51 protein-coding genes and 1 pseudogene are annotated in these 50,039 nt (G+C 38.8%); 42 read left to right on the plus strand and 10 right to left on the minus strand.

The annotated features are described in order from the left end of the window. On the minus strand, window positions 1-377 hold a 377-nt coding region (locus Q0779_RS19015), incomplete at its 3' end, for a hypothetical protein (RefSeq protein WP_298775082.1). Between the two features lie 630 nt (window positions 378-1,007). Here Q0779_RS19015 and Q0779_RS19020 point away from each other — a divergent pair. The 14 genes from Q0779_RS19020 (at window position 1,008) to Q0779_RS19085 (ending at window position 16,703) form a co-directional block, all read left to right on the plus strand. After that, window positions 1,008-1,568, plus strand: coding sequence for a hypothetical protein (locus Q0779_RS19020; protein WP_298775084.1), 561 nt, complete (start codon window positions 1,008-1,010; stop codon window positions 1,566-1,568). Then, entirely contained in the window at window positions 1,555-2,103 is a 549-nt protein-coding gene (locus Q0779_RS19025) for a hypothetical protein (RefSeq protein WP_298775085.1), read from the plus strand. The genes Q0779_RS19020 and Q0779_RS19025 overlap by 14 nt, the downstream gene beginning before the upstream one ends. A 3-nt stretch (window positions 2,104-2,106) precedes the next feature. Continuing rightward, a complete protein-coding gene (locus tag Q0779_RS19030) occupies window positions 2,107-3,639 on the plus strand; it encodes a hypothetical protein (protein WP_298775086.1) in 1,533 nt (510 codons plus the stop codon). Continuing rightward, a complete protein-coding gene (locus Q0779_RS19035) occupies window positions 3,639-4,877 on the plus strand; it encodes a hypothetical protein (protein ID WP_298775087.1) in 1,239 nt (412 codons plus the stop codon). The genes Q0779_RS19030 and Q0779_RS19035 overlap by 1 nt, the downstream gene beginning before the upstream one ends. A gap of 26 nt (window positions 4,878-4,903) precedes the next feature. Further along, on the plus strand, window positions 4,904-5,599 hold the full coding sequence (locus Q0779_RS19040) for a hypothetical protein (protein WP_298775088.1): 696 nt from the start codon (window positions 4,904-4,906) through the stop codon (window positions 5,597-5,599). Window positions 5,600-5,602: 3 nt separating this feature from the next. Continuing rightward, on the plus strand, window positions 5,603-7,102 hold the full coding sequence (locus tag Q0779_RS19045) for an ATPase, T2SS/T4P/T4SS family (RefSeq protein WP_298775089.1): 1,500 nt from the start codon (window positions 5,603-5,605) through the stop codon (window positions 7,100-7,102). Continuing rightward, window positions 7,092-8,156, plus strand: coding sequence for a type II secretion system F family protein (locus Q0779_RS19050; protein ID WP_298775090.1), 1,065 nt, complete (start codon window positions 7,092-7,094; stop codon window positions 8,154-8,156). Before Q0779_RS19045 ends, Q0779_RS19050 begins: the two co-directional genes overlap by 11 nt. A 24-nt stretch (window positions 8,157-8,180) precedes the next feature. Then, entirely contained in the window at window positions 8,181-8,615 is a 435-nt protein-coding gene (locus tag Q0779_RS19055; protein ID WP_298775092.1) for a type II secretion system protein, read from the plus strand. Between the two features lie 655 nt (window positions 8,616-9,270). Then, window positions 9,271-10,593 carry a hypothetical protein gene (locus Q0779_RS19060; protein WP_298775093.1) on the plus strand — a complete coding sequence of 441 codons (1,323 nt, stop codon included), beginning with the start codon at window positions 9,271-9,273 and terminating at the stop codon, window positions 10,591-10,593. Between the two features lie 329 nt (window positions 10,594-10,922). Further along, the gene (locus Q0779_RS19065) at window positions 10,923-12,533 is read left to right on the plus strand and encodes a conjugal transfer protein TraG N-terminal domain-containing protein (protein ID WP_298775094.1); all 1,611 of its coding nucleotides are present in this window, start codon (window positions 10,923-10,925) and stop codon (window positions 12,531-12,533) included. 166 nt (window positions 12,534-12,699) lie between these two features. Beyond that, entirely contained in the window at window positions 12,700-13,224 is a 525-nt protein-coding gene (locus Q0779_RS19070) for a hypothetical protein (protein ID WP_298775097.1), read from the plus strand. Between the two features lie 18 nt (window positions 13,225-13,242). Then, on the plus strand, window positions 13,243-13,689 hold the full coding sequence (locus Q0779_RS19075; RefSeq protein WP_298775099.1) for a hypothetical protein: 447 nt from the start codon (window positions 13,243-13,245) through the stop codon (window positions 13,687-13,689). Window positions 13,690-14,017: 328 nt separating this feature from the next. Further along, on the plus strand, window positions 14,018-15,010 hold the full coding sequence (locus Q0779_RS19080) for an AAA family ATPase (RefSeq protein ID WP_298775100.1): 993 nt from the start codon (window positions 14,018-14,020) through the stop codon (window positions 15,008-15,010). A 70-nt stretch (window positions 15,011-15,080) separates the two neighbouring features. After that, window positions 15,081-16,703: a vWA domain-containing protein gene (locus Q0779_RS19085; RefSeq protein ID WP_298775101.1), complete on the plus strand. Its 1,623-nt coding sequence runs from the start codon at window positions 15,081-15,083 to the stop codon at window positions 16,701-16,703. A gap of 96 nt (window positions 16,704-16,799) precedes the next feature. Here Q0779_RS19085 and Q0779_RS19090 read toward each other — a convergent pair whose 3' ends face one another. Further along, a complete protein-coding gene (locus Q0779_RS19090) occupies window positions 16,800-17,588 on the minus strand; it encodes an endonuclease (protein WP_298775103.1) in 789 nt (262 codons plus the stop codon). A 336-nt stretch (window positions 17,589-17,924) separates the two neighbouring features. On the opposite strand from Q0779_RS19090, the gene Q0779_RS19095 reads away from it, so the two are divergent. The 3 genes from Q0779_RS19095 (at window position 17,925) to Q0779_RS19105 (ending at window position 21,895) form a co-directional block, all read left to right on the plus strand. Beyond that, a complete protein-coding gene (locus Q0779_RS19095) occupies window positions 17,925-18,356 on the plus strand; it encodes a hypothetical protein (protein ID WP_298775104.1) in 432 nt (143 codons plus the stop codon). A 232-nt stretch (window positions 18,357-18,588) separates the two neighbouring features. Then, the gene (locus Q0779_RS19100; protein WP_298775106.1) at window positions 18,589-20,436 is read left to right on the plus strand and encodes a hypothetical protein; all 1,848 of its coding nucleotides are present in this window, start codon (window positions 18,589-18,591) and stop codon (window positions 20,434-20,436) included. Between the two features lie 175 nt (window positions 20,437-20,611). Further along, window positions 20,612-21,895 carry an SVAGG family GlyGly-CTERM protein gene (locus Q0779_RS19105; protein WP_298775107.1) on the plus strand — a complete coding sequence of 428 codons (1,284 nt, stop codon included), beginning with the start codon at window positions 20,612-20,614 and terminating at the stop codon, window positions 21,893-21,895. A 58-nt stretch (window positions 21,896-21,953) separates the two neighbouring features. Here Q0779_RS19105 and Q0779_RS19110 read toward each other — a convergent pair whose 3' ends face one another. Beyond that, window positions 21,954-22,592: a hypothetical protein gene (locus Q0779_RS19110; RefSeq protein ID WP_298775108.1), complete on the minus strand. Its 639-nt coding sequence runs from the start codon at window positions 22,590-22,592 to the stop codon at window positions 21,954-21,956. Between the two features lie 127 nt (window positions 22,593-22,719). Here Q0779_RS19110 and Q0779_RS19115 point away from each other — a divergent pair, with 127 nt between their 5' ends. From Q0779_RS19115 to Q0779_RS19180, 15 genes are all read left to right on the plus strand, one after another. Continuing rightward, window positions 22,720-23,319 carry a hypothetical protein gene (locus tag Q0779_RS19115; RefSeq protein WP_298775110.1) on the plus strand — a complete coding sequence of 200 codons (600 nt, stop codon included), beginning with the start codon at window positions 22,720-22,722 and terminating at the stop codon, window positions 23,317-23,319. Further along, window positions 23,295-23,606, plus strand: coding sequence for a hypothetical protein (locus Q0779_RS19120; protein WP_298775111.1), 312 nt, complete (start codon window positions 23,295-23,297; stop codon window positions 23,604-23,606). Before Q0779_RS19115 ends, Q0779_RS19120 begins: the two co-directional genes overlap by 25 nt. A 13-nt stretch (window positions 23,607-23,619) precedes the next feature. Further along, entirely contained in the window at window positions 23,620-23,943 is a 324-nt protein-coding gene (locus tag Q0779_RS19125) for a DUF2976 domain-containing protein (protein ID WP_298775112.1), read from the plus strand. A gap of 3 nt (window positions 23,944-23,946) precedes the next feature. Then, window positions 23,947-24,306, plus strand: coding sequence for a DUF3487 family protein (locus tag Q0779_RS19130; RefSeq protein WP_298775115.1), 360 nt, complete (start codon window positions 23,947-23,949; stop codon window positions 24,304-24,306). 18 nt (window positions 24,307-24,324) lie between these two features. Next, window positions 24,325-24,969 (plus strand): PFL_4703 family integrating conjugative element protein, encoded by a 645-nt coding sequence (locus Q0779_RS19135; protein ID WP_298775116.1) that lies wholly within the window; start codon window positions 24,325-24,327, stop codon window positions 24,967-24,969. Between the two features lie 195 nt (window positions 24,970-25,164). Further along, window positions 25,165-25,992, plus strand: coding sequence for a TIGR03749 family integrating conjugative element protein (locus tag Q0779_RS19140; RefSeq protein ID WP_298775118.1), 828 nt, complete (start codon window positions 25,165-25,167; stop codon window positions 25,990-25,992). Beyond that, a complete protein-coding gene (locus Q0779_RS19145) occupies window positions 25,985-27,382 on the plus strand; it encodes a hypothetical protein (protein ID WP_298775120.1) in 1,398 nt (465 codons plus the stop codon). The genes Q0779_RS19140 and Q0779_RS19145 overlap by 8 nt, the downstream gene beginning before the upstream one ends. After that, the gene (locus tag Q0779_RS19150) at window positions 27,363-27,776 is read left to right on the plus strand and encodes a hypothetical protein (RefSeq protein WP_298775122.1); all 414 of its coding nucleotides are present in this window, start codon (window positions 27,363-27,365) and stop codon (window positions 27,774-27,776) included. The genes Q0779_RS19145 and Q0779_RS19150 overlap by 20 nt, the downstream gene beginning before the upstream one ends. Then, entirely contained in the window at window positions 27,767-30,541 is a 2,775-nt protein-coding gene (locus Q0779_RS19155) for a conjugative transfer ATPase (RefSeq protein WP_298775123.1), read from the plus strand. The genes Q0779_RS19150 and Q0779_RS19155 overlap by 10 nt, the downstream gene beginning before the upstream one ends. Continuing rightward, the gene (locus tag Q0779_RS19160; RefSeq protein ID WP_298775125.1) at window positions 30,538-30,981 is read left to right on the plus strand and encodes a DUF1525 domain-containing protein; all 444 of its coding nucleotides are present in this window, start codon (window positions 30,538-30,540) and stop codon (window positions 30,979-30,981) included. Before Q0779_RS19155 ends, Q0779_RS19160 begins: the two co-directional genes overlap by 4 nt. Before the next feature lie 19 nt (window positions 30,982-31,000). After that, entirely contained in the window at window positions 31,001-32,017 is a 1,017-nt protein-coding gene (locus Q0779_RS19165; protein WP_298775126.1) for a TraU family protein, read from the plus strand. 611 nt (window positions 32,018-32,628) lie between these two features. Then, window positions 32,629-33,663 carry a replication initiation protein gene (locus Q0779_RS19170; RefSeq protein ID WP_298775127.1) on the plus strand — a complete coding sequence of 345 codons (1,035 nt, stop codon included), beginning with the start codon at window positions 32,629-32,631 and terminating at the stop codon, window positions 33,661-33,663. Between the two features lie 569 nt (window positions 33,664-34,232). Beyond that, window positions 34,233-34,469, plus strand: a complete 237-nt coding sequence (locus Q0779_RS24030; RefSeq protein WP_367180824.1) for a 2Fe-2S iron-sulfur cluster-binding protein — start codon at window positions 34,233-34,235, stop codon at window positions 34,467-34,469. Between the two features lie 21 nt (window positions 34,470-34,490). After that, window positions 34,491-35,558 (plus strand): DUF3150 domain-containing protein, encoded by a 1,068-nt coding sequence (locus Q0779_RS19175; protein ID WP_298775128.1) that lies wholly within the window; start codon window positions 34,491-34,493, stop codon window positions 35,556-35,558. Window positions 35,559-35,681: 123 nt separating this feature from the next. Next, on the plus strand, window positions 35,682-36,320 hold the full coding sequence (locus Q0779_RS19180; RefSeq protein ID WP_298775130.1) for a hypothetical protein: 639 nt from the start codon (window positions 35,682-35,684) through the stop codon (window positions 36,318-36,320). Window positions 36,321-36,343: 23 nt separating this feature from the next. On the opposite strand, the gene Q0779_RS19185 is transcribed toward Q0779_RS19180, so the two are convergent. Genes Q0779_RS19185 through Q0779_RS19195 form a run of 3 tightly spaced genes read right to left on the minus strand, consistent with a single transcriptional unit; the run spans window position 36,344 to window position 38,834 of the window. Next, window positions 36,344-36,982: a hypothetical protein gene (locus tag Q0779_RS19185; protein WP_298775131.1), complete on the minus strand. Its 639-nt coding sequence runs from the start codon at window positions 36,980-36,982 to the stop codon at window positions 36,344-36,346. Beyond that, window positions 36,969-37,706 carry a recombinase RecT gene (locus Q0779_RS19190; protein WP_298775132.1) on the minus strand — a complete coding sequence of 246 codons (738 nt, stop codon included), beginning with the start codon at window positions 37,704-37,706 and terminating at the stop codon, window positions 36,969-36,971. Before Q0779_RS19190 ends, Q0779_RS19185 begins: the two co-directional genes overlap by 14 nt. 9 nt (window positions 37,707-37,715) lie before the next feature. Continuing rightward, on the minus strand, window positions 37,716-38,834 hold the full coding sequence (locus Q0779_RS19195; protein WP_298775135.1) for a PD-(D/E)XK nuclease-like domain-containing protein: 1,119 nt from the start codon (window positions 38,832-38,834) through the stop codon (window positions 37,716-37,718). Window positions 38,835-39,217: 383 nt separating this feature from the next. Here Q0779_RS19195 and Q0779_RS19200 point away from each other — a divergent pair, with 383 nt between their 5' ends. The 3 genes from Q0779_RS19200 (at window position 39,218) to Q0779_RS19210 (ending at window position 41,710) form a co-directional block, all read left to right on the plus strand. Next, entirely contained in the window at window positions 39,218-39,625 is a 408-nt protein-coding gene (locus tag Q0779_RS19200) for a hypothetical protein (protein WP_298775137.1), read from the plus strand. A gap of 174 nt (window positions 39,626-39,799) precedes the next feature. After that, window positions 39,800-40,135 carry a hypothetical protein gene (locus Q0779_RS19205; protein ID WP_298775140.1) on the plus strand — a complete coding sequence of 112 codons (336 nt, stop codon included), beginning with the start codon at window positions 39,800-39,802 and terminating at the stop codon, window positions 40,133-40,135. A 240-nt stretch (window positions 40,136-40,375) separates the two neighbouring features. Continuing rightward, window positions 40,376-41,710, plus strand: coding sequence for an ISNCY family transposase (locus tag Q0779_RS19210; RefSeq protein WP_298775154.1), 1,335 nt, complete (start codon window positions 40,376-40,378; stop codon window positions 41,708-41,710). Between the two features lie 55 nt (window positions 41,711-41,765). Here the strand turns inward: Q0779_RS19210 and Q0779_RS19215 are convergent, their stop codons facing one another. Together Q0779_RS19215 and Q0779_RS19220 are read right to left on the minus strand one after the other, a co-directional pair. Further along, window positions 41,766-42,239 (minus strand): hypothetical protein, encoded by a 474-nt coding sequence (locus Q0779_RS19215; RefSeq protein WP_298775141.1) that lies wholly within the window; start codon window positions 42,237-42,239, stop codon window positions 41,766-41,768. An 86-nt stretch (window positions 42,240-42,325) separates the two neighbouring features. Further along, a complete protein-coding gene (locus tag Q0779_RS19220; protein WP_298775142.1) occupies window positions 42,326-42,607 on the minus strand; it encodes a hypothetical protein in 282 nt (93 codons plus the stop codon). A 655-nt stretch (window positions 42,608-43,262) separates the two neighbouring features. Here Q0779_RS19220 and Q0779_RS19225 point away from each other — a divergent pair. Both Q0779_RS19225 and Q0779_RS19230 read left to right on the plus strand, forming a co-directional pair. Beyond that, a complete protein-coding gene (locus Q0779_RS19225; RefSeq protein WP_298775143.1) occupies window positions 43,263-44,333 on the plus strand; it encodes a peptidoglycan-binding domain-containing protein in 1,071 nt (356 codons plus the stop codon). Beyond that, window positions 44,330-44,746, plus strand: coding sequence for a hypothetical protein (locus tag Q0779_RS19230; RefSeq protein WP_298775144.1), 417 nt, complete (start codon window positions 44,330-44,332; stop codon window positions 44,744-44,746). The genes Q0779_RS19225 and Q0779_RS19230 overlap by 4 nt, the downstream gene beginning before the upstream one ends. Window positions 44,747-44,790: 44 nt before the next feature. On the opposite strand, the gene Q0779_RS19235 is transcribed toward Q0779_RS19230, so the two are convergent. Beyond that, complete coding sequence (locus tag Q0779_RS19235) at window positions 44,791-45,009, minus strand: hypothetical protein (RefSeq protein ID WP_298775146.1); 219 nt, start codon at window positions 45,007-45,009, stop codon at window positions 44,791-44,793. A 150-nt stretch (window positions 45,010-45,159) separates the two neighbouring features. On the opposite strand from Q0779_RS19235, the gene Q0779_RS19240 reads away from it, so the two are divergent. From Q0779_RS19240 to Q0779_RS24035, 5 genes and pseudogenes are all read left to right on the plus strand, one after another. Then, window positions 45,160-45,750 (plus strand): hypothetical protein, encoded by a 591-nt coding sequence (locus Q0779_RS19240; RefSeq protein ID WP_298775147.1) that lies wholly within the window; start codon window positions 45,160-45,162, stop codon window positions 45,748-45,750. Between the two features lie 264 nt (window positions 45,751-46,014). After that, window positions 46,015-46,572: a hypothetical protein gene (locus Q0779_RS19245; protein WP_298775149.1), complete on the plus strand. Its 558-nt coding sequence runs from the start codon at window positions 46,015-46,017 to the stop codon at window positions 46,570-46,572. A 159-nt stretch (window positions 46,573-46,731) separates the two neighbouring features. Then, window positions 46,732-47,670, plus strand: a complete 939-nt coding sequence (locus tag Q0779_RS19250) for a hypothetical protein (protein WP_298775150.1) — start codon at window positions 46,732-46,734, stop codon at window positions 47,668-47,670. A 6-nt stretch (window positions 47,671-47,676) separates the two neighbouring features. Further along, window positions 47,677-48,246: a hypothetical protein gene (locus Q0779_RS19255; protein WP_298775152.1), complete on the plus strand. Its 570-nt coding sequence runs from the start codon at window positions 47,677-47,679 to the stop codon at window positions 48,244-48,246. A gap of 243 nt (window positions 48,247-48,489) precedes the next feature. Beyond that, a pseudogene (locus Q0779_RS24035) lies at window positions 48,490-48,804 on the plus strand (DUF2913 family protein); the annotation flags it as partial. Between the two features lie 43 nt (window positions 48,805-48,847). On the opposite strand, the gene Q0779_RS19260 reads toward Q0779_RS24035, so the two are convergent. Beyond that, a protein-coding gene (locus Q0779_RS19260) for an IS3 family transposase (protein WP_298775155.1) occupies window positions 48,848-49,947 on the minus strand; the annotation gives its coding sequence in 2 pieces (ribosomal slippage) (window positions 48,848-49,761 and window positions 49,761-49,947; 1,101 coding nt in all). Window positions 49,948-50,039 lie beyond the last annotated feature (92 nt).

A 50,039-nucleotide genomic window follows, 5' to 3' on the forward strand; every position in this document is an offset into this window, starting at 1 on the left:
CCCTGTTCCCACCTTGAATAACCGACAACCTTGTCGTGTTTACCTGAGTCCCACCTTGAATAACCGACAACTTTGTCACGTTTACCTGAGTCCCACCTTGAATAACCGACAACCTTGTCGTGTTTACCTGAGTCCCACCTTGAATAACCGACAACTTTGTCACGTTCGCCCTGTTCCCACCTTGAATAACCGACAACTTTGTCACGTTCGCCCTGTTCCCACCTTGAATAACCGACAACTTTGTCACGTTTACCCTGTTCCCACCTTGAATAACCGACAACCTTGTCGTGTTTACCTGAGTCCCACCTTGAATAACCGACAACTTTGTCGTGTTTACCTAAGTCCAGCCTTGGATAATCAACAATTTGGTCACGCACATAAGGGCTTTAATAACCATAATTCGACTATGTATAAACAGTTTTAAATCGACAAGTTTGTCACGACGAACCGACAAGTTTGTCACGATGAACCGACAACTTTGTCACGATGAACCGACAACTTTGTCACGCTAAATGCTCTAGAACCCCCGTTGGGTCTACGTTTCAAGCACCTTAAAAAGCTTTAAAAAAGATCTTTAAAAAAGATTTTATTAAAAAAGGGATGTATATGTGGATAACTCAAAAAACAAGTTAATCACAAACAACCCAAAAATCTCGCTCCGCGATCAATAAAATCTTTAATTTCTTTATTTTTAATATCTCCTAAAAGTTTATTCTTGCAAAAAACAAATATTAACTTTAAACACACTCAGAAAGCCTTGAAGACACTCAGACAAATCATTGTCATATTAGGCCTGTTTTTAATAAAGACTAAGCAGGGAGCCATTTAGACCCCTTAACAAGCATAAAAAACGTATAGAAAGTCAATAGATGATGTTAATGCAATCAATCTACTATTCAGTAAATTGAAGCAGTAATTAGATAATAGGTATTTTAGCGACCCCATAAAATTAAACCTTAATTTTATTAAATGAGATGCTCCCAATATCAAAAAAGCAAAGAGCATATGTGAAAAACGTGAACCGATCACACAAAATCACAATGATAGTCTTTATCTTCCTTTGTCATAGCCAGAGTCAAGCACGCTATGTTGAAACCATTACACCTCTGATCCAAGACGAACTAGGTGAGAAATCATTAATCGATATGCGTGATCAGCTTAACCGTATCCAAGCACAATATGCCGAATTAGCCAAAGCCATTAATGAAAGAGAGGGCATTATTGCAAACGAAGTCAAACGATTTGAAGAATTAATTGAAGCAAGAACTCAAGCAATAAACAGCATTAAAAGAGAAGATTCTTATCGCTTTTATACTGTCAGACCGAATTCTTTTAGGCTCGAATTAACGCTGTTTGCTAAACGAATAGGGATAAAAACAATACGGTGGTCATCAGATATAAAAGAATGTATCGATTGGCGTTTCGACTCGACTTTTCAAATTGATATCAGTAACAGAGAAGACGCAATAAATGAATTTTTTGATGGATTGCCTTTAATGGCCAAATTGCATTTAAAAGACCAATCACTCAATATCACAGCTACGGAGATAATGAATGATTGTTTCTAAACGACTGATAATAATCACAACACTAGCACTAACAGCATGTAGCAGTAACGAACCACTAGTTAATGTAGTCAATAAACATTACATCGACCCAACACCACTAGACATTGCTGTTATTAGATCCCCTATCCAAAGCACAAATGTCATACCCGTCGGCCCCAATAAAGGAATAATAGGCCCCCCAACAAAATACGAGCATTACAGTCATGTCATATTGCCACAAGAAATCGCTTTTTTAATGCCCAAAGGCAATATTAATCCTCGGTTGAAAATACATCCGCAAACAGGACAGATACAATTTTTAGTCAAGAAAGGGCCATTAAAAAATAACGTAGATAACCTATTTTCGTTCACTTCCGCCACCGTCCATTACATTGACGTGACTGACAGGCACAGGCTACCGAACTCATTTTGGATAAAATCAGAAACAATCCTTGGCATACTCGATGAGTTATTAAAACCATATCAAAAACCTCAACAACTCTTCGGCCAAATTTGGCTTAACGATATTATTACTATTAGTCATAAGAGATATTAATCAATGAATAATAAAATAAAATATCGAAACCTATTCATACTCATTGTGGCAATAATTAATACTCAATCATGCACTATTTACGAAACACCGATTAAATATCGAAAGAGTGCAGAGTCCGATATAAAACAATCAGAAGTTTGGCGTAATCAAGTACAACGCTATACCCATATTGAAATGATGAAGACAATTTTTGTCAATCAAGTCTCAAACGATGAAGCAATTAGACCTCAATGGACGTTTGAACGAATACAAAATCAAAAAATATCCTCATCAATGACAAGTGCGTTAAAACAAATATTCAGTGATAAAACCATCACCTTTAGATTTAACGATGAAGTAAACCCTCGTAAACCCATCACTAATGTGTTTAATAACGCGACCTATTTTGATGCATTAAACGCCATTGCTGCATCCTCGGGATATAGCTTCGAAATCAATGGCAATGTTGTTATCTGGTCACAATACCAAGTCAAAACGTTCAAAATCGCAATGGTTCCTGGAGTTGAAGAATTCGGAATTGGTAAGAAAGGTGACAAAAGTGTTAGTAGCTCAAGCACCACAGAGGTCCAAAAAAATACAGTTATTAGTTCAAAAGACGAATTTGCACACACAAAAGGTGAGATTAATGCACTTTACGATACCCTTTCTGGTGTGCAATTGTTATTAAGTGATTCAGGCAAGGCATCGTTATTACCATCAACCACCGCAATTGTCGTAAAAGACTTTCCCGATAATGTAAAGAAAGCAGGAGAGTTTATTCATGAGACAAATCAGCTACTAACTAAGCAAGTTTCAATGAAAATGGTGGTTTATGATATTTTAACGACTGACGAAACGATGGGATCACTCGATTGGAAAGTCCTTGCAAATGATTTAGTCGGAAGAGGGGTTGAAACCGGACTCGCTTCAGTGTTTGGCGATCAGGTCAGTACAGCCACTGCGCCCGTTCTCCTTGATTTCACTCGCACAACAGGAAGACTTGAAAACTCCCAAATTTTGCTTAACGCACTTCAAAGTCAAGGTGCCGTTAATGTGAAAACCTACCCCATGTCCACAGCAATGAACAACAGGGTCGCCAAATTACGCTCTATTGAACGAACAAATTTCATTTTAGAGCGTTCAATCACTAGTACCGTTAACATTGGAACCGAAGGGAGCATAAAACAAGGCACAGTCGAAACCGGCTTCTCACTCTACATGCTTCCTTCGATTATTAAAGATAAAGTGATTATCCGAGTGACAACCAATATGAGTGCCTTAGTGAGTCTGACAAAAAAAGGCGCCGTCGAAACTGAAGATAATACAGGCAATAACGTCTATATCGAGGCACCAGAAGTTGCCGACAAAGACTTTGATAATACGGTTATGATCCCGAATGGTAAAACCCTGCTCGTAGCAGCCTATTCGAGTTACCAAGAAGCCTCCAAAAACGCCAATGCCGGGTTTGATGTTCTGGGCACGAGCAAATCATCAAATAAACGCAGAATAGAGACCATTATTGCCATTACGCCTACCATCATCGATGGAATATTTTAATGAACATGCAGCAATTTTTAGAAAAAGGCTGGCTTACTAATGTCGCTTATACCGACATATTTGGACTTCAAAGTAAAAAACAAGTTGAAGAAAGGATAGATAAAAGCGACCGAGTTGGCCTGAAGTACCACTTTATTCAAAAGTATAACCATTCTTTTCGACGAGTATACGCTCATTCAAAAGCAGGCGTTTTGCTGGCACGTCTTATCGAAGACGTATTAGGGAAGGGCGCACATGGTGTATTTATTTACGTACTAGAAGATGGTTTTTACATGGCCGTCATTGATACGGGTAGAGTCACCCAAGATTGTGCAATTGATTTTAAAACAGATAGAGTAAACCCCCTAAGATCTCAGATCGTAAACCATTTTGTAAAAAACTCCCCGATAAACTGTTCTTTTTACACTAACAAGCCCATTGAGGCCCACGCTATTGCTTTAAATCTAAGTATCGATACAAACATTACTGAATTTAAGGAGCTCAGCCTGAGCTTAGCCTCTGTGCCTTTAAATGATGAATGGCAATTAGTGACTAAAAGCGACGTTAATCCCCCAATGGATCTGATAAAAACAACCACCCTGTTATTGGGCCTGCTTTTCGTCGTTGTTATCGCGGTATCGACTCTTATCCCTGAAGAGACAACACAACCAACAAAATCAATCGATCCCTATAAACAGCTCGTTGTTAAGCAAACAAATACGGGAACGAATATTAAATTCCAATTAGCAAGATTACATTTCGATATCACAGAGCTACATCAATTGATGAATTGGCAAGTGACTAAAATATTGAGTAAGAAAGAACTCACCATTATCAATATCATACCCATAGGACAACCTAATTTAGCCCAACTTAAACAATGGGTAGCAGAAAAACGATATCAATATAAACAAGTAAAAGGCCTCTTTTCAATTCTTATTCCATTAAAAAATTCACCCCCATTGACGGAAGCGATACTCCCACCCATCGGAGATGAAATTGCGTACATAAGAACAGCCCTAGAAAGGTGGTGGCCTAACGCCAAATTAACCGAGCTGAACGCAAAGACCTTCAATAAATCCAAGTGGGTTGAAACGGTATTAAAAGTATCATTTGACGACTGGGACCATTTTGATCTGGATACATTAGGCAGTTTATTAGCGACTCGAAGTCTGAGTTTTAATGAGGCATACCTAGATAAAAAAGAGACTGAGATTTTCCAAGGCCATGTTGAATTTGTTGTCTTTGGTACCCCCTAATCCACCATGTATTAAAGGGATAATATATGACCACTAAAAACGTAGCTTTGGCGATTGGAGCCAGCTTAATCCTTCTATTAAACTATTGGTTATTTTTTGATGATGAGAATGAAACCACTTCCTCCCCTAAAATTGAACGTAAAAAGCCCAGTCCTTCTTTAAGCCATGAGCAAGAGAAAACCTCTGTTAGACTGGTCCAAGCAGTAACGTACGAAGATGCCTATGCCGCTGCAAGTATCATGAAACGAGCAATGGACACAACAGAAGCCAAAGATTTTGTTATCGCAAGAACATCACTACGAGTACTGAGAATAGAAGATGATTATTTTAATCTGTTAGAAAAGATAGAGCTGAGTAAAGCAAAGATAGAGAAAATAAAACAGGACGGCGCCGAGATACCAATCGGCAATATATTGTCTACTGGGAACAGTGCATTTTCGAGCATTACCTCCCCCAATAGTGCAAATATAAACGCCAACGGTAATACCGGCAAAAGAGTCACAACATTAAGGCAGCCTGAAGATAACCGTGTCCGTTTGATTGGGATAACAGAAAATAGCACTATAACCGTCAAAATAGGATCCGAAGAATACACCCATATCAGAGTTGGCCATGTCATTAATCAACAATATAAAGTACAGGCAATCGATGTGACGTTAGAGTGCGTTGAGCTTAATGAGATCTTACGAAAAAAAGTAACAACAATATGTTATCAGGGGTGATATATGGACTTCAAACCTATTTCCCCAGAAGATCTTAAACAACTTCGGTATTTTCTGCCGAGTAACAAGCTTGTCGAAAACATGCAAAGAAAGGGACTCAGCTGTTGTATTTTTAGTTCCGGCGTATGCATCGTTAATCAAGGACAAGTGTTAGAAAACCCCAATTTAGTCCAGAGTGTATTAAATGACGTGGCACTGCTGGGGCTTGTTGTTAATAAGATATACCAATGCGAGCCAGAAGTCGTACAGCACCACATACAAGCATTAAGGGCATCTATTCAGGCTCAGAAAAAAGGCACCAATGACGACGTTGCCGCCAAAGCCGATTTCATGCAAATACTCAGTTGTGCGGTTAAGTATGATTGCAGTGATATACACATCAATGTTAGTGACCCCGAAACCCACGTTGTATTTCGACGTCATGGAGAAGCCTGGCGTGGTTCACCATTACTACCAACTTACAACGATGCTCTGCATATGATTTCCCGCGCAATCGGTGTCGAGGGCAGACATCAAGCAAGTGGTGATTTTGATAAAACCTCCATACAGCATACGAGTTATACCGAGAAAATAACACTAGATAGTAAAGAGCAAAGTGTCATGCTCAGGTTTGAGAAGCACCCCCTTGTGACTCGAGGTGACTTTAAGACAGTCATAAGGATTAATAAACAGCAGGCCGTTAAAGATCTTAACGAACTTAAGGCAGAGACAGAGTTCCAAACAGTAACAGATAGAATCATGTTGAGAGCACAAGGGCTCATCGTTGTCGTGGGACCAACAGGCAGTGGTAAAACCACATTAATGCATGGGATGATAAAAGCGTTTCCTCGAGACCGGTTCATGGACACACTGGAAGATCCAGTCGAAATAGTCACTAAGTATAATCCATTAATATCACAACATAATTACATAGAGAAAACAGGATACAATCATCAGTTGAGATCAATATTAAGACTTGATCCTGATGCGATACTCATTGGTGAAATGAGGGATGATGAAACCGCTCAATTGGCTTTTAATTCAGCGCGTACGGGACATTTAACACTGACATCACTACACGCTGACGGTGTACTTGCATGCTTTCACCGATTAAAAGGAATGCAAGTCCCTTTTCCTATTCAAGGAGAAGGTGAGCTTTTATTAATGCTTGTGTCTACTCGATTAGTCCCCATTTTATGCGAATGTAAGGTACGTGATAATAACCCCTCATCGACAATATGCCATCGTAATCCAAGCCCGTGCGAATTATGTTTTAACGGGATCACCCATCGAGAACCCGTCATTGAATACTTAATGCTCACGCCTAGTATTCGTCATTACCTGATCCAAAATAGACCTGATGAATTGTATAAACACTTAACAGAAAGTGGCTGGCTGCAAATGAAAGATAAGGTACTTAAAAGAGTGGTGAAAGGGGAGGTATCCCCCAGTGACGCTATCACTATCCCTGGTTTTGATGATCTGTTTAAACACACTAATAATAGAGATGAACATGAATATTGAGAACTGGATTAATAAAATACGGTTTTCAACACAAAGCCAATTCGAGTGGATGAACGCATATACATCAATGAAGGTGAGAGACAGAGGTGATTTAGATGTATTAAGCGCGATGGAAATGATCTTCGCCAGTGAGCATGGCCCTGCCAGTTTACCCAGTTACGTGACAAAAGAAGTGATTACACGATTTGAGTCAGAACCCCTTGTCACTATCATGACTGATTGGTTTGATCCAGATCTGTGTGTGATTTTTCAAGCCCAAAGAGAGAGCGCAGGCGAAGCCAATTTACTCCAAGAACTTGCAGAGCAAATGAGTAAGCAACAAACAGCGAGAGTTCAGTTTTTTAGAAGTCTGTTTATGCCTATCATGCTGTTCTTATTTGGGGTCGTTTTCATTACCGGGTTTAGTGTTTTTATTGTCCCAATGTTGTCTCAATTCTCCACCTCAGACCAAAACCCATCTCAAGGGCTACTGCCTATTCTTGTGACAATAGCCTCTGGTTTTAGTCGCTGGGGGTGGAAGATAAGCGCTTTCTTGCTAGGCACTGCCGCTTCTGTTTACGTCGTGCTCCCTTATTGGATTGGGATCACCCGACGAACCGCTGATAAGTACCTCGGATGGATTGGCTTGTCATTATACGGCCACTTCAAGTGCGCCCGGTTGCTCGGTGTTTTAGGTATGATGCTTAGATCCAATATTTCTGTTTATGAGAGTATTGCGATTATTAACCCTTACATGACGCCTTATCTTAAATGGCACTTACAACAGTTTCAGACATTAGCTGAACACGGTCTTCATGGTTTTGAGTTAATGGACACAGGCCTTCTCCCCCCCAAATCAAGAATTAGACTTCGGATAGCCAGTAGTAATGGCAGTCAAGAGTTTGAAAAAGCGTTCTCCGAGGTGGCTCTTTTTGCCAGTGAGGACTTTACCGGTAGTTTAAGATCAGTACAGACAAAAATAGGCACTGTCCTTATTTTGTTGGGGTTAGCGGGTATTTTTGTCGGAATGGTCGGTATGTTTCTGATGTTTTCAAGTCTCGGTGATTCTATTTAGTCCCTTACAAAAACAGGTAACACTATGTATAAAAAGAAAAATGGGTTTACATTGATTGAAATGATGGTTGTTTTATTGATTATTTTGGGTGTGGGAGCACTGTCGATGAAAGGCATACCCAAAGCAATGAACTTTTGGCGAAATTACTTACTAACAAAACAAGCTGAAGATATGCAAAAAGGCGCTCTGGATTACGCTAACTCTCTTGGCCACTTCACCGGTGTCTCTTGTGAAACACTTGTTGATGAAAATATTATTGATCAAAGTTACGGTGATTGCACAACAAGTAATCCGTTCGGAGGCGCTATTGATGTTTCTGAGGGGGACACTGTTTACGATCTTGTTATTGAATTTTCTGACGTACCTACCATTAACGGTAGAGCAATAGAAAGAAAGTCTGGAGAGAAAGCCGTTTATACGGAAGAAGGTGGCATCCTAGCCTGGACCTTCAAGAGCTAGATTTAGATTATGCTGAGTGATAATAAAGGATCAAGAAACCAAGGGTTCGTACTTATTTACCTGATTTTCAGCCTTTCAGTTATCACTTTTTTGATTAACATTTCTGTTAAAGAGATAAATTATCGTCAATCGATCAATAACGACAGAAACCTTTATGAGACTATAAGGCTAGTGAATGATGCATTTCAAGACAGTTACTTAGTTGAGTGCTACTCAAACCCAAATACAACGCCTATTATCACACTAGAGAAATTAAAATTAGAGGGTTTTCTTGATGATAGTATTAATATAGAGGTTATATTCGATAGTCAAAAGATCCCCCCTCGAACCCTCCTTATGACCAGATATACCCTGCATTCAAACAGAGTCGCGTTAAAACTAAAGGCCTTGTTTTCTACGGTTCAAGCCGAAGTAGATGAAAATACACTCTCGCTGACTTTTCATCTTAACACCCAAATCAGCGACCAAATACTACTAGAAAATAGAATTAACCACTCTCAACCATGCACACAGTCATGAAGAGACCCTTAAGACTGTGACGCAATAATAAGGCGCTACGGGGCAATAATTAATAGGTCAATACGAGGACCTTTAGTTCACAACCCGAGATCACGTAGCAGTCATAATCACACTAGTGTTTGTCGGAGTGATTAGCATGAAGATCATAAATAAGAGAATATCAACTTTTTACTATACCAGTTTAATTTTACTCGCTGCACTGTTCAATGTACCAAAAACCGCTGCCACAACCGATCAAACAGAGCTCATAGAACTTAATTATAAAATTAAAAAGAGCCAAGGTGTTATTTCCACTGAAGCCCCTGTTAACGTACCGAGTATCAATTTTGATTTCAATCCTATTAAGCCCGGACGTTGTGGCGCATTTGATTTAGATACTACCACTTTTTCCTCATTCGACGATGGATCGTTTAAGAGAATGCAGTCACAAGTGATTGGCATGCTGAAAGACAATTTCAATCCCGTAGGACTCATTGGGACTGTGATCAAGTCTGCAAACCCAGATCTATATGAAACGATAATGAATGGTGTATTTAGTGCAGAGACTAATTTTAACGGATCTATTGGACAATGTGAGGACATACAACAAGCCTCTGCAGACTTATTACTAGGCGACTTACAAGGGGTCTCAAGTAACGAAGCATTGAGTGAGGAAATTTCATCTGCTGAAGCCGACCCCGCAAGTGTCGATGTAACGAAAGTAATGAAGCAAGTCGGTAATGGAGAAAAAGGCATCGAGATTAGCGATGGAGTATACAAAGGCGGGGAAGGGCAAGCGCCTATCATGATTGTCAAAGATACCGCAATCACTGGGTACAACACACTAGCAGGAAGGTCATTAAATGATACCACCCCTGCTAACCTAAGTGAGTACAACCCTATCACCACAACGTTCTCTTCCCCTAAAGCGCTCACAGACTACGCCCTAGAAGTTGTTGGTGAAACCGAGATGAGAACATCAACAGGAACAAAAACAGAGCGTGCCCCTGGAAAAGGAGTAAAAAATCAAGCCAGGATCCACGCAAACGAACTGTATATTGAATTTGTTAAAGTGATGAGTAAACCCCTTTCTCAGATATCTAAAACAGACCTATCACTGGTCTCTGCTGGTAACACTCTTCAGGTCAACCTTGACTTAATTAGAATGTTAAAGGCTTTTCCAACAGAACGCCGCAAACACTATATAAATGCATTATCTACAAAGATCGCTTTTGCTAAAGAAGTGGACAAGTTGCTGCTACTAAGAAGAGCCCTAGTTGCAGGAATAGAAGTGACTCGGTTGAAATCATTTAAGGCATCAGTTGAAGAACATAATACCAAAATAAAAAATATCGACGATGAGCTCAATATGATTGAACAAGAATTAAGACTGAGAGAAATGGTAGCCGGTAATACGATTGAAAATATTTACCAAGCGTATGCATTGTTAAATGAAAAATATACACCAGTAGGAAAATAAGTGACCTCATTTATCTAGGAGTTGCTATGAAAAAAAAGTCACTAAAACAATATACTCTGATGACTATGACATTTAGTGGTTCTGTTTTCATCATCTTAATGACCACCCCGTTTCTGTACCAATTAATGAAAACATACGGCTGGGTATCCCCAATATTTAAAGCAACTATTGTGATCACATTTTGGTTGTTCGGACATAAGTACGTACAAAAACAGTTAGGCCGAAAACTCTCTCCCACAGAGATGAAACGTTACGCACTTCGGCGCCTTTGTTTTCTTATTTGTGTGCTTATTTTGCTTTTAGCGACTTTTATTGAGTGAGCATAGATTATGTACTCAAATAATATTTTTGAGATGTACACGCTGTTCAGTGGCTTTTACTTAAATAACGCCATTTTTTTTCTATTCAATGAGCTGGGATTCACCTTACTCCCATTTGCTGCAATGCTGATGAGAAATGTTTATGTCGCAAGAGCTCAAGGGCAAGACGAAGGGCCACCTGCTCTTTTGGCCCAGAAATGGTCCGAAATGGAATTTATTGTCATGTTGATTATTATGGTGACATTTGTCATGCCGAGCAGTGGCTCTGAAATACACTTAATCAAACCTGTTAATTATACAAACAATTCTTGTAGCACAAGCCCTGATAATTCAGACCCTAATACTAATAATAATGTTTCTGACGCAGATTATAATGCTCATCTTAGTACTGTCGACGCGAGTTATAATGGTATCGAACCACAGATCCCTTTAGGGATTATGATCGCACATAATTGGGCAAGCGGAGCCGCATATGCGATAAGCAATAGCATCCCTTGTCCCGATAATATACAAATTACAAAACTAAGGATTGCCGAGGTGTCCATCGGTGACGCTGCAGTGAATAAAGTAGGATCTGATTTTATGGCTCAGTGCTATAAACCAGCCTACATAACAACGATGGACAGTGAAAACGTACCTAAACACGACTTGGTTACTGTTGGTATTAACGGGTCTATGATTAAGCCCCATTACATCAACTCAACCATAAAAATAAACCAAACCCTTATTGATTCAGGGAAAAGTAATATCACACTGACATCAGAAGCCGTACTGTCAGAATCAGGTGATTATATTTTTCCATGCACACAAATAAACCAACAACTTAATGACTACATCATTGACGAGAACACCACTTTAGTTGACTCATTAAGTGCAGTCAGTTTAAGCTTTTTTGAATCACTATTTCCTGGTAAGAACATAGATTCTGTTTCAGCACACGCCAGAGAGATGATAGTAAACCAGGCGCTACTTGGCGATTGGGATCCAACACGCGAAGCTGTTACGGGAAGTCTTACTCACAATTTAAGCAATATGCAATCAGGCACGTCACCACACAAGTTTGATTCAAATACCGGACTGTTATTTCAAGGACTGAAAAGCTCGATACTCCAATTAACAACGGGCGCAAGTGTCACACTTGGCTCGTTAGAAGCGCGTTCTGCGGTAGAGTTGAACAATCTAATGCTTCTTGTTATTCAGATGCTATTTTATGCTTTTTGCCCAATATTTTTCATTTTTTGCGGGTATAAACCCAAAGCGGCGTTACAGATACTTGGTGCAATAGTCGCGCTCGAGTTTATGAATGTGATGTTCGTCATGAATGTGTACATCGATGAGGTTATTTCTGTTGCTTACCAAAAGATTAGTGCCACCACGATGAATAACGGCAGCATCACTAATGCATCAAGTGTCGCTCATTTAGTCGGAATGCGATTTTCTCAAAAAATGCATGTTTATAGTCCCTTTATTTACATTGGGTTAATGAGTTTTGCAGGTATTAAATTAGGCGGGGTCATGAATTCAGCACAGGCCGCAGTATCAAGCGCCGCTAGCGAATCAGCCGTAATGCTACAAAAAGTAACATCAATCATAACGAAGGGCGGCAAATTAGGGAAATAAGAATACATAAGCGACACTATCTGCTGTTCTCTGTTGTTACAGTGTTATGTAAATGTTTTCATTGTGTGCGCATTTTTATTGAAAATCCAATTGATTCAATTAGTTTGTTTGTTGCAATTAGTTTGTTGTCATGTTAAAAAAACAGTGGATAAAAAAAGGAACAGGCATGGAAGAAGACACACCATTCACTTTTTTGCTAAAAATTAGGTATAAAAGCCTTCACTTTTTAGAGATTATTACAAAAAACACAATCCAAAATGCCTCTGATGAAGAGCAAAAGGATTTGGTCGTTTGGTATACGTTGTATCAAGGGATTAATAGCTACTATGATAAAAATTATGATAAAGCAGATCGATACCTTAATTATTTTTCTTCAGACATATCTAGCTATACCCCCCATTACAAAGAATTTATTAAACGGATCAGTCTAAAAACCCCGAAAAATTTGTCTTCTAGATCAAAAATAGCACGCCAGATAGAGGAGAATTGCTTATTTTTAAGTTGCGATCTAATTAGCCAAATACCCGTTGTAAAAACCCCTAACCAATCTACCAACCCACTAGATCTTGACACAATAAAATTCGTACTTGAACTGATAGCTGTTAGCTGGGGAGTTAAAGAATTAAATATTAAAACTGTTTTATCGAGACTACAGCAGGAAAAAAACAATATCTCATGTTTGTTTTATTGAAGTGCAAGGAAGATAGGAATGAATATACAAACCCTACAGCATGTCAAAGAATGGTTATCCTTACTTCATCGTAAGTCCATTACTGATATACAAATTAATGATGAAGACCTAACGTTCAGAATGGATTTATATCAAGACAAATCTACTTTTATCGTACAAATGTGGGAAATGAGTATAACGAAAGGGATCAGTATCCGTTATCTGACACTCCTTTATTGCTACCCACTATCCAGACAACAAAGAGCCGTATTAGATCGTGATAACACTATGGGGCGCCTCCCCCGTGAAACCAACTTTGATACCGAGTATGTACTAGAAGAAATAGGGCCACACGGTGAGATAAGGTTTCATCACAATATAGAGCTAAAAAATGAGCAGGTTAAATCGGAATTAAATCAATTGCTTGTAGATTGGTCTATCGCAAATAGAATGACTTTACTTAACTTCAATTTGGATGATGGATAAAATACAATCACCTATGCAAGCCTAGCGTTGTTGTTAGCATAGGAGTTTAATTGACAAGATTTTTAGCTTCGGTTAGTCTAAAAAACAGACACCACGTTGGATATACTCTTCAACGTAACCCCCCAAAAAAACCTAAAAGTAAAATACCCTAAGACCACATCAACCAGCCTTTGCCTGATTGATGCCGTTTTTATTACGCCACCGCTCCCCCTGTTCACCGCCTACGGCTTAAGGCAAATCTTCTGATCGCCGAACTCAACTCCCCACACCCCGCACCCTTAGCCCTGAGATGGCCTAAACCCGGCTGCACCTTAAATGGAGAAGTACCATGAATAACACCAATTCCCAAACTATACACCCAGTTAAGTTCACCAATAAGTACATCGAGAAAGACGTCGCGGATATATTTTATGATTACGATTTACCGAAAGGTAAGCGATTTCTCACTGTACCTGACGGAGATAATGCTCTGACTGTATGGACTGGAATATTACCCCCCTTAGATCTAATCAAACACTGGATAGATCACCTTACTCACCATAGAGTCTGTAAACCGCTCTGCTTATTTGGAGAGACAGGAACAGGTAAAACCCATTTCTTTGAATATGTCTGCGCCAGGATGGGATTCCCTCTTAACCGCGTAAACATACATGAAGATATGCTAAGTGCCGATCTTGAAGGCTCCAAAGAGTTAGTTAATGGAGAGACAAGGATTAAATTGTCATCGATTACTAGGGCTTACGAAAAAGGAGGCATAATTCTAATTGACGAGGTAGATAAAGCCCCTGTGGGTGTTCAACATTTTCTACATGCGCTGTTAGATCGTCGAGAATTATCATTAATTGCCTGCAATACATCTATAAGTGCTTCTGAAAACACTGTGATTGTATGTACTGCTAACACAAACGGCAGTGGAGACAGTCAACGCTACCATTCTTCAGTCTGTTTCGATAAATCCTTATCAAGACGAATGAAGTTTGTTAAGACAAATTACCCCACTCCAGACGTCGAAATGTCATTTATTGAAAAACAATGCCCATCGATGCCTAAGTCTATTGTGACACTGATCTGCCTATCTGCTGAGTCATTACGACGAGCATTGATAGACACTGATGAGTTTCAAGCCCCATTTGGCCCCGGAGATAGCTTGTCGTGGGCAATAGAGATGGGGATACACAGTAAACTGACCCCTGCCGAAGTATTAGGCTTCGTCTACACCAACAGTCTAGCTCAACTAGAGCAAGACCTAGCTAACAAAATAGTCGCTGAACACTGGAAGGAAAAATTTAACCAGCCTATTGCGACATTAACCAACAGCTAACCCGCCATATTAGTAAATCATTCCCGCTGAATAGGGGAATGATGCACTTATCACTGTCTAAGGATTTGATATGAACAAGCAAGAATACATAAGCAAACTAAGAGCGTGGGCCCAGTGGGTCTTCGCAGACCGGTCACTACAACTTATTATCCAAGGAGACAAAGCCAGTGTATCCTTTGATAATAAGACTATTTGGCTGCCCAACGGCGATTTTACTGATCCCATGTTTACCCAGTTACTCGACGCGCTACTTGAGCATGAAGTCGGGCACTTAATGGAGAGCGACTTTAACCCGAGAGACAACGCCGATATTGCCTCTGAAATCCACGAGAAAATAGATTGGGGAGTGAATGACCAAGCTGAACACCCAATAGACAAGGTAACATTCGAGATTTATCTCTGGATGAGGAATCTTTTTGAAGATGTCAGAATGGAGAAAGTGAGGATTAAAAACTCCTGGTCTGCAGCTTGCGCATTGGCACCAATAGAGGAACTAGCAATCAAGCATGGCTTTTTTTCTGCCTTTACTGATAACCCTGATCCAGCCCATAATAAAACTCACTTCCTAAATTGGTTATTGATGTGGACGTTGGGAAAATTACGAGGGCATAAAAAGATATTAGCCTTTTCAAAACAGATAGAAAAATATCTTGTAGGGCTTGACCTCGTAGAGACCATCACGAAAGTAAAAACCACCGTACTTAATGCACCCTTAATCACCACCACCAATGTCAATGAGCTTGCGGTAGAAATCACAGCCTTGATTATCCCTACACTAGATGCAATAACCCCCAATAACCCCCCTGACGAGGAACCACAAGAGTTACCCTCGACAATCTCAGATGTAATTAATTCTGAGATTAACCGACAAGCCACCACCTATCTCAGTGATCAACCAATGCGAGAGGAACTGACTATTGAAATACTCACGACCAATATCAACACATCATCGGAAGATCTCTTTGATGGTTCAGCCATAACACAGGACGGATATATTGATGAAGATGCTATCCACAGTAGTTCAATCTTACTAAAAAAACACCACCAAGATTCTAATACGCGAGACATCCCGAGCAACACCGGCTCGAGACTGTATCGTAACAGGATCAATGACTTAGCAATGGGATCAACAAATGTGTTTAGCCAACGACACAAAAGTAAAGCGTTCACCCCTTGCTACATCACCCTTCTGGTCGATAAGTCAAACTCAATGCATTGGGCTATGAGGCAAATAAATAGCGCCGTTTATGGGCTAACTGAAGGATTAATGAAAAACGCACATTGTAAAGTACAAGTTATCTATTACTCAATAGCTACAGAGCTGTACAGTGCGAAAAAATGGAGTGAAAAACCCTTGAAGCAAAAATTCTCCGTAAAAGAGAATTACACCACCGAAACAGCTTCAGCTGTGATCAAAACGATGAGTACGTACCCTTCATCAAGCCACGCAGCAAAAAAGATTATTTTGCTAATCACCGACGGAGAAATGGATTTAGGACAACCCATTACCACCATGATCAAGGAGGCTAAACAAAAACATTTTCACTTAATTGGAGTTGGAATTGACACCCCAGTGATTGATGGTTTTGATCAGTTTATCAGAGTAGATAAACCGGAGGAAACCGCCCCTATAGTTGCTGAACAACTACAGCACTACATTGATCAACCCGGCCACTACAGACTGAGGAACTAATGTGAAACCCTCTGATAATCAGGGGGTTTGTTGTTATCTCATATATAGTTGTTGTTTAAAGCATAAGTCATATTTATAGCGACATATAGATTACGCTCAGCACCCACGCAACACGAACATATTCTTATTACCCTGAATTTTTTCTATTCGTTTAGCCCTAACGCACTCCCATTGAGATACCGGAAACTGCTTATCCCAAGCAATCATGAGTTTTTGTTGCTGCTTGCTCATTGTGTATTTCGGATAGACGGCTTGCATATACATATAAGTACGGGCGATGCGACCACGCGCCTTAACCGGGGGCTGTGCTTTGCGATGGTCGATACGCATATCGCATTGGCCAAAATCCGATTTAGCGCTGGGTAACAGGGTGAAATTATAATTACTCCGAAGTGCATTCACAGCACCAATAGCGGGGTAAAGATTGTACAGATCCGACTGCATATATTGATACTCAGTATTCATTTTAGATGCACATTTTCTGCCTTTAAACGATTTTCCCTTGCTGTTCATGCAAGCTTTGTTCCCCTCACGCCATTCTACAAATGCTCGACCAAAATTTTCCGCTGGAACTACATGTTCCATTTCTACTCGTTTAGCCCGCTTTTTATACACACTGGTTTTAAACCCAGTTGGTGGAGTGATGTTTTTCTTTTTATCGAAACTGGCACCACAATAAATCGTTTTTCGTTCTAAAGTACCCATGTAAACATTGGACATTAATACTTTTTTTGCTTTTGTGAATGACTGATATTTTTCATTCACTCCAGCAACAGCCGCTGAACTAGACGAAAGAGCGATAAGAGATAAACAGGCTACATAAATGAATCTGAATAAAAAATGATATAAGTGAGAGTGCATAAAAAGCTGCCTAATCCAACGCATAGTAAAAGTACTCCTTTCATAAATAACCTGAATTTCCACCAAAAGTTGTTTCTAAGTGAGCGTATTAGCTTAATAGCCAACACCCTTAACCCTAAAAAGATAAGAAAATAAATTAACCACCATCCAAGTGCATACGACATACTTCCTCCCAACTTCACTAGTACAAATAGTATACACTTATTGGCTTTTCTCGCTTTTTATCGAATAAACAATGACCTGCTTAATCATTTCGTGGATATCTTCTTAATTTAGCGATGACTGTACACCGTTAGGTGCCAAGCGAGGATTTAATAAGCTGATATAGTACCTATTCGAGCTAATAAAAAGGAGTTAGTTATGACGACACGAACGGTCGATTTCAATTATTTTAAAATAGAGTTTACACCTAATGATTGTGGCGGGGAGTTTGTTGAAGCCCACTTGAACCCCGCTTTTTTTACACATCTAGATCCCTCACAAAGAGAAGGTTTCAGGCAATTTCTTGGTTTTAAAATGTGTCAGATAATGAATGGTGTTGATGTTGAAGTAAGCCTTGATAGCGAAATAAAGCAACTATGCGCTGATTTTAATCTACCGCCCATGAATACTGCCCCTCAACACCCCATTTTGACTGGGGTAAATTGGTTTAGCGAAAAAGTAAAAGCCATATTCAAGGGGAAGAAGGTCTATCCACTAGAGCAATTACCCCTTCAGGTATCGCCCATAAATAGAGATATAATGACGATCTTAAATACAGATATAGCAACTAATGAAGATATAATGCATTGAAAATAAGTACGTATAAATTCACCGAGTATAAAAGGGAGGTACTATTTGGATTTATAGAAAGGCAAGCATTAGGTCATACTTCTGTTTGCTTTTTATACAGATTCTGTTATTTTAAATATAAGCAAGACAACCCCCCCCACCAGATCAGCAGCCATTTTATCCGTTGTTATCTTTACCAATTATTAACCCGAACACCCCTATCTTTCGGTTTATAAATGATAAAGGTCCTGTCATGTTATATTTTTTATCTAGATGGTCACTTATATACCTGTTAAGTGCTGCTTTTTCCTTTCCAGCCTACACAGCTGATCCAAGCGATATTGCTGTATCTGCGGTCAATATGTCATCAAATAGTAATACATATCGTCGCAAAATGGTGCTACGTACTGCTGAGCAAATGAGCGCATTAAGAACCGCTCTGACAAATTACTATGCTGAGAATGGCGCCTGGCCACCTAACCTCACACAGTTGAGCGCAGAAGGACACTATCTTGGCGAACTAACGACTCCTTATGGAACCATATCTGGGAATAATTCAGGCACTAATTTTAATCTATCATTAGAACTTCCCGAGGGTGCTCAAGCGCCTGTCATTACTAAAATGATAGCGTCACAAAGCGCCGGTGAGGCCAACAATAACCAGCTATCACTTAGCGTATCTCCGCCATCAACATTCGCCATCGCCGCGACTATGTTATGTCGGAAACAAAACCCCGACGATCCTAACTGCGCCACAATGGAGCAAAACCTTAGTATGGCTAACCATTCCATACTAGATGTATTAGAGATTGAGTCTGAAAGTGTGAAAACCCAAGTTGTTGATACAAAATCACTTAATGTTAGTGAAGATTTAAAAATCGAACGAGATCTCGATTTAGTTAGAGATATTAAGGTTGGGCGTAATATTGATATAGCAGGTGATATCAATATCACAAAAACTATGACTGTTGATGGCTCAGCCGCACTTAATGAACTTACCGTTAGTGAGTTAGCTCAATTCAAAAAAGGAATTAAAGTTGATACGACTGCAGTATTCGGTGGAGAAGTCGATATTACAAACGGCCTAAAAGCCAAAACAGCTAACCTCCAGAAACTTGTTGTTTCCGGTACAACTAAGTTAGAAAATACCGAATTAGATCAATTAAATGTCAACCTAAACGCATATATTAAAGGTCAATTAAGGGCCGGAAGCCAACTTATAGAAGGCGACAGCCAATTCAAAGGCAGCATCGATGTTGAGAAAAATGTAACAATTAAAGGCCTGCTTAGCGTAACAGGTGTCACCACCGGAGGTGCTATTTATGCTAACGGGGGCCTCTTTGCCGGAAATAAGCGAATTGTAAGTAATGATGGAAAAACACTATACGAAAACCTTAAACCACTTAAGGACGTATATTTGGGCATTTCAGCCAAAGCGACCGATGCTAATAAACTTGATGGATATGACTCCACTGCATTCGCCATTAGAGGCAACACCAACACATTCACTAAAAATAATATTTTCAATGGTGGTATTACGGGCTCAACCGCCAGCTTCTCTACCCTTAAGTCAACAAATAGTATTTATGAGAAAGGTAAAACATTACAAGCCAGATACTTAGGGATAGCTGCTACAGCCGCTAATGCCAATAAGCTCGATAATATTGACTCCAGTCAATTCGCTCGGTTAGATTTATCGACCCGCTTTAAGAAGAACGTGACGGTTGATGGAACTGTCAAGGCGAGTAATGTCTATGCCGCTGGTAATAAAGGGCTAAAAGAGGCTTACGACAACGCACTAAGTGCTAAAAGCCAAGCAAGCACGAATAAAACGGCTATCGCCGCACTAGTTAGCTGGCGCAGTGCTTGTAAAATATATGGCACTGCTGATACCCGCTGTAACATTAAAACTCCACCAAAAACAACAGGCTGTACTCCTGGTTCGACTTCAAGCGCGCCAAATTGGGTATGCCGAATCGGTCAAGTTCCCTGCGAGCCAGGTGTTAAAACCCGACAATGTTTAACTAATCGAACATGGGGCCCGTATCAGACAGTGACTTACGCATGGTGTATTAATCGTGGTAATCACCAATGCCAGTAAAACCAGTTCACCGCCTACGGCTTAAGGCAAATCTTCTGATCGCCGAACTTACCCTTTTAAACTGACATCAGTCTCACCATCAAAACAATCGCAATGCTTATTCTTAATTATTAACACTTTGATACTAAAGAATAAATTGTTTGCTATGCTATAACGACTAAGAAAGGAGTCTATTATGAGCACATTTAAAGACATACTACCAACATGCTTCAAGCGTACCTACATCACAATATTGTTTAGTTTGATCTTGTGTCTTGGTGTTGTTAATCAAAAGGCTCACGCCAGCGACACTGTGGATCTGTTATTTGTCGTAGAACCCTCAGTATTAGATGAGATCAGCCGTGAAGCATTAGCCACATTGATTAACGAGCAAGTTGATTATGCCAATGACGAATTTAGTGAATTCGATATTGAGTATACGATCACAGCCATCATCGTATGGGAGGATAACAAGGCCAGTGAAGGGTTAAGCCAAGGGAAAACATTTACCCGTGTCTTAGTTCCTACGTTCTACTCAATTCTTTTTAACGAAGAGGAGTACAACGCAGTTTTTACTGACCAAGATGAGAATGAACACTACGATCCTCGAGCCAAAGACTTACTTAACTACTATGGCGCCGATAAACTTGTCTTTTTAACAAAAGAAGATGATGAAGCCATCAACGCCGTTGGTGTGGGGATGAAAAACCTAGGCACCGCAATGCAGGCCAGTGCCATGAAAACGATCCCTGATTTTCTTGCCCATGAGTTGGCCCATAATCTTGCGATGGGGCACACCAGCCTTGATGACTGCCAACAACAGATGTATCTGTTGTGTGATGGTGGCGGTAACAACTCTGGGTTCACGGTAGCAGAAAAATCGATTATCCAAAAGATCATTAATTTTGACGCTGACTTTGATTTAGAGTTCTATCATATGGATCACTACCTTGGACGTCGCGTTGCGCCTTTAGCAATTACTGGGCAATTACGCATTAGTGTAGAGGAGTCTGACGTGTCCACAAGTAGTAATAGCACTGAAGTTTTGGTGACTTTACTGGATAACAATGGTGACCCATATGTAAGTGAAAACACTGTGAGCTTTGAATTATTCACAAACGCAATTACTGCAACACCAGGCACTCACTATGATAAAACCCTCCAGCAAACCCTTGTATTCGCCGCTGGCGAAAACGAAAAAAGGATTGATGTAGATGTTACTCATACTGATACGGAAGTAACGTTTGAAATTGGCGCTCATTATGGCAATGGCGTTAGCGACAGTAATGTCGAAACGATTACTATCGAAGCGACAACCTCAACCACGCCTACTCCAGATAGCGGAAGTGACAACGGAAGCACTGACTCAGGAGACAGTGGCGGCGCTTTGCAATGGATTATTTTATTGTTGCTGGGAGTAATATCTTTACTTAGAACTGCAAATGTAAAAAAGTTAATTTTGTTAAAGCGAACAGGCTAAACAACCAACCCATAAAAAAACTGACTCTGGTCAGTTTTTTTTGCGAAGATCTAAGTCACTACTCAGGTGGAGCACACCCTATATCAACTATAGCTCTATGCTGATAGTCAACATCCCCCGAGATAAGCACTAGCCACTCCCCTCCAACATTTTCAACATCCACTCCTTTAGGCGTTGATTTTAAAGGATAGAGCTCACCTTTTAAAAGAATAGGAACCATCCCTTCCTCACATAAAGGTATGTCCACACGCTCCCCATTTAGCATCATTCTAGCCCCTTTAGGAAAGTACTCCATAAAAACAGAACCAGGCTCCGCATCCAGATACCAACGATTATGAACCATAAACCCCTTTTCTACGGACACAAATCGAGGCTCATTATCTTGATAAATCGCTCGCGATAACATAGCGTAGCGATAATCCTCCATAACGGCTTTATGTAACCACTTAATCCTTTTTTGTTGAGCGTTATTCAGTTTTAGGGGCGGAGATTTTTCCCAATGAGCAACAATTTTTGCTAAACGAGGAGACTCAAGTACCCAATCCTCCCAAGCATTGACCTTCTCCGTTTCTCTTGGGCTATACCGAGTCTGAATAACAAGTATAAGGACTGACAACAGCAATAAGTTTAAAATGGTTATTATTAATATCAGTCCTATCTTTCTAACCAGATCACGATTCAAGCTATGTTTAGACATATATAATACTCTCTTATAAACACAGCCTCATCGTATGAGCTACACCCAAACCCACCCCCATTAATAGGGACGCAACCCATCCCATTAAAAATCTAACCCTTTAAGCCAGTTGGTAAGATGCATCTCAGTGATATTACTGAATGATGAGTATCAAATGGATAACACTTGGTCTATTGAGAAGAAAGGACAAAAAATAAAGCTAAAAATAGACAGTCACTCCCCTAAAGTGATGCTCTTTGTGAGTCTGTTGTTATATCATTCCTCGGCTCAATCACTGCAACCATCCCCTTATTTACTTCGATTAGAGGCCCAATTAAATCCCATACTAAGTCTGGCTGAAAAGGCCGCATCTTTAGAGTGTAAAGCAATAAAACAATTAGAAAATTTGACACATTTCTTTAGAGTTATACAAGCTGGGATCCAAGTTCATTTACTGCTTGGTGAGCCTCTTTACCCCTTACCAAAAGAGACCCCTCCTAATTTTACTTGCCAACCGTGGCTGGCTAAAAAAGAGCTAATTCTTATATCACACTACCTGAAACGTATGATGGTGTTTTTAGATGAGGTGAAAGGACAGCCGACAGGCAGAGAGAAAATCATATTTGATTTCACTCTACTGGAACAAGATTTAAATCAAGCTCAATCCGACCTTAACCAATTACTTTCCATGCCTGTAAGCCCTTACTTTAACGAGGAGTCCAGATGTATGAACTGTACTTCATTTTAGAGACTGTTTTTGTGGTGCTACCAGATATGGATTTTTTGCTATCGATAAAAAGCACTGTTTTGAATCATTGGACACACTGGGCTAACCAAGCCAATGGACCAAGTATTAGCATAACCCAAGCATTGATGAAATTTATCGCATACAGCGCATTGATGAGCACTGTTGTATGGATTGCTATTGGTATTTATCAAGCTTGGACAATAACAAAACTGAAAACTGGGCCGATGATCAATGCTTATGTCAGATTACTTATATTACTTAACGCCATTATTTTTATCATCCTGTAAAGAGAGTAATATTATGAAAAAGTGTATAAAAAACATATTCTTTGGCATTATTGCCATTATTATGTCTCCTGTTTTTGCTATTCCAGAAGTCAACACCTCAAATACAACTGACTACACAAACAAAGCAACTGAGTGGATACAGGCAGGCGTACAGCTGATGGCATTCTGTCTAATGAGCTATTTCTTCGTGATCACAGTATCCAATTTAGTGAGCACTTATAACGACACCGGCCCTGGTGGAAAGTCCAGCATGATAGATGTGGCCAAGCAGGCAATTGTAGCGGCGGTGCTTGGAACCGCCGCCATATTCTTACTTAATGCGTTGCTTGAATTCTAACTAATGCCATCAACTTCTTCTGAGATAGATAACACTATCGAACTGTTGGATTTCGAACCTATGGTTTGGCGAGGACTAACACAGAACGAAATCTTGTATTGCGCTGGAGTATCACTGTCTATCGGAGGTGCAATCCCGTTCTTAACGATAGGATTACTGACTCAAATTTGGTGGATGGCAATGACAGCCGGAATTATTGGGATTGTAGTCACTATTACCTATAGTACCAATAAGTTATCCATAATGAAAGACAGGTACCCTGACAATCTAATTTGGGTCGCTTTTGAGAAAATAATACAAAAGCGTTTAGGTACCAGTGCCGGGCATTTTATCGAAAATGAAAGGTTCGATATTAATAGGTAAACCAATAAGTGACTACTTATGTATAAAAAAAGCCGTTCTCGTGTACTCAGTTTAGCGCTAGAAGATAGGATCCGAGATTTAAAACGAGTCATCCTAGGCCTTTTTATTAGTCTGACCGTCTGTATCGGTGGTCTTGTAATGATGCCCCAATTTATCACCCTGTACGCGCCACCGAATGCAAGACAGGGATTTACTCAGCAAATTGGCGATATACATCCAGCGGTTGTCTATAACACTGCTTTTACCTTTTTTCAGAACCTTAATTACTGGGCCGTTGATGGTGCCACTGATATGTCGAAAAACTTAGATAAGTACCAATTTTTAATCACTGCCAATTTCCGTGAAGAGATGATGAAAATATATAGGAAAAGAATACAAGGTAATGATATTGCAGGTAAAACAAGAACGTTACAAGAGCTTCCTGGCCAAGGATATTCCGCAGACAGAGTGGAGCAAATTAACGATTATAGTTGGACTGTATATTTGGACACAATTGTAGAGGAGTCATACAAAGGAAGATTGTATATGAGAAGAGCGATCCGGTGGCCTATTAACGTTATTTTAGGCAGCACTCACGAGCAGTTTAATCCATGGGGATTCAGATTGGATGGATTTGTTTCACCTCCCACAGAAATAGCATTACCACAAGGATTAGAGCTGTAGCTGACAACATTTGTTTGGAGGTGTTCATGCTTGGAAATAATGAGGCAGTAACCTGCCGAATAAAAGAAAACGATCTCATTAAATCAACACTATATCCTCGAAATATAAGAGAGAAATTCGGTCTTTCAGACATTCCTGAACATCTAAAAGCCCAGTGGGCCGTCCTTATTAATCGACAAAATCGAAGGCACAAATATGAGATCGGAATCTGAATATACATTAGGTCTATTAACGTTAGCGTTTAAATATACGCTTGTGTTCCTACTTGCTATACCAATCCAACTGGGAGCAACAGAAATAAGAGAATGGCGAGGACACCCTTTAGGCGTAGGACTCACTGTAGGCCAAGAGCGTATTATTCGTTTTAATGATAATGTAGAGATCGCAATCCCTCCTTCCCTAAAAAAGTATATCAGCGTTAGTAGCGCCCAAGGATGGGTTTATCTAAAAGCATTAAATGAGTTCCAAACAGCAAGAATAAGAGTCAGGCTCATACAGTCCCAAAATATTGTCCTTATTGATCTAAAGACAATCAAAACAGTCACGGCTCTTGAAGACATTATCATACAAACTGAGCAGTCAAAACCAAAGGATGCAGTCTCCAATCACTCCCCTGCATCAAATAATATTGGCCCAATAGATCTCATACGCTATGCTTCTGCGTCTTTATATCTCCCCCCCAGATTAATTCCTTCTAGCGAAGGTATATCCCCTATTACAGTCTCTCAAACCATAGACTTAAGTCAGCTTTTCATTGGCGGAAGCTATGAAGCATTTTCATTGTGGCCAATAGCTGCATGGCGAAGCAATGGACTTTATCTCACAGCCATACAAATGAAGAACAATACAACTATCTCCCAAAGAGTTAGACGAGAAGATTTGAATGCTAAGTGGCTATATTTTACTACCCAACATCTGACTTTAACGTCAATAGGCACGCTAAATAGCCAAACAACATTGTACCTAATAACCGCGACGCCTATCCAAGCAGCACTGTTTAAGTCAAGGTCATCTCATGGCTAAATCTAAAACAAATTATATCGCAATCGGTGTTACAACTATTTTATTGATCACAGCAATTGGAGTGAAATTCTACAGCGACAGCAACAAAAAAGAGACAGAAGCCCCGCACACATTTGGAGGCAATCAATCGGCAGTAGAACCTGACAGTATCAAACTACCCCCACTCTCATCACCTGACCAATCAAAAGCCATTCATCAGATGACACTACTCAATTTCCAACTCGAGGCGATGACGGATAAGCAAAATGAACAAAATGAGAAAATACAAGCATTAAGAGTTGAGTTAAGGAAAGTGAAGGAAAATCAAAAGAATATCCCACCTAAAGATAGACCCGCAAACTCAAGCACACTGCAAGGTCTTGAAAAAGCCTTTATTGACGTTAAACAAAGACTCATTAAAGTAGAAGAACAAACAGAGGATAATCCTCACTTGGTTGAGGATGGTGAATACCCATCAAATAATACCGCCAATCCTTATGGCGTCCCCCAAACATCCAATACGCCCCCAATATCACCCTCAGATCCAAATCAATATGACCCAGAATGGATACAACCCATCGATGCCGAATTTCAATTGAATGAAAAGGGTGATAGAGAAAGGATTATCCCCGACTTTAAGAAACCTTTAACGCGTATCTATGAACCCGCCGAGCAATACATAGATACCGAAGTACCGACTCCTCACATCACCATTCCTCCCACCACCACCCTAGTGGGCGCCGTCACCCAATCCGCAATACTGGCCAAGGTCCCCATTGGCGGGACAGTAACAAGCCCTTATGAGTTTTTGGTAAAATTAGGCCCTGAAGCATTAGTCAGTAAAAACAATCATATCAATGGTCTCAGTAATATTCTCGCATCAGGTACGGCTATCGGAAACCAAGTATTAGAATGCGCAGAGGGCAATATTAATAAACTTGTTTTTATTTTTGAAGATGGCGTAACAACGACTGTAGAAGCAGACGATCCAGAAGAGGGGCGTCTAGGGTACATAACTGATGAATATGGCATCCCATGCATCAGCGCAGACGCTTACGTTAGCAATCTCCCACAATATCTGACGACACAAATGCTTTTACAACTAGGCAAGGGGGCCAGTGACGGTTTTGGACAAGCGCAGACAACGCAATCAAGCAATATTAGTGACTCATCAAGCAAAGTAACCGGGTCCCACAACTCATACGCCATCGCCAATGGCGCCTCTGAAGGAATTAACTCAGTCATTAATACACTGAACTTAAGACAAGCAGGGATGCTAGATATCGCTTACGTTGCTGTTGGCAAAGTCGTTGATATCAGGATCACAGAGCAAATAAATATAGATTACCCACTCAACACCCGGAGGCTAAATCATGATAATAATTATAATAATGTTGATAGCTTTGAGTAGTGCTACTGGATGCACTACGAGTAAAAAAAGCTTTTTACCCACGGGAACACTAACAGCGAAAGAGGTCTACTACGGCGCGCAAAGAGACAGTAGTATAAAAGGAAATAAGCCATACCCTTCCCGTACTGTTCCCCTCAGACCATTAGAAGATAATGAGTTACATTTAAACGCATATGCATTAACAAGCAGCCCAAAGCCAGATTATCAGTTATTACCCAACCCGACTCTGTACCTCTTTGTTAATACACGTCTTAGCGTTAAAAATAGAATTCCTATCCCTAGTTATATTACTGAATTTAAGATGCTAGCGACAGATGAATACGCACTTCCTGGCGAATTTTCAGCAATACAACATCTTTTAATGTGCTCTGCAGGACATCCGTTATGCAATTAAAAGATAGAGTGAAAAAACTATGCCACACCGTAGGGCTCTCACCATCAAACTATGCTGAACCAGTAAAAGCATATTCAGAAAAAGAGATTGATGATTTAGATAGGAGGGACCCTCGTAGTTTCCCTAGTCTACTGCCGTACAGTGAATACATGACCGAATCGGAAACCTTTCTACTCGAAGATAATTATAGCCAAGCTATTATATTCACAATCAACCCCATCCCCACCGAAGGACGAAGCCAATCGAATCTAATAATAACCAGAGACAAGCTCCAAGGCATTTTTGAAAATGAAGTAAAACCAAAACAAAAGAACCCCTGGATCATACAGGAGTTTGCATATCAAGATGACAATATCAGTGACATTCTCGACGATATGAAAGCAAATATGTCACCCGAAGCAAAGTCTACCAAATACAGTATTGAATATCTGGTATTAATGAAAACGCATTTAAAGGGGATAGCAAAAGAGCAAGGGATCTTTAAAGATGAACTGACTCAAAAGCAATGGAAAGGTGAAAAAAGACGATGTAAGTTCATACTGTTTCGCCGTTGCTCTGAAGCAGAAAAAAATGACGAGTATTTCGATCCTATCGAAGATATATGCGCTGTACGTGAAGGGGTAGAACGACAAATGCGAGCAAATAGGATCCAGTTTTCTAGAGATACTGGCATTGATTTTTTTAGATGGATGCTGATTTGGTTTAATCCTAATTTCGCATTAGCCTCAAGTAAAGAGGAACTGTTTAAAAAAATAGGGATCAATAACGACGATGATATTCCGTATGGATTCGACTTTAGTGAGGCTTTGATCCACAGTAAACCCAGAATAGATATTGATAATAATTGTTGGTGGTTTGATGGCAAACCACACACGTTAATAAGAAGTGCTAAGTTCAACAAAAGACCTGAAATCGGCCAGTTATCAGGTGAGATCAGCAATGGAATAGGCGTCAATAGCACAACAAGTAGCTTTATGGATGGATTACCTCCAGGAACTATCATCACTAAAACGATGTTAATGACATCTCAGGATGACGTTCTGCAACAAGCCGAAGTACTCGAAAATAAATGCAGAGGCGGGTCGCAACAATCCAATTTAACAATCAACGCCATCAAAACACTAAAACAATCTCTTTCACAGAATCAAAATATTTGCCGCTTAGCTGTTGGTGTTTATATCAGAGGTAGTGACCTCCCTGACTTAAAGAAAAAAGCTCGCGATATTACTGCCCTTCTTTTTAGCAACAACATCACATCTTACCGACTCGAAGATGACGGTTTAGCGCTGAAATCATACATAGACTTACTGCCTATGAATTTCTTTCCAAATAGAGATCCTAAAAACAGAGTCGCTAGGAAATGTTATGTGCAGCACGCTATGAACCTTTCTCTACTGTGGGGTAGAGAAGAGGGCTCCGAACATGTTAGCCAGATTGAGTTTAATCGAGGAGGGTCCCCCATCACCTACGACCAATTCGACAGAGACAAAGTAAACAATGCATTCGGGTTAATTGTAGGCCCTCCTGGTAGTGGGAAATCAGCCAAACTCGTGGATTTTATTCTCACAGTGATGGCTAACTATAGACCTAAGGTTTTTATTATCGAAAAGGGTAATAGCTTTGGTCTCATGGGGAAGTACCTACAAAGCATGGGAGTTTCAGTTAACTCAGTCAATGTAACCCCTGGCTCTGGTACATCATTACCCCCATTTGCAGACTCACATCTCTTATTTGAACAAGAAAATAGAGCAGGCATGAAATATGACAGTATCACAGACGATATCTACGCCGATCTAATCGAAGAAAACCCTGAGGATGACGAACAGAGAGATATTATGGGGGAAATGGAAGTATCTGCTATGTTGATGATAACCGGCGGAGAAAAAGAAGAACAAAAGCATTACCGTCGCGCTGAAAGAGGACTACTCCGACGATGCATAAGAGATGCCGCAATCACTGCGAAGCAAGAAAATAGAATGATGTTAACGCAAGATCTTCAAAAGCAATTAGCCATCACTTCCAAAGATCCCGATCTAAACACAAAGCAGCAAGAAAAACTCGCCGACATGGCTGCAGCTATGGACTCATGGACCCATGGATTTGATGGAGAGCTATTTAACAGGGAAGGCGAAGCATGGCCTGACGTAGATGTCACTATTGTGGATTTAGGCACACTCACAAAATCAGGTTACGAAGCCCAACTTGCATTAACATACATTAGTTTAATGATGAAAATTAACGCTATTGCAGAAGCTAACCAGTTCAGTGGCCGCCATAATCTTGTTATTACTGATGAGTCCCATATTATTACCACAGAAGAACTACTACTCAGCATCCTGATTAAAATAGTAAAAATGTTCAGGAAATTAAATACATGGCCTATATTTGCTACTCAAAATCTCAGTGATTTCCCCGACGTTGCCCGTAAATTGTTAAATATGATTGAGTGGTGGCAGGTATTAGCCCCATCCAAGGATGAAATTGAACAACTTAAGGCGTTTAAAGATCTGTCTGAAGAGCAGATCACATTAATGAAATCATGCAGAAAACAGACAAAGTGTTATACCGAAGGTGTCCTATTTTCTGAAAAACTTAACCCCCTCCTGTTTCGAAGCGTTCCCCCTAGCCTGCATTTAGTATTAGCGGGTTCAGATGGGAAAGAAAAGAAAGCGCTACGGGATGAAATGCATGCTTTGAATTGCAGTGATATTGATGCCGCCATTAGCTTGGCCAAAAAATTAGATAAAAAAAGAGGCATAATATGAAACAAGTTATAGCTGCCTTTATTAGCTGGCTACTCATCACCATACCGGTCTTCGCAACCCCCCACATCGATATATTCATTAGCCATACTCAGGCATTCGACGTCGAACGCTTTGAGCGAATAACAGCGAGCAATGCAAGAGTATACTGGCTTGGCGCGGATCTTACTGCGTTACAAGCAATCAATAGTCGCTTTTTAAGAACAGGCTCTATTGATGAAGTTAAACCCCGCATCCAAAAAATCATACAGTCACCGGCAATACAAAAATTAATGAGTGCCATTAGTCAGGCTGAAAACGCTAAAGCTAAAGCCAACAAATTAGGCGTTAAAGCATATCCAGCCATGGTCTTTAATGATAAGTGCGTTGTATACGGATTAAGTGTTTATGAATCTTGGAAAAAGTATCAAAGGTTCACTGATAAAAAGCGAGTATGCCAATAAAATAGAAATAGAGGTCCCAATGAGTAGATTTACTAAATCGCTGTTAATGCCTATTATGTGCATACTTTTATCCTCCTCAGCTATCTGCGCTGAACAATCCGAGTTAACAATTACTGAACTCGCTCAAGATCACTTTAATTTCTCGTGCGTTCAATTAGAAATTGTAGGAGTGTGTTTTTGGTTAAAGTGCTCTTTGCTCACATGCAGTGTGGAATACAGCGTACTTAATAGCCATTTCTCACCCGATCTGTTTGTCGAAAGCAGACGTAGTGATAGTCATTCCGCTGGCATCTTATCAAGTATCCAACATCAACCTGCTAAGCAAATAGGTAAAACCCTACTTGGCGTAGAACAAGGCCAAGGGAGCAAAACTGCTAGCTTACAAAAAAAAGCAAAATCGAGTTTACAATTCACTGATGTCAGTATTACAGGATCTGCTGATATCATAATGACTGATATGATATTTAATCAGATGTTTAATGCCACTGGAACGTTTGAATGGTGTGATAGTAAAGTCACTCCTTTCTATCCCTATTTTAATTCGCTGTTAGACTTAGAATGGAGATTAGGGCTCTATGAAATGCTAGCCTCGGTAGGTAATACAGATAGAAAGATTGAGGATAATACGAATCCGGCCCCGATAACATGGGGAAAGATATACCCTCGGACAGGTCACATTATTGGGGATGATCCTTATCGAACCAGTGCTGTAAATGTTCACAAAGGCGCTGATTTTATTACGAGTGACGATCACCAATGGCCTCATCTTTATTCTGCCCCTCCATCAGATCCAAATGAGATTGTCGGTCGTGGATACGGGCATGTTAAAGAATCAAGTGATAAAGCAGGAAAATGGCAGTTGAATCACCCGCGAGAAAGGGGGAATTCTTGTTATATATTCCCTGATCCAGAGGCAAAGCTAAACAGTATTAGTTCGAGTAACGGTAATTATATTTGGACACTTTGGCGAAAGTACAATTGCTGTCGACGAGAAGGGCAAACCTTTCTTTATAAAATAGAATTTGAAGATGACTAATCCTGTTTTGTCGCTGAACCTAAAGTATAAATTTATAGCGACACCTGTATTGTTGTTTAAAGCATATTTTGGTTGAAACAACACCGTATAAGAAATGAGGAATGAAAAGATATCCACATATCCACCGCTCTATAATAAGATCTTTATAAGGATCTATAAAATCTATAAAGATCTATAAGATCTATAGCTTTCTATTTAATCATTATTATCAGTGCTATACAGTTCTATAAATCACGTTTTACTGTCCTTTAAACTACGTTCTACTGTCCTATAAATCACGTTTTACTGTCCTATAAATCACGTTTTACTGTCCTTTAAACTACGTTTTACTGTCCTTTAAATCACGTTTTACTGTTGTTCATCCACAGCCCTCTTCCACAAGTAACTATTTAACGGTATAAAAATAGTCTGTTATAGCCCGTACATACCGATCTAATCTTTAAATTCGTATGAATGTTGCCCATATCAATTAATAGTCTAGTATTACTACTTACTGTTATTTTTTTATCGGATAAGCATTGTTAGCAGTTTTATTTGACGATCCGTGTAAAATTAACCGATTTATGACAGTAAAACGTGATAGTTACTATTGAGAGTGCAAAGGGAAAGTGATGGAAGAGGAATTTGAAGTACAGACAGATAACATTATTACCAGTGCTGACATGAGAGATGTCAGTCGATCATTTTTTAAAAAAGCCCATGAACTGGTGTTTTCACAAATATCATTGACCCCTATACAACATGACATATTTGCCTTATTTCTATCTAAATATCATAAAGACAATTGGACCGAATTTTTAGAAAAAGGAGAAATATCAAAGATCCCTGTCTATAAATTTAATACAAACGTGCTATGTGAATGGTTTGGATTGACCGTTAACCATCTCGCTACTGTACTAGTCGGTCCTTGTGCAGATCTTTCAGGTAAGAAAATAGGGTGTAGGACTCATGATGAATTTGATTTTATCCCCCTATTTTCTCGCGTACGTTACAGGAAAGGTCAACTCATTATCTCACCGAACCACCAATTAGTACGAGCTTATATGGGAGCCAGCCAAGGCCATAGCCTTGTTTCTCATCAAGAGTTTAGAAGGCTAAAGTTAAGCTCATCAAAGCGCCTATATACAATACTATGTAGATTTAAAAATAATAGAATGACCTTACATACGCAACCACTTCAAGACTTATATGGATTATTTGGACTTGTTGACGAAAGAGGAAAGGTTAAGAAAAAAACATATATGCAGACTGGTCATTTTATTAGTCGAATAATTATACCCGCTATTAATGAAATTAGTGTGGTTGAAAAAAATATCACATTCCACACTAACGAGACCACCGGAAGTTTAGGGTTCTCATATGAAAAATCAGGCCGAACGATCGTTGGTATAAAATTTCTATTTACTTGGAAACAGGAAGTTGATAAAGGACCTGCGCTCAATTATCAAACAGCCATTCAAACTTATAAGCAATTGATGGCTATTAAGTTTTGTTTGCCGCCTCAGGATGAGCTTGACAATGCTATGAATTTTATAGGAAAAATGGTTCTGGATAAAGAGCTTGATTTCAACGTCGACGTAACTGGCTTTATGGCCCGTTATACAGCTGCAACAGAAGCTACATTGGATATGCTAGAACCGACTTAACATACTAAGAACATTAGTTTGAGTAACAACTTCAAAGCTCAAATCCTAAAATTGACAATTTTTAGCCTTTCGGTTAGTCTGAAAAATAGACACTTCGTCGAACGCACATGTAACCCACTAAAAAACAAAAAAACCTAAAAGCAAAATACCCTAAGACCCCATCAACCAGCCACTGTCTGCTTGATGCCGTTTTTATTACGCCACCGATCCCCCAGTTCACCCGCCTACGGCTTAAGGCAAATCTTCTGATCGCCGAACTCAACTAACCCACACCCGCGCCCTTAGTCCTGAGATGGCCTAAATCCGGTTGCACTTAAATAAGGATATATACCATGGAAAAAACATATGTTGTATGGAGCCCGGATAAAGTTCTTTGGGATCTACATGAGAAAGTTGACACTTACCAAGGGTTAATAAACGCCAAAAAAAACACGAATGCTCAGTATCATCCATTGTACATACGAACAGTATAGAGGAAGTCGTGGAAGCATTTTTTAATGAAACTGATGTAGAAATCAAGTACCACATGCTCGAAGAAGCGACCACTGAAACAAACCATGGAGGCGATGATGATAGTTAAGTTAAAACCATCCGTTCATACCGTGTTAACACTACTTGAAAAGGATAAATACGTAACCAAAGCTGAATGCCGAAATGGGTTCTGTAGCGCATGTAAATGCCGATTAATTGAAGGAAAAATTGAGTATGAAACTTACCCCCTAGCCGCCCACAATTTAGACGAAATTCTGATTTGTTGCGCTAGACCACTTACTGAAATCGAGATCCAAATTGATTTAAGTCAATAACCCATGATTATGGAGAATCCCATGAACAGTGTAGAAACCGAGACAACCTTGGTTATGTACCACGTTGGTACCGATAACGTAACCGGATGTCATGGTACTAGTACCGTACCTGAAGCCGACGTATTGATTGACGGTAATAAAGTTAAGAATAAGAACTTAACTAAAAATACTGTTATGTGGCTACCTGCCAAATACTTGGACACAACATATAACCCTAGCAAACTCCTTTCCACTAAAGTTAGCTCTTATGTCTCTTCAGCTTTCAAGCGTGTTCTTCACGAAAATGGAATATATATCAATGATGTATATTTTATTAGTAGTGACGAGATGGTAAAGGTTAATGAAGAGCTAAATGACATAACCGAAAAAGGTTATCAGCGCTTAGATCAAATTGAGGCTCAGTGGGACACGATTGTCGGTGATCATTGTAGTAATCCTGAAAACAGAGAAATAGCAGGATTAATTCAAGATCATGCTCTATCAGCCGCAGAGTGGAAATCCAAGTTCACATTTAAACCCCCTGTACCTATGCACGTTAAACCCATCTTTATTGAAGATGCCCATTCACTACAAGAAATGCAGGTTCGACAATTATATGTTGAGATCAGTAACGAAGCTGAAAAACAACTAAATCACTTAAGTAAACCCTCAATGAGTATAGGGCAGAAGTTTAGGCAACCACTTGCCCGTCTAGTTCGTAAAATATGCTCTTTAGCGTTTATTGAACCAAAGATTATTGCTGTGGTTGATTACGTCGAACATGCTATTCGCATTTTACCTAAAAAAGGAAAACTACCCCCATCCGATGTTGAGGTCGTCAAAGATGTCTATTACGGCTTATCAAGCCCTAATCGTATCAAAGAGGTAATTGAACAACGAGATCCCACATCTAACGCCAATGCATTACTACAAAGTATGAATGATGCAGGTAACGCCGCCGACAATACCCAAGATACTGATTTGACCGGTTCTATTCACCCAACCGGCGACGGTGTAGGCGATGACGAAGATAGCCGTGATTTCGATGATGTAGGCGATGACGCTAGTAATGATGATGAAAGTCATGGCTGGGGTAAGGATGTATGGTGAACACCGTATAATGTGTATTTATTTTTTAAAGATGCAGTGCTAACGGTTAAATAATAAATACCATCCAACCCAATAGGGAGTCTATCCCTTGTGGGGTGTTCTCCTTTTTTAAGGAGACTTATTATGACCAATCTCTCACCCCCTTTTTGCCTCGCAAAAAATCACAACTTTATCCCTCATTTCCTTGATGATGAATTTATTATTCAGTTTATGAAAGGAAAATCAGGTTTTGAAGACGGTATAATGGGAATAGATCCACACCTGGATTCAAAAAATATGTGTTACTGGATTGAATGGACTGAAGATGACTGCCGTAAATTTTGGTTCGGTTTTATCGATGTTCTGTTTAACCAATTAATTAAGGCAAAAGAGAAGTTGCAGCACGAGATAGTAACCTATGTAACATCAGATGGGTTTAATACGATATGTAAACTTATTGGTTTAGATCAACAGACTATGGTTAATGAGTATTACTATCTAAACGATCAACTACCCATCCTACACCGGCTTAAAACTGCTCTAATACAGTTTGAGAAAATATGGAGTGAAAATAAGTTAAGCCAGAGATATAGGTTCAAACACAATTTACCCTTAAATGGGATACCCAACCGTATCCTAAAACTATGCAAAGAGGATCAAATTATATCACCATTGAAACAGATCATACGTCTATCAACCGATCTTTATGTCAATGAACGATACGATGAGCATGACAAAGCATTGCGCTATGTTGCGCAAATCGTTGGCAGTAAGGTTAATTAATCAACATGGAGAGAATACAAAAGCTAAATATGAAAAGACTTACATTGCCCGTTATTGTGGTGTAAGTCTTTGTTCTTGTGAGGCTTATTAAACTTCTCCGCTGTTACTAAGAATAAAGGTACATCCACTCCTCCTTGCCCAAACCCTAAGTACTTTAGTGCTCTTCGGCTCAGAGCCGACAACAAAGCCGAGTGACTATAAGCAAGATAAAATGGCAAGCAACGATGCATCTTGTTTTTATGCCACATCGACCAAAAACCCAATAATTCTTCTTTAGACACAATCCCAGAGAAATAGGCACCTTTTCTCTCCACCTCAAAATATCCCCCGAGAACCCTTCCTCGAGGCTCTGAGGCACATTCAGATATGATTGGACGTCTTGATCCATTAAAGCAAAAAGACATCCCCTGAGTAACTACCCCCACTCTTATTTGCCCAAACCCCAACGCTCTAATCGCATACTGATAAAAAACAGGAGTCAGTTCAACCACAAGTTTAACAAAACCCTCTGTATTAGAAACAGCAAAAATATCAAAATAATCTTGAGAGCCACACAACTCATTCAACTCTTGACTAAGATCATAAGCTCGGCTTCTTAGGGGCTCAGAGTAGATAATTAGTGAGTTACGATCCCCTTCTTTTTTGTAGCTACTTAGGATCATAAGATTGTCCCTCTTCACTGACGCCGTTAAATTGATCTTCTAATTCTTGAATCGCGAGATTATCAACATCAATATTTGGACTGATCCGAAACCAATTCTTCGCAGAAAATCGGATAATAGCAGCCCTTATGCACTCTCCTTTGAATTCTGAATCCCATGACTTCTCATGCCCATAAAGTCTAGCCATCATTTCGACTTCATCAATCTGGCTTCTACTCATTACCGTTGTCATCAAACTACCATCAGACACTTCAGCAATACAATAACCCCCCTCAAGCTGACCTCTTACTGAAACATCAGTCGATAAACAACTTGTCGAATGTATCACTTCCATTCGAGGGCCTTGATATCGAAAAGTGTCATTTGCGTAAACGAGCCCAACATCAATTCGATTAAGTAAACCACTCCCACAGAAAATTCGCTGATATCCCCGATAACCAATCGCCAAGCTCAATGTAACAAAGTTCATTTGATAATTAAGCTGAAGAAAACACTCTTTTCTTTGATCTAAAAGAGACAATCCTAATCGCACCGCTCTCATTAAACATTCAGCCAATGCAAGACGAGGAAGAGGATAATGATCTCCCTGCAATATGATAAATTGGCGAACAATCGCATTGGCTTCTTGTCTAAATATTAAGTCAGAACGCGGGTAATTCTTTGAAGCTTGTTTGTACTCGTTTTCAATTGAGCTCAACGAGTCTAAATATGGCTGCAGTTCCATAGCATTCTCCTAAAAATAATTCGTAAAAGAAGAAACATCTGATTGCGTGAAAACGCCCGATTTTCTATTTAATTTTAAAGTAACCAACTCATTACCCACAGAATAAGCATCCCACTTTCCGGTCGTCATTGACTGCTGTATTTTTGATAAGTGACTAATAACAAGCCCTTTAGCCCTTTCTCTGCAAATCGAGTCAAGCGCATAAGGGGTGACTAAGTTTGGTAAGGCTGTTTCTACTGCAATAAATTCCATCGGCGCGAGTTCAATGCCTAGTAACGCTGCGACATGCAAATAAAAAGCCTCTTGAGTGTCGTAGTTGTAACGTAAACAAGCTTTCTTGAAGTCATAAGTACCTGTACCCGAAGTTGTCTTTAAATCTAAAGGGACTGAACTGTTGTATAACCAATCTAGACGACACTTAAGCCACATTTTGTGGTTTGAGTCATACGCGATCAGCGTTAGTTCGGCCTTACCATTTTTAAGATACCTGGCAACTCTCGGATGTGTGATAACGCTATTAGCACAACGCAAACATAAATCCCAATCCGATTTAGTTACCCCCATTTTGTTGGCCATACGACGTACTGAGGGCTCTGAATGTTTACTGATAACAGAACTTATCCGATTACTAGCGAGCCCCATGGCGTGATTGAACGCTTTATCTCCCCAACCCGATCTTAGAGATTTTTCGACGATATCATCAAAGATATAAGCATCAGGGTCTATCTCCCTGACTAAATCGACACATCCTGATTTTGTCGATGGGCATGTTTGTAAGTGTTTAATCAAATAACCCTGTAGATCACTCAATGTGTGCAAAGCATTTGGATAGTCTTCGGGGGAAGGAAACAGGAAAAAATGATTATTCACTTCCTTTGGTGTCAATGCCAGAGCGTGCGTTAATGATCCCCCTGTTAATTGACGATTATAAATTTCGACATCGGCAGGATTATTTTGCTCATAATTGAAATGAGCCATGGATGTAAAACTGGATTTTAAACGACTATGGTTTAATGCTTTAATTTGTTTATAGACGGAAAAAGGGATATCAGAATAAATACCACCGACCAGCTCCCCATCATTTAAGAAGCCACCATTAGCACCAGAGATAATGTTGATTTTATTCATAAAGCACTCTCTAACTGAATAATATTACAACAATGATAACTCTTTTTTATTATCTCGCTTGATGGCGATGAGAGTACAAGTTACGTTTACACTATCGCGGAATATGGTGAAAATAACTATCAATGGATAACTAAAGGTTAATTCATTATTTCTACCAGTGATAAATGATTCTTATCACTGGTAGCTGAATGAAATATAGCAAATTTTTGTTAGAGTGGTATGATGTGCGCTATGAGAACACATATAGAAAGTTAAGCTAATCTAATGCCTTAGGTTAGTAGGCACATAACAAAGATAAGCGTTCAGATGTCAAACTGTTTGCTTGAAATGTAAAAAGAAGTTTTCCACTGGTGTTGGTGATGTTATAAGCACAAGGAGTTATAGTGCAAGTCGAATGTCCATCTTGTCAAACAGACAATCAAATAGAATATTCCGAGAATATTGTTTGCTTTAGTTGCAAAGAATCTTTTAAGGATCATGCGTTCAAGAAATTTAAAAAACCATTAATTTCAACAACAACAGCTCTAATAATCGGAATATATGGGACCTACAAAATAGATAACACTTTCTTTGAAGAGCAAAGATTACCTATACAAGTCGAATATGAATTAATTGATAGTTGTGTTAACTCTTCAGGCGGGAGCTTACGAAGTTCGCAGTATGTTGTGAAAAAAGAAGTCTGTATGTGCGCACTTGAACAGACTGTATTAAAAATTAATTATGAAGAAATGAAGAAAAACGAGTCATTATTTATGGCTCGTTTTAATAGTAATATTAGTATTTGTTACTAAATTTAGTTTTTGGTGGATTATTGCCTCTTCCACCGCCAGAAGGTTCTCCAGTTTTGCTTGGTCCGTTTGGTGGTGTGTTGTTTGCTGTAAGTAACATGTTATTTCCTTAATATATGTTGTTTATGTTAGTTCCCTTAAGGAACAGTTTCTATTGTAAGGAGGGTGAAAGGACAAATGGGGACAAATGAATTACAAAAGCAAATAAAGAGCATAATTGCTAGCTTAGGTTGGTCTCAAAAAAAACTAGCTAGAACTATTTATATAGAGCTAAATGATTGGGATGATGAATCTGAGATCATCAAGTTTGAAGAAAAACTAAAAAAAGAATTAAGCCGTCCCACTACCAAAGTAAAAAGGTTAGAGTGCTATCTTTCTGTAATCAGTCGTCACCCTGATTTTGAAAAAATAGACTTTGTAACTTTAAAATATAAGACTACAGGTTTCATTTCTAGTTATATGGTTAAAGAGATGAGGGCTAGTTCTGAGTTGTTAGATAAGAAGCTGGGGTAATGTACTTGTAGCTAACTAAGGGAAGGATGCGCAGATGTGGCTTATCTTAATCGTTCAACAAGTAGATAATTTCCCCATTTTCGCCCCGACTTAACATAATCTCTTGTTGTGCGCATTTGACCAAGGTCTAGTTGTAATTCAAATATAGTAATGTCACATTTCCCCAACTTAGAGATGTCACATTCTGGTATGCTGGATACAAATAATCCAGCATATTAGATTGGTGTCATGTTAATTACGATGAATGAAAAGGAACTGCACCGGATTGGTGTTATTAAGGATGTTTGCAATAAACAATTAACTCAAATGGCCGCTGCTTCAATTTTAGGGCTTACTCGCCGGCACACACAAAGGTTAGTGAATCAATTCCGCAAAAGTGGTGAAGCTGGTCTAGTCTCTAAACGTCGTGGATTGCCGAGTAACCGTCGTTTTCCATATGAATTTAAAGATAAAGTTTTAACGCTGGTTAAGCAAAAATACGCGGATTTTAAACCGACCTTTGCCTGTGAAAAATTAGCAGAGCTACATGGTATAAAACTCTCCAGCGAAACCTTAAGGCAATGGTTAATTACAGAGGGATTATGGCGAGTTCGCAAGCGTAAGCAGAAAAAAGTCTACCAACCTCGATATCGACGTGAATGTTATGGTGAGCTGGTGCAAATAGATGGCTCTTATCATGATTGGTTTGAAGGCCGTTCACCTAAGTGTTGCTTGTTAGTGTTTATTGATGATGCGACCAGTCAGTTGATGTCATTGCGCTTTTGTGAATCAGAGACCACTTATGATTATATGAATGCGACACGAGAATATTTGGATAATCATGGCAAACCCATTGCTTTTTACAGTGATAAATATGCGGTATTTAAGGTCAATTCACCGAGCAAGAAAACCAATAAGCAAATGACAGAATATGGACGTGCGCTCTATGAACTTAATATTGAATTAATCTGTGCTAACAGCTCACAGGCTAAAGGACGAGTCGAACGCGCCAATAGGACACTTCAAGACCGCCTGATTAAGGAAATGCGCTTAGCAAACATCAATACCATAGAAGAAGCTAATGTGTGGCTTCCTGAGTTTATGGCTGACTTTAATTGCCGCTTTGCTTGTGCTGCTCAGTCTTCTCAAAATGCTCATCGCCCAGTACAAGAATCAAAAACTGAACTGCATAATATTTTTTCAAGGCAAACAAGCCGAAAACTGACCAAAGCACTAACTTTACAGTATGACAAAGTAATGTATATTATTGACCCTACTGATAAAGCTAAAAGATTAATCGGTAAATCTGTCATGATTTATGATTACCCTGATGGCACCATATCGATTCAATATTGTGGTGAAGAATTACCTTATAGCGTGTTTGATAAACTCAGAAGTGTGCAGCAAGGGGCTGTTGTTGAAAATAAACGCTTGGGCGCAGCATTGGCCTTTGCAAAAGAGAGTCAAGCAGAGCGTTCAGAAACCTACGAACGTACTCGTAATGCTAAAAAAGGGAGTCGAAAAGCGCAAGCAAGGGCGATTAATCCACTTGTTGAACAAGAGGTTAAATTTAAGCCAAGTTTGACGCGAGAATAACCTCTATTACCAAAAGCTTTCAAATTTAGCTCAGCGATATGAGTGTTATATTAATTTATTCATTAAATTCAAAAGTAACTGAAATTGAAGGTGATTCTTCAATATTTATAGTAAAGCCTGATGGAGTAAGATAAGGGTTATCTTTATATTTATGTTCAAAATCAATTAACAATAAAATCAAGTTTTTGTACAATAATTCAGATGACTGAGTACTAAGTTTAGTGATGTTAGATAAAATATTTGAAGGTAGAACATCTGAAGATTCAATCCAAGCAAATTTTTTACCGAAGTATATAGCATTTAGTTTTACTGCATACCAACCTTCTTTTTTATCAATAACCTGATATGAAATAGCTTTGGTGGTAGTTGTCACTATTTTTGAAGTGATGCTTGCTTTAGAGTATAGATTGGCTTTATCAACTAATATATCAACATAAGCTGGGTTATTAACCTTGATTTTACTTTCTTTATGATTTTTCCTACTGAATATGTCAATTGTTTTTTGAATGATAGCCAAATCTTTAGACATTTCTTCGTAGGTTTCTTTTTTGGTTTCGGCGTATATATGGCTACAGAATAATAAAAGTAATATTAAATATCTCAATTGCATGAGTATTAGAATACTCCTGCTAAATATGCAATTAGTGTGTATAAAAAAGAGCCTACAAGTGCTCCCAATACGATCCCATTAAAAAAATTTTCATTTTTCAATAAAAACATGCACATACAAAATAAAGCAGACCATAAAGTAACCAGTATAAAATGATATGGTTTAGGCAAAACCCCATGAAATGAATTGTATAGCATAATTCCAACTTGAATAATCAATAAACCACCAAAAATTATCGCTGAAACTTTTTTTATCAAGTCAGTATCTGTATCTGTATTTAATTTCATATGATGTAACCTTTTGTGTTCTTACACTATAAAGTGTAGAAAATAGAGGTTATCTGTCAACAAAGATAAAAAAAGCCCTTAAAAAGGGCTATAGGCAACCTTAGATTGGATATCAAGTGGCTATGAAACACCTGATTTAAGAAGTTTAGTTGGTAAATCATTTTATATCTAATAACTAATGATGTGACATTTCTACTTTGCCCAACAATGTGACATTTGAAACTTGCCTTAACATGACTAAAGACCAGTTGAAATTTGATTATGTTTAATACTCTAGACGGCGAAAAGCCCCCGAGGAATCAAGGCGGAGGCTTCTCTGTAGAGTTCGCATTCAGTCTAATGAGAGACGAACGATCTAATTCTAGTTTAAGTTGAGAATAGTGCAAATGAGCTACTACCAGTGATAACCCTTGTTTATCACTGGTAGGGGAATATAGCCCATGATTTTTTGTATTGTCCAAAAAACTCATTTCTGAAATTAGCTTTTCAACTTTGCGACATAACCCCCATTTTTTATAATTTCTAAAAATAACCCTTGAATTAGCAATGTGTTAGCTGTATTTTTGTTACCTTTTTTGCTCAAATATGAAAACAAGGGATTGTTATGAGTTGTCAATGTCATTATTGTGTTTCGAAGAGAAGGCAAAGGCCAGTCATGTCACCATCACCAACGGCAGGACAATCTATACGTGAAGTCAAACACAGGGAAAATCTAGCCTATATCGAACGAGAACGCTTAGCACAAGCGACACAATCCTATAAACCGTGCCCAAGTACGACAAGTAACATCGAAAAACTTGAACGGATAAAGAAAAACGAACAGGAAAGTGAAGCTAGGTTTGATGATAAAAATGTGATTCCTCCTCTTAAATCACAATTACTAAAAAATGAGAAAAACCTTAATTCATTGGCTTTAGGTGCTTTTTCTCCACTTAAAATGGGTATAAAAAGCTTTGAAGTATTAAAGGCACAAGAAGCCCTGATTGCGGTTGGATTTGATTTAGGCAATAGAGGTGCTGATAGCCATTTTGGTCAGAAAACAATGCGAGTCGTTAAACAATTTCAGAAAAGATATAAACCCACGCACAACACACATGAGCAGTATGAATTCAATATTATTCATGGAGAGGTTGATCGAGGCACTATCTTAGCATTAGATGAGGCCCTATGTGAGAAATGGAAGTTTGAAGGATATGATTGGGCAAATAGTGAATTTGGCATTTTATTAGGTCATGTAGAATCAAGAAATGATTACTCGGCTTACAATAGAACAAAAGGTGGATTGAAATCATTTTTTAATACTGATCTAGATAAAAAGACCGTTATAGAAGTTATTGAGTTACAACAAACAAGAGAGGCCTTTGCCGTTGGGCGGTTTCAGCTTATACCCACTACATTGCAAGAAGCCGTACGACACTTATCGATTGATAAAAATGACACCTTTGATGCATTAACCCAAGATAAAATTTTTAATGGATATTTAATTAAAGTGAAGCGTCCTCAAATCATTAGTTACTTGGAATCTGATGGTACGATTGAAGATGCTATCTATGATTGGGCTAAAGAGTTTGCTTCGGCAGGCGTAGAAAAAGGAAGAAAAATCAGCAAAGGAAGGATTGCAGTCGGTGGGGAGTCTTATTATTCAGGAGACGGTTTAAACAAAGCACATTTATCTATCGAAAAAATGAAAGAAGTATTACGTAAATCCAAAGGGAATAGCCAATGAGATTATTACCTCTTCTTCTACTTGTATCCTCCTGCGCACATTCGGGGGAGGTAAAAGTAGATGTTGATTCTATTTTGAACAAAGAACCCTATTCAAGCGTATTCAAACAAGCTTTTATCAACATATATGATAAAAAACCTAATTTTAATACGGAGGATTATTTATTCACGTACTCATGTGGGGGAGGTGCGGTATGTGGATCTGTATTTGATCCATCATTTAATGAGTTCATTAGTCTTCCTGATGATTTTATCGGCGCTTCTGACGTTCAAGCGTTTAAGGTTAAATTTAATGCGTTAAGTAACGAAGTTTGTATTTGGGGGCAAAGTGCCTACAATGCAGAATTGTACAATGGTAAATGCTTTATTTATAAAGACAAAAATTTTAAAGAAAGTAATATCCCTTCTAAATGAAATGCTTGAGCCAGTGATAACCACTATTATCACTGGTAGCAAGTCTAATCTTTATCGATCATGGATAAAGCCATTTTTACAGCCTGGTCTATCGCTAATCCTTCGTTCGAAACATCAAAGTGTTTCTTTAGCACCTTTAAGCCTTCTTTTGTTTCTATACCCACATAGGCATCGAGCCGCTTCTTTGTTTCAAGATTTTTTTGGTGATTAGCTTTTCTTGCGGTAGCAATAGAGGCTTTTCTTTGTTCGTTGTTTTGAGCCATCTTATTTATTCCTTTTTCAAGTTAACGACATACTAATATGTTTACCGTGTAAATAAAAGAAATTATATGTTTACACGGTAATCGTTGTTTGTTATCTTTTGTATACACGGTAAACGAGGTTCGTACAGCTACTATCATTAAGGGTTCATTATGCACATACAGATGAGTATTTTTGATGTTATTCCTGAAACTAATTCAAACGTAATTAAAAAATATAACTCGCTGTTTGTTGACAAGGCTAGTGATGCGAGAAAAAAATACAAAGTTACGTTTGTCGGAGGTGATGAATTTACATTAATAACGTTGAATAAAAAAAAGGTCGTTTCCAAAAGCAAAACAGACTTAGACGGTGTAATGCGAGTTACAGGGATTGCAAAAATCGATCTAATGAAATTGTCTGATTCTTTTTATAAAAAGAAAAAAGAAAAATTAGCACAAGATGTAGAAGTTAGAGAGTGGCCTAGCTGGTTTGATAGGTTAGTGGCATGGGGTGCCCCAAGGTGGTTATGCGAGAAAGTGATTTTATTGAATGAGAATGGTGGTCAAGCTGCATACTACAACACGACAAAAGATAGTGAGCCTGAATGTTTTACTTATTTAAGATATCTTGGCCATCTTTGCAACGGTGTGGTTACAGGCAATAAGTTATATGGCCTAGAAGTGGCTTTGCCATTGTTAACAAGTAAAGAAGTTTCCGTATTAAAATTAGAACAAAAAAGCACAGGTTACGAAGTATCCTAAATTTTAGCAATAGACGCACTCTGCTATTACCAGTGATAATATCCCTTTATTACTGGTAGCCCAACTTGAGTACACTCGAAACCCAATTAGGGTACACCTACCCAATTTGAATACACCCATAACCCAGCTAGACTACACCCGTGATAAAAACAGTTATCACGGGTAGAATTAACTCTATTTTGTTATGGTTTTTATTGCGTTGCCGTTAATTTTAGGCAATCACTTTTTCACTACAACAAGGTGTTAACCAGTAGGTGTAAAAATATGCACGTTTATCACGTAACAACTGAAAAACAGTTAGATAAATTTATAGGTAATAAATTTTGTGCTCCTTTATATACTCCAGAGTATACAAACCTGATGCACAAAAATTTACATGCTATGCATGATAAGTTAATGGATGGAAGGTCTTTGTTTAGATTTTGCTTTTTTGAGACGTTTGAAAAAGCACAAAAGTCATACGAAAGAGATTCCATGTTTTGGAAAAGTAAAATACTCAGGTTTAAAAAAATTCATTTCTCAGAAATTGGTTTTAATTGGCAGTGGGATGAAGGGTTTAATGAAGGTGAGGCTCATCTTTTTTGGATTGAAGAAAACCACAGTGATAATAGGTACAGCCAAGCAGGGATACTTTTTCAGGATATTGATATTATGATAAATGAAAAATGGATTTCATTGTTAGAATACTTCCCTGAGTTACGTGATAAAGAGTCTACGGCAAAGATACTTTATAGCAATAAAGGGGACTCAAAGAGCCTCGATCTAAAGGGTGAGGGATGGTGGCGAAAGTTGGTAAATTGGGTATCGGGAATTACTGGATAGTTCGATTAGTCATACGGCTATTTGCTGTTACCAGTGATAAAAAAGCCTTATCACTGGTAGAAAGGTGGTACTTCTTCTTTGTTGTTTTTTAGTAAACAAATTGATAATAAATGTATCGTGGTGTAGTTTGTCATCAATGTTAAAAAGTGAGTTGATGATATGATAATGCAAGAGTTCCAAAGGTTTGCTCTAGAGTGCACTTTCTCTATAGGTCAGATCCCTGAATCTGCTCCACAATTTACGTTGGAAAGATTTTTAATAAAATTACAGAATTTAGTTTTGGATAATAAGGCTGTCCATAAAACAAAAGATGACACCGTAACACTTAGGTTAAGTAAATTAGATATTAATGAAGAAACAGTTGTTATGCTGTTTAAGTATGCGGATATTAATGCTACCGATCCATCGTTTACCCACTCAGATACTGGTGATACTAGAACCGAACCTAAGAAAGATGGCGAAGGTATATCAGTCTCATCTCATTTAGTTTTATTAAGAAATCCTAAAGAACAGTCTAATCAAGCGAATCATGATGCGATTTTTGAAGAGGTGCCAGGAATTAGTCGAAAAATTATAGAAGCTGGGCTAACTCATATGCTAAAAGAATGTGCTGTTGAGCACTTTGAAAAGAAAGGTAGTAAAAAAGAAAATATGTGCCGTCCAAAAATATCTTTAACATATGATGGAAATGATTCATTAGAACAACTGCTAAAAAAGGGGCACATTACTGGATTTGTTGCAGTAAAAACAAAATTAAAAGATCAATTAGATGAAGAGTCTAAGTTAATTATTACCGATGAAAAGATAACCTTTAAAGTTAAACGTTCCATGGGAGAGAAAGCCATGAGGGCTATTCAAACAGTAAAGAGCTATGCTTCAAAAAATGACTATTCTAAAGTTCAGATTAGATATCAAAGTAATGATAAACGGAGTAAAACATTCGAAGTTAAATCACGTGAGGAAAATATTGCTGAAAAAATGTTCGCTAAGAGTACAGTTATAAATCTCACTGAAAAAGTAGAACAATGCCAAGAAGACATTCATAATGAGTTAAAGAAAAAGTTAATATATATTTTGAATGATAATCTTAAAGCGTAGCTTCAAATGATCAGTAAACTATTTAAACCCATGTATTATCTGGGTATTAAACACACAGAAAAACGTTGGTTTGATGTATACATACCAATGTTGCTTGCTCTGCTTGTTAGTATTATTATTTTTTCGCTCCCTAAACCGATAGCATTAATGGGTAAAGGTAGCCTAATCAGTTTGGTGAATGGTATTTTGCAGATTTTATCTGGATTTTATATCGCTTCGATGGCTGCTGTAGCTACTTTTCAAAAAGAAGGTATGGATAAATACATGGATGGCGTACCTCCTAAGTTAGGAGGGGAACCATTAACGAGAAGGAATTTTCTTGCTTATCTCTTTGGTTATTTAGCGTTCATGAGTATCTTAATGTATTTCGTAGGAGGGTTTATACAGCTATCAGTATCCAATATTTCTTTTTGGATGATTGATGTTCATCGTTCAGTGAAGTTTATTTTATTGGCAATATATCTTTTTGTCGTATGTAATATTTTAACTACTACTGTACTAGGTATGCATTTTCTGATAGATAAAATTCATCGCTCAGAGGCTAAGTTTATAGAGCCTATAGATAAAAATGATTAAAGGATAAATTCCCCATTTTCACCCTTATTTACCATAATACTGATTGTATGTAGCACGACTTTGTATTTCGAGTAAAAAGAATAGGTTAAGCTCTTAAATGAACACTTATCTTAGCAAAAAAAGCCAAAAAACGGAATGCCAATAGTTAGTGATTTTCACCACTATGGGAGTTCAGGCAAAAATAGTAATTTAAGCCCCATAATGATAAAATAAGCCTCTTTTGGGTTGTAAAGGTATACTGGATTGAACGAAACATACAAAAGTCAACTAAACGGACTGGTTGAGCATTCTTTGATTCATCTTTATCTTAATTGTGATGAAAGCTCGCGATTAATCACAACACCTAAGCGAAATCAAATTCTAGTCCAGCATTTAAAGCCTAAAATCAAAGATCCTCAATATAGTTGCCTGAAAAAGGAACTCAAAAGGTTCATTGCAATTGGCCGCAAGCTCCGAGGCGATCTTGAGCAGAGGTTGATTGAAATTAAGAAGGTCCATGAAGACATTGATCAAGAAGCTAACGATGTTATAAATTTATTTGATTTACTTGAAACACTAAAAATTAAGTTGAAAATCGACAGTCGTTTCATACATGTACTGGTCAACCAAAATTGGACACTTTTAATTGAGAATATTCAAACTCAACAGGTGATAAATCACCATTTGCAGAATGCAGCCGCTCTAAGTTGTAATATTTCATATACGCCGCTACATCTTGCTTCATAAACGCTCTTGTTGGCTGATTAACCTTAAAAATCCAGTCATGCTTCAAGCTACCAAAGAAACGCTCGACTACGGCATTATCCCAACACGCGCCCACATCTCCCATACTGGCACGGATCCCATAACTCGATAACAGCTTACCAAATTGCTTACTGGTATATTGTGAACCTCTATCACGGTGAAACACCAAGCCTTTAGGCGGTTGTCTAAGGTTGTAAGCTTTTATTAATGCCTTAGAAATCAAGTCTGTCGTCATGCGTTTATCTATGTGCCATCCCACTATTCGACGTGAATATAAGTCCATCACGACAGCTAAATACATCCAGCCTTCACCCGTCTTCAAATAAGTCACGTCACCCGCCCAAATTTGATTAGCAGAAGTAGGATTGAAGTTCATGTTCAGCAGGTTATCTGCAACGCTATCGCTGTGTTTTCGCTTGGTTGTCGCCTTATAAGCTTGCCGTTGAGTAACGTTAAGCCGTAAACGTCGCATGATTTTACGGACTAAATAACGGCCAACTTGATAGCCTTCTTTGCGTAATCGCTTCACCATCTCACGACTCCCTAAACTGCCTCGACTTTTCTTAAATAACTGTCTGACACGGCGATAAAGCTTCAATGTATCAACACTTATCACCTTTGCTGGCCGTTTATACCAATCGTAATAGCCAGATTTACTGACACTCATCACACGGCATAATAGTGTTACAGGGAACTGAACCGATTGCTTTTTAACAAAGTGGTATTTTACTTCATTTCTTTCGCAAAGAAGGCGCTTGCCTTTTTTAAGATTTCTTTTTCCATCCTTAACGTTTTGTTTTCTTTGCGTAAGCGCTTTAACTCATCTCTTTCAGACTCTTGTAAAGTAACGCCTTGTTGCTTCGACTCATACTTTTCTTTCCAGCTATAAAGCAGGCTAGTACCTATACCGAGTGACTTGGCAGCATCGGCAACACTGTAACCTTGTTCTAGCACCATCAAGACAGCTTCATCTTTAACGCGCGTAGCGGAAATCTCGGGGGCTTGCCCCCGTGCTGGATAGTGTAGACTGGACTTGTTCCAGTCTGTAT

It is taken from the genome of uncultured Shewanella sp., assembly GCF_947491715.1.
In the GTDB taxonomy this organism is placed as follows: domain Bacteria; phylum Pseudomonadota; class Gammaproteobacteria; order Enterobacterales; family Shewanellaceae; genus Shewanella.

Bases quoted from the DNA above. Each gene is read 5' to 3' on its own strand.
- Q0779_RS19170 (WP_298775127.1), top strand. From the start codon at position 32,629: ATGGAAGAGGAATTTGAAGTACAGACAGATAACATTATTACCAGTGCT.
- Q0779_RS19250 (WP_298775150.1), top strand. From the start codon at position 46,732: ATGATAATGCAAGAGTTCCAAAGGTTTGCTCTAGAGTGCACTTTCTCT.
- Q0779_RS19025 (WP_298775085.1), top strand. From the start codon at position 1,555: ATGATTGTTTCTAAACGACTGATAATAATCACAACACTAGCACTAACA.
- Q0779_RS19255 (WP_298775152.1), top strand. From the start codon at position 47,677: ATGATCAGTAAACTATTTAAACCCATGTATTATCTGGGTATTAAACAC.
- Q0779_RS19085 (WP_298775101.1), top strand. From the start codon at position 15,081: ATGAACAAGCAAGAATACATAAGCAAACTAAGAGCGTGGGCCCAGTGG.
- Q0779_RS19205 (WP_298775140.1), top strand. From the start codon at position 39,800: ATGGGGACAAATGAATTACAAAAGCAAATAAAGAGCATAATTGCTAGC.
- Q0779_RS19165 (WP_298775126.1), top strand. From the start codon at position 31,001: ATGAGTAGATTTACTAAATCGCTGTTAATGCCTATTATGTGCATACTT.
- Q0779_RS19120 (WP_298775111.1), top strand. From the start codon at position 23,295: ATGTATGAACTGTACTTCATTTTAGAGACTGTTTTTGTGGTGCTACCA.
- Q0779_RS19140 (WP_298775118.1), top strand. From the start codon at position 25,165: ATGAGATCGGAATCTGAATATACATTAGGTCTATTAACGTTAGCGTTT.
- Q0779_RS19230 (WP_298775144.1), top strand. From the start codon at position 44,330: ATGAGATTATTACCTCTTCTTCTACTTGTATCCTCCTGCGCACATTCG.
- Q0779_RS19065 (WP_298775094.1), top strand. From the start codon at position 10,923: ATGTACTCAAATAATATTTTTGAGATGTACACGCTGTTCAGTGGCTTT.
- Q0779_RS19155 (WP_298775123.1), top strand. From the start codon at position 27,767: ATGCAATTAAAAGATAGAGTGAAAAAACTATGCCACACCGTAGGGCTC.
- Q0779_RS19030 (WP_298775086.1), top strand. From the start codon at position 2,107: ATGAATAATAAAATAAAATATCGAAACCTATTCATACTCATTGTGGCA.
- Q0779_RS19210 (WP_298775154.1), top strand. From the start codon at position 40,376: ATGAATGAAAAGGAACTGCACCGGATTGGTGTTATTAAGGATGTTTGC.
- Q0779_RS19110 (WP_298775108.1), bottom strand. From the start codon at position 22,592: ATGTCTAAACATAGCTTGAATCGTGATCTGGTTAGAAAGATAGGACTG.
- Q0779_RS19070 (WP_298775097.1), top strand. From the start codon at position 12,700: ATGGAAGAAGACACACCATTCACTTTTTTGCTAAAAATTAGGTATAAA.
- Q0779_RS19095 (WP_298775104.1), top strand. From the start codon at position 17,925: ATGACGACACGAACGGTCGATTTCAATTATTTTAAAATAGAGTTTACA.
- Q0779_RS19215 (WP_298775141.1), bottom strand. From the start codon at position 42,239: ATGTCTAAAGATTTGGCTATCATTCAAAAAACAATTGACATATTCAGT.
- Q0779_RS19045 (WP_298775089.1), top strand. From the start codon at position 5,603: ATGGACTTCAAACCTATTTCCCCAGAAGATCTTAAACAACTTCGGTAT.
- Q0779_RS19235 (WP_298775146.1), bottom strand. From the start codon at position 45,009: ATGGCTCAAAACAACGAACAAAGAAAAGCCTCTATTGCTACCGCAAGA.
- Q0779_RS19090 (WP_298775103.1), bottom strand. From the start codon at position 17,588: ATGCGTTGGATTAGGCAGCTTTTTATGCACTCTCACTTATATCATTTT.
- Q0779_RS19080 (WP_298775100.1), top strand. From the start codon at position 14,018: ATGAATAACACCAATTCCCAAACTATACACCCAGTTAAGTTCACCAAT.
- Q0779_RS19150 (WP_298775122.1), top strand. From the start codon at position 27,363: ATGTTGATAGCTTTGAGTAGTGCTACTGGATGCACTACGAGTAAAAAA.
- Q0779_RS19035 (WP_298775087.1), top strand. From the start codon at position 3,639: ATGAACATGCAGCAATTTTTAGAAAAAGGCTGGCTTACTAATGTCGCT.
- Q0779_RS19195 (WP_298775135.1), bottom strand. From the start codon at position 38,834: ATGAATAAAATCAACATTATCTCTGGTGCTAATGGTGGCTTCTTAAAT.
- Q0779_RS19050 (WP_298775090.1), top strand. From the start codon at position 7,092: ATGAATATTGAGAACTGGATTAATAAAATACGGTTTTCAACACAAAGC.
- Q0779_RS19060 (WP_298775093.1), top strand. From the start codon at position 9,271: ATGAAGATCATAAATAAGAGAATATCAACTTTTTACTATACCAGTTTA.
- Q0779_RS19105 (WP_298775107.1), top strand. From the start codon at position 20,612: ATGAGCACATTTAAAGACATACTACCAACATGCTTCAAGCGTACCTAC.
- Q0779_RS19135 (WP_298775116.1), top strand. From the start codon at position 24,325: ATGTATAAAAAAAGCCGTTCTCGTGTACTCAGTTTAGCGCTAGAAGAT.
- Q0779_RS19220 (WP_298775142.1), bottom strand. From the start codon at position 42,607: ATGAAATTAAATACAGATACAGATACTGACTTGATAAAAAAAGTTTCA.
- Q0779_RS24030 (WP_367180824.1), top strand. From the start codon at position 34,233: ATGATAGTTAAGTTAAAACCATCCGTTCATACCGTGTTAACACTACTT.
- Q0779_RS19125 (WP_298775112.1), top strand. From the start codon at position 23,620: ATGAAAAAGTGTATAAAAAACATATTCTTTGGCATTATTGCCATTATT.
- Q0779_RS19245 (WP_298775149.1), top strand. From the start codon at position 46,015: ATGCACGTTTATCACGTAACAACTGAAAAACAGTTAGATAAATTTATA.
- Q0779_RS19040 (WP_298775088.1), top strand. From the start codon at position 4,904: ATGACCACTAAAAACGTAGCTTTGGCGATTGGAGCCAGCTTAATCCTT.
- Q0779_RS19160 (WP_298775125.1), top strand. From the start codon at position 30,538: ATGAAACAAGTTATAGCTGCCTTTATTAGCTGGCTACTCATCACCATA.
- Q0779_RS19240 (WP_298775147.1), top strand. From the start codon at position 45,160: ATGCACATACAGATGAGTATTTTTGATGTTATTCCTGAAACTAATTCA.
- Q0779_RS19225 (WP_298775143.1), top strand. From the start codon at position 43,263: ATGTCACCATCACCAACGGCAGGACAATCTATACGTGAAGTCAAACAC.
- Q0779_RS19180 (WP_298775130.1), top strand. From the start codon at position 35,682: ATGACCAATCTCTCACCCCCTTTTTGCCTCGCAAAAAATCACAACTTT.
- Q0779_RS19130 (WP_298775115.1), top strand. From the start codon at position 23,947: ATGCCATCAACTTCTTCTGAGATAGATAACACTATCGAACTGTTGGAT.
- Q0779_RS19185 (WP_298775131.1), bottom strand. From the start codon at position 36,982: ATGATCCTAAGTAGCTACAAAAAAGAAGGGGATCGTAACTCACTAATT.
- Q0779_RS19190 (WP_298775132.1), bottom strand. From the start codon at position 37,706: ATGGAACTGCAGCCATATTTAGACTCGTTGAGCTCAATTGAAAACGAG.
- Q0779_RS19055 (WP_298775092.1), top strand. From the start codon at position 8,181: ATGTATAAAAAGAAAAATGGGTTTACATTGATTGAAATGATGGTTGTT.
- Q0779_RS19145 (WP_298775120.1), top strand. From the start codon at position 25,985: ATGGCTAAATCTAAAACAAATTATATCGCAATCGGTGTTACAACTATT.
- Q0779_RS19175 (WP_298775128.1), top strand. From the start codon at position 34,491: ATGAACAGTGTAGAAACCGAGACAACCTTGGTTATGTACCACGTTGGT.
- Q0779_RS19100 (WP_298775106.1), top strand. From the start codon at position 18,589: ATGTTATATTTTTTATCTAGATGGTCACTTATATACCTGTTAAGTGCT.
- Q0779_RS19075 (WP_298775099.1), top strand. From the start codon at position 13,243: ATGAATATACAAACCCTACAGCATGTCAAAGAATGGTTATCCTTACTT.